Origin of the sequence: Mycobacterium lehmannii (genome assembly GCF_002245535.1) — a bacterium.
GTDB lineage: Bacteria > Actinomycetota > Actinomycetes > Mycobacteriales > Mycobacteriaceae > Mycobacterium > Mycobacterium lehmannii.
The window spans coordinates 282,316-338,718 of record NZ_NKCN01000002.1 but is presented as its reverse complement, the minus strand read 5'-3'; the positions used below and the strand labels follow the sequence as shown (position 1 = coordinate 338,718).

Here is a 56,403-nt window from a genome sequence, read left to right as displayed (position 1 = left end):
GATGGGCGGGTTGTCCGACCGGGGGAACGCCGCTGCGGCCAGTGCACCGTATCCGGCCATGTAGGACAGCAGCGAAAACGAGATGGCCGCCACGATCGCGTCGAGCACGGAGGCGACGAGCGAGTAGTGGTGCACGGGGTCGGGGGTTTTGGTGCGCCCGACGCCCACGCGCCCGAGCACGACCACTGCCGAGAAGATGAGCACCGCGGGCAGCAGATACGCCACGGTCTCTCTCGCACCGGCCACTCGACCGTCGTCGGAACCTCCGCCCGTCCACCACAGCAGTTCACCGATGAGCCAGCTCAAGCACGAGGCAGCGATCAGGACCCGCCACCATCGAGCTGTGCCGTCAACCTTCCGAGCGACCACGAAGCCGCGGACGACGATCACGGCGCCCAGGATCGCCTGCACCGCGATCATCCCCGCCTCGGCGCGGTCGTATCCCCACGGTGCCAGCGCATTCACCACGACTAAGAGAAGCAGGGCCACGACGACGCCGTAACGCCAGCGATGACCCCTGAGCAACACGCCTTCCCCGCCTTTCCGTTCGTCATGATGCCTTATTCAATGAAGTGCTTTCGTCGGCTCGGCCCAAATAGTCGTGTCGTCAGCCTGCGGCGATCATGGCCACCGCAGCCAGCGCCAACACCATGCCGAGCACCTGCCAGCGTGTGACCCGCTCGCGCAGCACCACGATCGCGAGCAACACCGTCGCTGCCGGGTACAGCGACATGAGCACGCCCGCCAGCGACAGCAGCGCCGCCTGAAGTGCCAGCAGCATCGCGATGTTGGCGCCGACGTCGATGAATGCCGCGAGCACCGCCAACCTCAGCGGGGCGCCCGACGGCGGTCGCAGGTTGTGGCTCAGCAGCGCGATGAGGACCACCACAGCCGTGGCCGATGCGCGGGCGAACACAAGCGGCCACAGCTTTGCGTCCACCGGCGCCTGATCGATCAGCACGAAGTTCAACCCGAACGCCACGCCCGACCCGACCGTCAACCACGCCACCGTCGGGGTGAACCTGTGCTCCGTGACGTCCTCGTCGGACGCCTCCCGGCTGACCAGCACCACCGCCACCAACGCCAGCACCACGCCCACGCCGGCGATCAGCCCGGGCCGCTCCCCCAGCGCCAGCCCGATACCCACCGGGATGCCCGCTACCAGGATCGCGGTCAGCGGGGACACCACCGAGATCGGCCCGGAACCCAACGCGGCGTAGAACCACCAGACACCGAACGCCTGCGCGACCCCGCACAGCACGCCCCAGACCACTGCGCCCTGTGAGACGTCCCCACCGATCGGGACCGCCAGTACTGCGAGCACCACCAACGCGATCGGATAGGAGACCAGCACGACGCGCAACGCGGCGACGCGGCGCGAGGCCAGCCCGCCGACGAAGTCGCTGATCCCGTAGCCCAGCGCCGACGCCAGCGCGAGCGCGACTCCGATCAGGTCATGCCCTTGGCGCGGCGCCCCAGCTCGCGGGTGATCTCGCGCTGCGCGTCACGACGCGCCAGGTCCTGCCGCTTGTCGCGGGCCTCTTTACCGCGGGCGAGCGCCAGTTCCACCTTCACCTTCCCGTCGGTGAAGTACAGGGACAGAGGCACGAGCGTGAGGTTGCCGTCGCGGATGCGACCGATCAGCTGATCGATCTGCTTGCGGTGCAACAACAGCTTCCGGTTGCGCCGCGGCACGTGGTTGGTCCAGCTGCCGTGGTGATACTCGGGGATGTGCAGATTGCGCAGCCACACCTCGCCGTCGTCGACCGTGGCGAAGGCATCGGCCAGCGACGCCTGCCCGTCGCGCAGGCTCTTCACCTCCGTGCCGACGAGCTGGATACCCGCCTCGAACGTCTCCAGGATCGAATAGTTGTGTCGTGCTTTGCGATTGGTCGCGACGACCTTGTTGTTACTGGACCGGGACGGGTCGGCTTTCTTGGCGCCCTGTTTTGCCATGGCTACCTTCGTATGTAAAGGCGCAGTGTCACGTAAGCAGTGATACCCGACATCGCCAACCCCAAGAACAGCATCAGCGGAGCGCTGAAGTACAGCACGTCGGCGTAGTCGACCTTGGCGATCAGATTCGCTTGATAGAACTGGTTGAGCGCGTTCTCCAAGAACAGCGCCCGCACCACTATCAACCCGATGATCGCGATGACCACACCGATCAACGCTGCCAGCATGGCCTCCACCAGGAACGGCAACTGGGTGTACCAGCGGCTGGCCCCGACCAGACGCATGATGCCGATCTCGGTGCGTCTGGTGTATGCCGCGACTTGGACCATGTTGGCTATCAACAGGACCGCGCCCACCGCCTGAACCAACGCCACCGCGAACGCGGCGTTGCTGATGCCGTCGAGAACCGCGAACAGGCGGTCGATCAGCTCCTTCTGGTTGAGCACGTTGAGTACGCCTGGCTGGCCGACCATCGCCTCGTCGAATTCCTTGTGCTGCTCGGGGTCTTCGAGCTTGACGATGAACGACGCCGGAAACGCGTCACGACCCGCGACGTCCTTGTATTGCGGGAACTTCGTGATCGCGTCCTCGTAGGCCTCGTCGCGATTGAGGAACCGCACCGAGCGCACGTCGTCGCGGTCCTCGATCTGCTGGCGCAGCGCCTTGCACGGGTCGGCGTCACACGACGGGTCGTTGGCCGAGACGTCGTTGGTCAAAAAGACCTGGCTTTCGACGCGGTCCAGGTAGATGTTGCGGGACTGGTCGGCGAGCCGGACGACGAGCAGGCCGCCGCCGAACAGGCCGATCGAGATGGCGGTCGTCAGGATCATCGCCACGGTCATGGTGACGTTGCGACGAAATCCGGTGAGGACCTCGTTGATAAGGAAGCCGAAGCGCACTAGCGATCCATTCCGTAGACGCCGCGCTGCTCGTCGCGAATCAGCCGGCCGAGTTCGAGTTCGACGACTCGCTGGCGCATTGAGTCGACGATGTGGTGGTCGTGGGTGGCCATCAACACCGTGGTCCCGGTGCGGTTGATCCGCTCGAGCAGATCCATGATGTCCTTGCTGGTCTCCGGGTCCAGGTTGCCCGTGGGCTCGTCGGCGAGCAGCACCAGCGGCCGGTTGACGAATGCGCGCGCGATTGCGACGCGCTGCTGTTCGCCACCGGACAGTTCGGCGGGCAACCGGTTGGCCTTGCCCGACAGGCCGACCATCTCCAGCACGTCGGGCACCACCCGGTTGATGGTCTCGGCGCGCTTGCCGATGACCTCGAGGGCGAATGCGACGTTTTCGAAGACGGTCTTCTGCTGCAGCAGCCGGAAGTCCTGGAACACACAGCCGATCACCTGGCGCAGGCTGGGGATGTGGCGCCCGGGCAGCTTGTTGACGTGGAACTTCGACACCTGGATGTCGCCGTGGGTCGGCGTCTCCTCGGCCAGGAGCAGCCGCATGAACGTCGACTTGCCCGATCCCGACGGCCCGATGAGGAAGACGAACTCACCCTTGTCGATCTTGACCGAGACGTTGTCGAGCGCGGGCCGCGCTGACGACTTGTACTGCTTGGTCACGTTGTTGAGGGTGATCATCACGGGTCGCCAGTGTAGCGGTGAAACAGTGCCGCCCTAGCTGGGCGGAGGCGTCGTCGGTGGTGGCAGCAGTTGCGGTACCGGGGGCACCAGCGGCGTATCCGTCGTTGTGGGCGTTCCCCCGGGCCCGATCTCCGGCGTCGTCGGCGTCGTCGGGCTGGTCGGCGAGGTATCGGTCGGACTCGTCGTGGTGGTCGTTGTGGTTTCGGTCGGGCTCGTGGTGGTCGTGGTCGGCGGTTCGGTGGTGCGACGGACGTTGGTGCGCGGCACCCACGTGTAGTTCGGGTCCGGCACGAACCCCGGCGGGACCACCGCAGGAGCGGGCGCGGGCGGTTCGGGGGGTTTGGGCTCGAACGTCTGATTCACCCAGAACAGCGCCACGAACGCCGCGATGAGCACCACCGTCGACACCCGCATCCGCCCGAAACGGGCGCTCAGCCAGTTCCTCACTTCTTCTGCTCCGCCGAGCCCCGCGTCTCATTTCCCGCGCCGCCGTCTGTCGCCGGGTGGACGATGGCGCCCACCGTCGGTGTCACACCGTCGGTCGGCGACACGATCCCGGCGCGGCGTAGCTCGGCGATCACCAACACGCGGATGCGCCGGCCGACCTCGAATTGCTTACCGGGAAGTGTGCGCGCGACCATCCGCAGGTTCACCGTCTCGAGCCCGATGCTTTCGACACCCATCAGCTGGGGCGCATCGAGCATGAGTGCGCTGAGTTGCGGATCGTCTGTTGCCTTGCGCGCGACGGTGTGCAGGAGCTCGTTGACCTCGTTGAGGTCCGACCCCGTCGGCACCGGAATGTCGATGACGGCGCGCGCCCAGTCCTTCGACAGGTTGAGCGATCGAACGATGTTGCCGTTCGGGATGGTGTACATCTCACCTTCGGCGGTGCGCAGCTTGGTCACCCGCAACGTCACCTCCTCGACCGTTCCGAGCGACTCCTCGGGTGCACCGACCATGCTGAGCTGCACCAGATCGCCGAAGCCGTACTGCTTTTCGGTGATGATGAAGAAACCGGCCAGCAGGTCCTGGACCACCTTCTGCGCACCAAAACCCAGCGCGGCGCCCAGCACCGCGGCTGGCGCGACCAGCGACCCGATCGGGATCGCGAGCGTGTCGGTGATCTGCACCGCCACGATGATGAACAACAAGGCCACCGTCACCCACGAGATCACCGAAGCGACGGCCTGGCGATGCTTGGCGCTCTCCGAACGCACCAGCTGATCGCTTTCCAGGTATTCGGCGTCGATGCGGCTCACGATCCGCTGCGCTGCCCAGTTGATGAACCGCGCTGCCAGCAGTCCGCCGATCAACAGCAGCGCGATCGTCACACCGCGGTCGAGAATCCAGTTGCCGATGTTGCCCTTCCAGAAGCCTTCCCAGCGCTCCCCGAGGGACAGTGCGATCAGACTGTTATCCATCGTCTTGACTCTTGCGCCAACGAATGCCCGCCTCGAGGAATCCGTCGAGGTCGCCGTCCAGCACCGCGGCGGGGTTGCCGACCTCGTACTCGGTGCGCAGATCCTTGACCATCTGGTAGGGGTGCAGCACGTAGGACCGCATCTGGTTGCCCCACGAGCTGCCGCCGTCACCCTTGAGGGCGTCCATCTCGGCGCGCTCTTCTAAACGTTTGCGTTCCAACAACTTTGCCTGCAAGACCCGCATCGCCGAAACCTTGTTCTGCAACTGCGACTTCTCGTTCTGACAGGTCACCACGATGCCTGTCGGGATGTGGGTCAGCCGAACCGCCGAGTCGGTGGTGTTGACCGACTGGCCACCTGGGCCACTGGAGCGGTAGACATCAACGCGCACATCGCTTTCCGGGATGTCGATGTGGTCCGTGGTCTCCACCACCGGCAGCACCTCGACGTCCGCGAACGATGTCTGCCTGCGGCTCTGGTTGTCGAACGGGCTGATGCGCACGAGGCGATGGGTGCCCTGCTCGACCGACAGGGTGCCGTAGGCGAACGGTGCGTGCACCGCGAACGTCGCGCTCTTGATACCCGCCTCTTCGGCGTAGGAGATGTCGAACACCTCGACGGGATAGTCGTGCTGTTCGGCCCAGCGGATGTACATGCGCATCAGCATCTCGGCCCAGTCCGCGGCGTCCACCCCGCCGGCGCCCGAGCGGATCGTGACGACGGCCTCGCGCTCGTCGTACTCGCCGGACAGCAGGGTGCGCACCTCCATCGCCTCGATGTCCTCGCGCAGCTTGGCCCGCTCGGCGTCGGCCTCTGCGAGTTCCTCCTCGCCGCCGTCCTCGGCGGCCAGTTCGTACATCACCGGCAGGTCGTCGAGGCGCTGCCGGAGTTCCTCGACGCGCCGCAGCTCGCCCTGGGTGTGCGACAGCTCACTGGTGACCTTCTGAGCGCGCGTCTGGTCGTCCCACAGGTTCGGGTCGGAGGCCTCGTGCTCGAGCTTCTCGATGCGACCGCGGAGGCCTTCGACGTCGAGCACCCGCTCCACCGTGGTCAGGGTGGCGTCGAGGGCAGCGAGGTCGGCTTGACGGTCAGGATCCACGGGAGTTCAGGTTACCCGTGAGCCGACACGCGCCGGTTCTCGCGACTGGCGGCAACGAGGCCCGTCGGCGTTCTAGCATCGGATGCGTAACCAGCCGGCCCCGACGCGACAGCCCCTTGCGCGAGGCCGGGCAGCGAGAAGGAAGCTTCGACAAAAGGTGTCCATGCGCCCCTATCACGTGGCGATCGTCGGCTCAGGGCCTTCGGGCTACTTTGCCGCGGCGTCATTACTCAAGTTCGCCGATTCCCAGGACGACGCCGACGTACGCGTCGACATGCTCGAAATGTTGCCGACCCCGTGGGGTCTGGTGCGCTCGGGTGTGGCACCTGACCATCCGAAGATCAAGTCGATCAGCGCCCAGTTCGAGAAGACCGCGTTGGATCCGCGGTTCCGCTTCTTCGGCAACGTCGCGGTCGGCGAGCACGTGCACCCCGCCGAGTTGGCCGAACAGTACGACGCGGTGATCTACGCCGTCGGCGCCCAGTCCGACCGGGCGCTGGGGATCCCCGGTGAGGACCTGCCCGGCAGCGTCGCCGCCGTCGATTTCGTCGGCTGGTACAACGCCCACCCGCATTTCGAGGAGATCGCACCCGACATCTCCAGCGGTCGCGCCGTGGTGATCGGCAACGGCAACGTCGCCTTGGACGTGGCGCGGATTCTCGTCACCGATCCCGACGTACTGGCCGCGACGGACATCGCCGACCACGCGTTGAAGTCACTGCACGACCGCGGCGTAGAGGAGGTCCTCGTTGTCGGGAGACGGGGGCCGTTGCAGGCGCCGTTCACCACATTGGAGCTGCGCGAGCTCGGGCACCTCGAGGGGCTCGGCGACGTCGACGTCATCATCGATCCCACCGACTTCGCCGACATCACCGACGACGACCTCGAAGCGGCGGGCAAGACCGTGCGCAACAACATCAAGGTGCTGCGCGGCTATGGGGAACAGACACCGAAGAACGCCAAGCGGCGCATCGTCTTCCGCTTCCGAACCTCCCCGATCGAGATCAAGGGGGACGGTCGCGTCGAATCGATCGTGCTCGGCCGCAACGAGCTGGTCGAGGAGAACGGCCGCATCGTGGCCAAGGACACCGGTGAACGCGAGGAGGTGCCAGCCCAGCTCGTGGTGCGCGCCGTCGGCTATCGCGGGGTTCCGACACCCGGGCTGCCGTTCGACGAGCGCAGCGGCACGATCCCGCACACCCACGGGCGCATCGAGGGCAGCCGCAACGAGTACGTCGTCGGCTGGATCAAGCGTGGTCCGACAGGTGTCATCGGCAGCAACAAGAGCGATTCGCAGGAGACCGTGGACACGCTGATCGCCGACCTGTCGGCAGCGCAACTCGCCGACTTCGCCGAGGACCATTCGCGGCGGCTGGCCGAATGGTTGGTCGAACGGCAGCCGAAGGTGATCACCGATGACCACTGGCGGCTGATCGACGAGTACGAGCGGTCAGCGGGCGAACCGCACGGCCGTCCGCGCGTGAAGCTGACCACCGTGGCCGCGATGTTGAGGATCGGACACGGCTGAGCATCGGCTCGTCGTCCACCACGCTTGAAGCCTCAGGAGTAGGGCGGTGGCGGCGCCTCGGGTGGCGGGGCCTGCGGCGCGAATCGCCAATTGTCCGGATTCTTCGGCGAGTAGACGACGGGAAACAGTTGGCCCATGCTTGGCCAGTCGTCGACGTCGACCTCGAGCCGCTGGTACACCACGTGCTCGTTGACGGTGGGGCCGTTGATGACGCCGGTGATCGTGACGTACTGCGGTCCGATGACGTCGGTCGGCCGGGGGCTGACCCCGGTGACCAGAAGTTGACCCGACGGCCAGTCATTGGGTGTGCCGCGACGGCGCATCAGCATCGGTCGGGCCAGCAGCACCAGCGCACCGACGATCAGCAGTATCACCGCGAATTCCCACATCCCGACATGGTAGGACGACAGGCATGGATCCCGAGGCGAGCGCGAGCTCCGAGGCTGACGATCTGACACTGGCGCTTGCCCTTGCCGACGAAGCCGATGCTCGGACCACGGCCCGCTTCGGCGCGGTCGACCTCGTCGTCGAGACCAAACCCGACCTGACCCCGGCCACCGATGCCGACCTCGAAGTCGAATCGATGATCCGGCAACGACTCGGCGAGCAGCGCCCGGCCGATTCGGTGCTCGGCGAGGAGTTCGGCGGCACGAGGGAGTTCGCGGGCAGGCAGTGGGTCATCGACCCGATCGACGGCACCAAGAACTTCGTGCGCGGGGTACCGGTGTGGGCGACGCTGATCGCGTTGCTGCACGACGGCGTACCCGTGCTCGGCGTGGTGAGCGCACCCGCGCTGCACCGGCGATGGTGGGCGGTGACCGGACGGGGTGCGTACGCGCAGGTCTCCGGGCAGGCGGAGCGACGGCTGAGCGTGTCGAAGGTCGAGGACCTCGGCTCGGCGAGCCTGGCGTTCTCCAGCCTCTCGGGGTGGGCCGACCGCGGCATCCGCGACCGGTTCGTCGCGCTGACCGACGCGGTGTGGCGGGTGCGCGGCTACGGCGACTTCTACAACTACTGCCTGGTGGCCGAGGGGGCCGTCGACATCGCGATGGAGCCCGAAGTCTCGACGTGGGACCTGGCGCCGCTCGACGTCCTGGTGCGCGAGGCCGGCGGCCGCTTCACCAACCTCGCGGGTGAGGCCGGCCCGCACGGCGGCAGCGCGGTCGCGACCAACGGGCTGCTGCACGACGCGGTACTGCGCAGCCTGTCGGCCCCTGGGTTGTGAGTTCGACAACACCTTACCGATGAGTCAGTTCCGATACCTTACTCTGGAGTCAGTTCGACGAGTTCGGACGTCACAAATCGAAGCGAGGCAGTCGAAATGAGTAAAGCCCTGCCGTCGAAAAACGGATCCAAGTCGAAGCGAAGTGACAAAGAAAGCGCGGTCGGCCTGAAAAAGCACAAGCGGTCGGCGACCGATCTCGGTCTGGCGTTGGTCACTCCCCTGGTCGGCCAGGAGTTCCTGGACCGCTACAACCTGCGCGATCCGCTCAACCGCGGATTGAAGTACGGCGTCAAGCAGGTGTTCTCGTTCGCGGGCGCGGCCAGCAGGCAGTTCAAGCGGGTGTCGGGTAACCAGAGCGGACCGACGCGGCTGAAGAAGAGCGGTTCGGACTACTTCGACCTCACCCCCGACGACGAACAGCAGATGATCGTCGAGACGGTCTGCGAGTTCGCCGAGGAGGTCATCCGGCCCGCGGCGCGCGAGGCCGACGAGTCCGCCGACTACCCCGTCGACCTCGTCGCAAAGGCATCCGAACTCGGCATCACCGCGATCAACGTGCCCGAGGACTTCGAGGGCATCGCCGCGCACCGCGCAGCGGTCACCAACGTGTTGGTCGCCGAGGCACTGGCGTACGGCGACATGGGCCTCGCGTTGCCCATCCTGGCCCCCGCGGGTGTCGCGTCGGCGCTCACACACTGGGGCAGCGCCGATCAGCAGGCCACCTACCTGAAAGAGTTTGCGGGCGAAAATGTTCCGCAGTCCTGCGTGGCGATCGCCGAACCGCGAGCGCTGTTCGACCCAACCGCGTTGAAGACCACCGCGGTCCGCACCCCGAGCGGGTACCGCCTCGACGGGGTCAAGTCGTTTGTGCCGGCCGCCGCCAATGCCGAACTGTTCATCGTCGGAGCGCAACTCAACGGCAAGCCGGCGCTTTTCATCGTCGAGTCGTCGTCGAAGGGCCTGAGCATCACGCCCGACCCGGGTATGGGCATTCGTGGAGCGGCGATCGGCCAGGTCGCACTCGACGGGGTCACGGTGCCGCTGTCGGCGCGCCTCGGCGAGGACGGCGCAACGGACGAGGACTACTCGGAAGCGCTCGCGCTGTCGCGGCTCGGCTGGGCGGCGCTCGCCGTCGGCACCGCTCACGCGGTGCTCGACTACGTCGTCCCATATGTCAAGGAACGGAAGGCCTTCGGTGAACCAATCGCGCACCGTCAGGCGGTCGCGTTCATGTGCGCCAACATGGCGATCGAGTTCGACGGTCTGCGCCTGATCACGTGGCGCGGCGCGTCGCGGGCCGATCAGGGTCTGCCGTTCGCCCGCGAGGCCGCGCTGGCCAAACGGCTGGGCACCGACAAGGGCATGCAGATCGGCCTGGACGGTGTGCAGCTGCTCGGCGGCCACGGCTACACCAAGGAACATCCCGTCGAGCGGTGGTATCGCGATCTGCGCGCCATCGGCGTCGCCGAGGGTGTCGTAGTTATCTAGTCTCACGAGCGAAAGTCGAATCATGGCAATCAATTTGGAGCTGCCGCGTAAGCTCGAGGCAGTCATCGAGAAGGCCCATCAGGGGGCCGCCGAGATGCTGCGCCCGATCTCTCGAAAGTGGGATCTGCGTGAGCACGAGTATCCGGTGGAGCTCGACACCCTGGCCACCCTGTTCGAGGGCATCCAGGACGCCAAGGCGTTCGCGTTCGCAGGCGCCGAGGCGTTCGCGGGCGGTGACGAGCCCAGGGACGCCAACCACAACGGCGCGAACATGTCGGCCGTACTCAACGTGATGGAGATCAGTTGGGGGGACGTGGCTTTGATGCTGTCGGTGCCGCGCCAGGGGCTCGGTAACGCGGCGATCTCCAGCGTGGCCACGCCCGAACAGCTCGAGCGTCTGGGCAAGGACGTGTGGGCGGCGATGGCGATCACCGAACCGGACTTCGGCTCCGACTCGGCGGCGGTGTCGACGACGGCGAGGCTGGACGGCGACGAGTACGTGATCAACGGCGAGAAGATCTTCGTCACGGCCGGATCCCGCGCCACCCACATCGTGGTGTGGGCGACGCTGGACAAGTCGCTGGGCCGCGCGGCGATCAAGTCGTTCATCGTTCCGCGCGAACATCCAGGGGTGACAGTCGAGCGACTCGAGGACAAGCTCGGCATCAAGGCCTCCGACACCGCGGTGATCCGATTCGACAATGCCCGGATCCCCAAGGACAACCTGTTGGGCAGTCCGGAGATCCACGTGGAGAAGGGTTTTGCCGGGGTCATGGAGACCTTCGACAACACCCGGCCCGTGGTCGCCGCGATGGCCGTCGGCATTGCCCGCGCCGCCCTCGAGGAGCTGCGCAAGATCCTCACCGAGGCCGGCATCGAGATTTCCTACGACAAGCCGTCACACGCACAGAGCGCACCCGCGGCGGAGTTCCTGCGGATGGAATCCGATTGGGAGGCCGCGTATCTGCTGATGGTGCGCTCGGCGTGGCAGGCCGACAACGACATTCCCAACTCGAAGGAAGCGTCGATGGGTAAGGCGAAGGCCGGCCGGGTGGCCAGCGACATCACGCTGAAGGCGGTCGAACTCGCCGGCACCGTCGGGTACTCGGAGGTCACCCTGCTGGAGAAGTGGGCCCGCGACAGCAAGATCCTCGACATCTTCGAGGGCACCCAGCAGATTCAGCTGTTGGTGGTGGCGCGCCGGCTGCTCGGCTTGTCGTCGGCCGAACTCAAGTAGGCTGGGCTGGCCCACCGTTTGTGAATCTGGCGACGGACATCCCGAAAAAGCGTCGCTGATTTCACAATTGGCGCATGACCCCGTTAGAACCCGTCGTGCACGACCACCCGGGTGCGGCCGGTGACGCCGCCGCCGATGATCGTACGCAAGGTGTGCGGCGCCTCGAGCACCGGAACGTCCCTGGTGATGTCGGTGAGATGATTCGGCTTGAGCTCGCCCTCGATCTGCTTCCAGATGTCGCGACGCGGACCGATCGCGAGCTGTACGGAGTCGATGCCCGCCAGGGTGATGCCGCGCAGGATGAACGGCATCACGGTTGTGGGAAGGTCGGCCGACCTGGCCAACCCCGAAATCGCCGCGACACCCGCGTAATTGAGAGTGCTCAGCGCGTACGCGAGGGTGTCGCCGCCGACGCTGTCGACGACCCCGGCCCATTTCGACTTACCCAGCGGGCGGACCTTCTCCCCTTCCTCGGGTAGGCGTCCGATCACCCGGTAGGCGCCCAGGCCCATGAGATAGTCGTGCGCCTCGGCCTTCCCGGTGGATGCGATCACCTCGTAGCCCAGACCGGCCAGCAGGTCGACGCTGATGCTGCCGACGCCTCCGGTCGCACCGGTGACCAGTACGGGCCCGTCCTTCGGCCGCACTCCGTGGTCGCGAATTGCGTTGACGCTCATGGCCGCGGTGAAGCCGGCTGTGCCGATTGCGGCGGCCTCTCCCGTCGTCAACCCGTCGAGCTTGACCAGGTAGTCGGCCGGCAACCGGGCGGTGTCGGCGTACCCACCGTGCCTTCCGGTGCCGATGTCGTAGCCGTGGGCGACGACCCGGTCTCCGACGGCGAACTCCGATGACGACGATGCCGTGACCGTACCGGCCGCGTCGATGCCCGGGATGAGCGGATACGACCGGGCCACACCGCCTTTGGGCGTCACGGCGAGGGCGTCCTTGTAGTTGATCCCCGAGTACTCGACGGAGATCGTGACGTCACCCTCCGGCAGGAAAGTGTCGTCGACGACTTCGTGTCGGAGGGTGATTTCTCCTTCGGCGTCCTGATGTGCGACCAAGGCGTTGACTGCGCTCATGACGTCCATTGTTCACCTGGGCCCACGCGCAAGCCGGGGAACGCAAGAGTCCCCGGACGCATGTTCGCGTCCGGGGACTCCTGACTTGTCTTACGAACCGAGATGCGAGATCAGGTCAGGCTTCATCTCCTGCAACTGAGCACCCCAGTACTCCCAGCTGTGCGTGCCGTACGGCGGGAAGTTGAACACCCCGTTGGTGCCGCCGGCGGCGATGTAGTTGTCACGGAAGGTGATGTTCGTGCGGATCGTCAGGCCCTCGAGGAATTCGGCGGGCAGGTTCGCGCCACCGAGCTCGTTGGGCGTGCCGTTACCGCAGTAGATCCAGATCCGGGTGCCGTTGGCGACGATCTGCGGAATCTGCACCATCGGGTCGTTGCGCTTCCACGCGCTGTTCGGGTCCTCGGTGCGGCCCCACATGTCGTTGGCGTCGAAACCGCCCGCGTCACCCATGGCCATGTTGATCAGGAACGGCCACTGGCCCTCGGACGGGTTGAGGAACGCCGACAGTGCCCCGGCATAGATGAACTGGTCGGGGTGGTACACCGACAGGATCAGCGCGGAGTTACCCGACATCGAGAGGCCGACCGCAGCGTTGCCCGTCGTCGACACGCCCCTGTTGGCGGACAGCCACTGCGGCAGTTCGCTGGTCAGGAACGTCTCCCACTTGTAGGTCTGGCATCCGGCCTTACCGCACGCCGGCGCATACCAGTCGGAGTAGAAACTCGACTGGCCGCCGACCGGCAGGACCAGCGACAGCGGCGTCTCGAAGAACCACTCGAACGCCTGGGTCTCCAGGTCCCACCCGTTGTAGTCCTCGCGAGCGCGCAGTCCGTCGAGCAGGTACACCGCCTTGGAGCCGGTGCCCTTCTGGAACTGCACCTTGATGTCGCGTCCCATCGACGGCGACGGCACCATCAGGTACTCAACCGGCAGGCCGGGCCGGGAGAACGCCCCAGCGGTGGCTGACTGGCCGGCCAGGCTCACGAATCCCGGTAGCAGGGCCGCCGCGATGGCCGCCACCGCGAAGCGCCGCGCCCATGGGCCGCGAATCTTGTCAATCAAGCTCATACTGCAAGTCCATCCATCTTCCGGTTTGCCACTTTGGAGGCCGTTCCGTCTGCGATCGAGCGATCGCCATCGACACCGCAGCAATGTGTGCACTGCGTTGTCATGCCCGCTCGACTGAGCCCGGGGCCGTCGAGCGGACCGAGAAAATTTCAGTTGTCGCGTGTGCAGTAAAACACGATGATCAGCGCAGGAGAAACCCAGGGCCGCCTGGCGCGCCGGATTTTGCGAGCAAATTACCACTGACGCAACGGTCGAAAAAGGCTTCGACCGGGCATCGGTGGGCCGATCGCGGCACCCGTAGGCTGCGGTCATGGCACCGGCCCGCACGCCGCGACTGTCGGTCGACGACTGGATTCAGGCCGGATACGAGATCCTCGCCGAGCAGGGCATCAAGGCGCTCAAGCTGGACGCGCTGTGCGAGCGCGTCGGCGCCACCAAGGGCAGTTTCTACTGGCACTTCCCAGATATGGCCGGCTACCGATCCGCGCTGGTCCGGGCGTGGGGCGAGGTGCGCGACGACGACCGGCGTCATTTTGCGGCGCTGAGCGACCTGCCACCGCGCGAGCGGCTCTCGCAAATGATGAGTGCGCTGGTGGATGCCCGACATCGGACGCTGGAACGGGCGATGCGGGAGTGGGCGCGAACCGACGAAGAGGTCGCCGCGGGGGTACGGGCGTCGGATCGGCGGGTTCTCGAGGCCGTGCGCCAGGCGTTCGTCGAGGACGGCTTCGACCCCGATGAGGCCGATCTGCGCGCGAACGCCACCTTCGCGGCGGGGATCGGTTTCTTGCATCTATCCGGCGCGAAAGCCAGCAGCAAGGCTGCGGCGCGGCGGGAACGGTTCCTCGACATCATGCTCACGCGGTAGTTCGCGCACGCTCGGTGCGCGACGACGGTGCGCATGACGTCGCGATTCGGCGGCGTGTCGGCTGCAGACATGCCCGCTCGGCCGCTCAGGGCCGGGGGCGTTCCATACAAAAAAGTATGGTAGCGTTCGGACCATGACGGCCGCTTCGGCTCTCCCCCTTGTCGACGCCGATTTCGTCGCTCGGCTCGCCGGACGGGCCGCCGAGGCCGAGCGGCTGCGCCAGTTGCCGGACGCGACGGTCGATGAACTGACCGCATCGGGGCTCACCGACCTGCTGGTGCCCGCGCGATACGGCGGCATGCAGGCACCGCTGCCGGCAATCTTCGATCCGGTCCGGCGAATGGCACACGGCTGCGCGTCGAGCGCGTGGACCATCGGCTTCTATGTCCTGCACAACTGGATCCTGGCGTTGTTCGACGAGCGGGCCCAGGAAGAGGCCTTCGCGGCCCGCCCATTTCTCGCCCCCGCCCCCCTGGCGCCGACCGGCCGAGGGCTGCCCACCGACGGCGGGATACGACTGAGCGGCCGCTGGTCGTGGGCCACCGGCGTGATGCACGGCAACTGGATCATGGTCGGTGCGCTGTGCGGCCCCGACGACGCGATCTTCCCGGCGCTCGCGCTGCTGCCCATCGAAGACGTCGCGATCGAGGACGTGTGGCACACCGACGGCATGCGCGCCACCGGCTCCAACGACGTCGTGGTCAACGACGCGTTCGTCCCGGAACACCGTTTGGTCCGCGTCGTCGACATCTACACCGGTACCGCGCCCGGCGCGGCACTGCACGATGCCGACACCTACCGCTGGCCGATGGTGCCCGCCCTGGCGCTGTTGGCGGCGATGCCGGCACTCGGCGGCGCCGAACGTGTCGCCGAGATCTACGCCGAGCGGTTGTCGGAGCGAGTGCTGGCGTATGAGGGCGTCATGCAAAAGGACAAGCCGATCGCGCAGGCCCGCCTCGGAGAGGCCGAGGTGCGCCTGCGGGCGCTGCGCGGCCTTCTGGCAGACACCATCGCAGAGATCGAGGCCATCGTCGCGACCGGTGATGCGGTACCGAGACCGGTGCGCGGGGCGGCCCGGATGGCTGCGGCACACATCGTCCACGAGTCGCGACACGTGATCGGGTTGTTGCTCGAGGCGTCGGGTGCCAGCGCGCATTTCGTCGACAACCCGCTGCAACGGATCAAGCGCGACGTCGACGTGGTGGCCGGGCACGTCGTCTTCGACTACGACACGAGCCGAGAGCTCGCCGGAGCCCTGAGATTGGGAATGAAAGTGTCACGAACCGCGATGGTGTGATCGGAGGGAACCCATGGCCGAAGACTTGCGCGACCAAGTCACCAAGATGTTCCAGAAGAACGTCATGAACCCGATGATGCGGCTCCTGCCGTTTCAGACGTTGCTCGAGACGACGGGTCGCAAGAGCGGCCAACCTCGTCGCACTCCGCTGGGCGGGCGGCGGGTGGGCAATGAGTTCTGGTTCGTCTCCGAGTTCGGCGAGAAGTCGCAATACGTCAAGAACATCCAGGCCGATCCCGCCGTGCGGGTCCGCTTGAACGGCAAGTGGCACAAGGGAACCGCGCACATCGTGGCCGACGACGACGCGCGTGAGCGGTTGCGCTCGCTGCCGCAGTTCAACAGCTTCGGCGTGCGGACCTTCGGCACGAACCTGCTCACCATCCGGGTCGATCTCGAGGATTGACTCGCGGCGTAAGTAAAACTAAAGTCATTTTTAGTTCTTGTTCGCGGGCGTCCCCCGCCCCGCCGTCATCGTCGATGGAGCCAAACATGGAATCGTTTGTCCACCTGCGCAAAGGCCGCACTCCCAAGCGCTTGCACGCCGACCTCGACGGACTGAAGGACGATGAACTCGGCCGTGGCGGATTCGTCGGCCGCACCGCCAACATCTACCGCCGCCACGACCCCACCGCATACCGGGCGTCGGGACCGCTGCGGCCGGTCGATGTGATGACCAGCGAGCTCAAGCCCAGCGACGCCACCGATGCCGCGGGCACGCCGCTGCTGTTGTTCAGCAACCCCGACTGCCGGATCTCGCTGAGCCGGCGCAGCGAGGAGATGCCGTTCTGCGTGCGGCACGTCGACGGGGACCTGCTGTCGTTCGTGCACCGGGGTTCTGGTCGGCTCGAGACGGAGTTCGGACCGCTGCACTACCGCGAGGGCGACTGGATCTACGTGCCGAAGGCGACGACGTGGCGCCAGGTTCCCGACGAGGAGACGACGTTGCTGATGATCGAGGCCACCGCCGAGTTCCGCGTCCCACCGCCCGGGCCGCTCGGCAGGCACTTCCCGTTCGACCCGTCACAGACGACGGTCCCCGAGCCGGAGCCGATCGACGACGACGGGCGATCCGAATACGAAGTCCGCCTCGTCCACGAGGGTGGGCCGACATCGCTCTTCTACCAACACAATCCGATCGATGTCGAAGGTTGGCGCGGCGACAACTTCCCGTTCACCTTCAACATCGCCGACTACAACGTGATCGCCAGCGAGAGCGTGCACCTGCCGCCGACCGTGCACCTGTTCATGCAGGCGACGGGTGTGGCGGTGATGAACTTCCTGCCCCGGCCCGCCGAGAGCGTCCCCGGCACCGAACGTCCGCCCTGGTACCACCGCAACGTCGACTACGACGAGGTCTCCTTCTTCCACGGCGGCGACCTGTTCGGTATCCCGATGCCGCCCGGGTTGGTCAGCCACGCCCCGCAGGGTGTGCACCACGGCGCACCGGAGAAGGCCCGCGAACGCGCGCGGCGCAAGTTCGACGAACAGGACCGCGTCGGTTGGTACGTCATCTCCGTCGACACGACGCGGCGGCTGACGCCGTCGGCCGAGGTGCTCGCCAACGATTTGGGCCAGCACGCATGACCCAGACGACCGAGGCGCCGGTGCGCTACGAATACGACCGCATCCCCTATCTCGTTGCCTACCAGAACACTTCGGGCGTGCGCGACGTCTACGGCGGGGTAGCCGAGCTGGTGGTGCTCGAAAGCCACCTGCTGCGGCCCAAGGACAAACCCTCCGATACCGTGCTGGTGTTCATGCATCCGATCGGCGGCGGCGCATACCTGCCGATGATGAACGGGCTCGCGCGAGCCGGACACCATGTCATCTACTGCAACAGCCGGTTTCGCGGCACCGACTCCGCGCTGCTGATGGAGAAGGTCGTCGAGGACCTCGGCGAATGCATCAAGGACGCCAAGAACCGCTTGGGCTATTCGAAGGTGGTGCTGGCCGGATGGAGCGGCGGCGGCTCGCTGTCGGCGTTCTACCAGCAGCAGGCCCAGCACCCCACGATCACCGCCAGCCCGTCGGGTGACGGGCCGGATCTGACCAAGCTCGGCCTCATCCCCGCCGACGGCCTGATGCTGCTGGCCGCCCACATCAGCCGCCACGGCACCCTGACCGAGTGGCTCGACGCGTCGATCCTCGACGAGTCCGATCCGACTAAGCGCGATCCGGAACTGGATCTGTACAACCCGGAGAACCCCAACCAGCCGCCCTACTCGCAGGAGTTCCTCGACCGCTACCGCAAGGCGCAGATCGACCGCAACCGACGAATCACCAAGTGGGTCAAGGGAAAACTGGACGAGCTGAAGGCCGCGGGGCGGCCCGAGGACGAGTTCGCGTTCGTCGTGCACGGCACGATGGCCGACCCCCGCTGGCTCGACCCCGCCGTCGACCCGAACGAACGCACCCCGGGGACCTGTTACCTGGGTGACCCTCAGGTGGTGAACAACAGCCCGGTCGGGCTGGCCCGGTTCTGCACACTGCGCAGCTGGCTGTCGCAGTGGAGCTACGACGACGCCAACGGCGACGCGGTGGCGTGCGGCCCGGACATCGCGGTGCCGACCCTGGTGATCGGCAACCTCGCCGACGACGCGTGCACACCGAGCCACACGCGCAGGCTGTACGAGGCGATCGGGCATCATGACAAGGAGATGCACGAGATTCCGGGCGCGAACCACTATTACGCCGGCGCCGACCAGCGCGACAAGCTGCGCGAAGCCGTCGGCGTCGTCACCGACTGGCTGCACAGGCACGGATTCTCATCGGCGGGCTGGAGCGAAGCGACCCGGGGTTCAACACAGTGAGCGTGACGGGTCCGCTGGACGGCGTCCGCGTCATCGAGGTCGGCACGCTGATCTCCGGGCCGTTCGCCGGACGCCTGCTCGGCGACATGGGCGCCGAAGTGATCAAGATCGAGCCGCCGGGCGCCCCGGATCCGCTGCGCACATGGGGGCAGGCCGAGCTCGACGGGCATCACTTCTTCTGGACCGTGCACGCACGCAACAAGAAAGCCGTCACGCTGAACCTGCGGACCGAAGGTGGACGGGCGCTGCTTCTCGACCTCGTCGAGCGCTCCGACATCATCGTCGAGAACTTCCGACCGGGCACGTTGGAGAAGTGGAATCTGGGCTACGACGTGCTGCGCGAACGCAATCGGGGCATCATCCTGGTCCGCGTCTCGGGTTACGGGCAGACCGGGCCCGAGGCGCACAAGGCGGGCTATGCCTCGGTCGCCGAGGCCGCCAGCGGCCTGCGGCACATGAACGGTTTTCCCGGCGGCCCGCCGCCTCGGCTGGCCTTGTCGCTGGGCGACAGCCTCGCGGGCATGTTCGCTGCCCAGGGCGCGTTGGCGGCGCTGTACCGCCGCTCGGTGACCGGGGATGGCCAGGTTGTCGACGCGGCGCTCACCGAGGCCTGCCTGGCGGTCCAGGAATCCACGATCCCCGACTACGACGTCGGAGGTGTGGTACGCGGCCCGTCGGGGACGCGACTGGAGGGCATCGCCCCGTCGAACATCTACCGCAGCGCCGACGGCAGCTGGGTGGTGATCGCGGCCAACCAGGACACCGTTTTCCGCCGGCTGTGTGAGGCGATGGGCCGACCCGAACTGGCCACCGACGACCGGTTCGCCAATCACGTTGCGCGCGGGCGTAATCAGGACGAACTGGACAAGATCATCGGCGACTGGGCCGCCGAACGCCAACCCGATGACATCATCGAAACCCTCAGTGCCGCAGGCGTGATCGCCGGGCCGATCAACACCGTCGCCGAGGTCGTCGAAGATCCGCAGCTGCGGGCCCGTGACATGTTGGTCGAGCACTGGGACGAGCGGGTCGGACGGTCCGTCCTGGGTCCCGGCGTCGTGCCGGTGCTCTCGGAGACGCCCGGGACCGTGCGCTACGCTGGGCCCGCCGCACCCGGTCAGCACAACGACGAGGTTTACTGCGGCCTGCTCGGCAGGAGCTCGACCGAACTCGACGCGCTGAGGGCGGAGGGAGTGCTGTGAACCAGGAACACGTGCAGATACGCGATGTTTCGCTGCGTGACGGACTGCAGATCGAGGACCCGATTCCGTTGTCGGCCAAGCTCGAACTGTTGGCCGCCGTCGCTGCCACCGGGGTTCGGGAGATGGAGGCGACGGCGTTCGTCTCGCCGTCGAAGGTGCCCGCCCTGGCCGACGCCCCCGACCTCGCCACGCATCTGCAGGAGTACCGCGACTCACACGGCATCGAGTTCTCCGCGCTGGTGGCCAGTCCGAACGGCGCCAAACGCGCGATCGCGGCGGGGTTGTCGTCGATCGAGTACGTGGTCTCGGCCGCCGACGGTCACAGCCGGGCCAATGTGGGCCGCACCGCCGCAGAGGCGACGGCGTTGATTCCGGAGATCATCTCGATCGCGCACGACAGCGGGGCCAGCGTCGAGGTCATCGTCGCCACCACATGGGACTGCCCGTTCGACGGACCGACACCCCACCAGCGCGTCGTCGATGTGATGACGACCGCGTTGTCGAGCGAGGTCGACCGGTTGGCGATCGCCGACACCATCGGCACCGCCACCCCGCGGCGGGTGACCGAGACGATCGAGGCGCTGCGCCCGCTGGTCGATGAAATCCCGCTGGGCGCCCACTTCCACAACACCCGCGGCGCCGGGTTGGCCAGCGCTTATGCGGCGGTCACGGCGGGCGTCACCCGGCTGGACGCGTCGGTGGGCGGGCTGGGCGGCTGCCCGTTCGCGCCCGGTGCGAGCGGCAACATCGCCACCGAGGACCTGGTGTACCTGTTGCGCGACAGCGGGATCGGGGTCGACGTGGACCTGGACGCCGCGATCGAGGCGGCGCGCGTGGCGCAGCGTCTGGTCGGACACGATCTTCCGAGTGCGCTGCTGCGCGCCGGCGACCGAATCCTGAACTGAGCAGACGTGCCCACCGGACCGTCGCCGACACTGAGCGCCAAGGGCCGCCAGACCCGCGAGGCCATCGAGATGGCCGCCCGGAAACTGTTCGCAGAACGTGGTTTCCACGGTACGACGCTCGGCGACATCACTTCTGCGGCCGGTAAGTCGCCTGCTTCGTTCTACCGCTATTTCGCGGACAAGGAAGACCTGTTGGCGGTGCTCGCGCAGTCGTTTCTGCGCGAGGTGGTGGCACCGTCCGGCGGAGCACTCGACCTACCCGAGTCGCCGGATGACGACGGGTTCTTCCGCACCGTGGTCACCGGTTACTGGGACATGTTCAAGCAGAACATCGGGATCATGATCGCCGTCGCGCAACTGGCCACGACCCAACCGCGATTCGCCGCCGTGCAGAACGAATTCCGTCGGTTCGGCATGGACATCTTCGCGGCCTCGGTGCGCCGCGCACAAGAGCAGGGCTACGGCGCCGACCTCAATCCCGAGCACACCGCGGCGGCCATCGCGCTGCTGTTCGAGAACTTCACCACCGTCTTCGTCGGAACATCGGGCCTGGGCATCGAGCTGACCGACGAGGATGCGATCGCGACGCTGTCGAGGATCTGGAAGAAGACGCTGTACGGTTTCTGAACCCTGGAAAGGAAATCAACGTGGATTTCGCCCTGCCCGACCATCTGCCTGCACTCCTCGCCGAGATGGACGCCTTCATCGAGACGGAGATCAAACCGCTGGAACGCGAGAACATCCAGTACTTCGACAAGCGTCGCGAACATGCCCGTACGGACTGGGACAATGACGGGATCCCCCGGCGGGAGTGGGAGGACCTGCTCGACGAGATGCGCAGGCGCGCGGACGCGGCGGGCTGGCTGCGCTATGGGCTGCCGTCCCGGTTCGGCGGCCGCGACGGCAGCAACATCGACATGGCCGTCATCCGCGAACATCTGGCGCACAAGGGTCTCGGGCTGCACAACGACCTGCAGAACGAGTCGTCGATCGTCGGCAACTTCCCGCAGGTCATCATGATGGACCGGTTCGGCACCGACGCGCAGAAGGCCGAGTGGACCGAGGCGTTGATCACCGGGAAACGGTCGATGGCCTTCGGCCTCACCGAACCCGCACACGGTTCGGACGCCACCTGGATGGAGACCACCGCCGTGCGCGACGGTGACGAGTGGGTCATCAACGGCGCCAAACGATTCAACACCGGCGTGCACCGCGCCACCCACGATCTGGTGTTCGCCCGCACCTCCGGCGAAGCCGGGCAGGCCCGCGGCATCACCGCATTCCTGGTGCCCACCGACGCCACCGGATTCACCGTGCCGTACTACTGGTGGTCCTTCAACATGCCGACCGACCACGGCGAGGTCGAGCTGAAGGACGTCCGGGTGCCCGCCGACGCGGTGCTCGGCGAGGTCGACCGCGGTCTGGAGGTGGGCCAGACCTTCCTGCACGAGAACAGGATCCGCCAGGCCGCCAGCAGCCTCGGCGCGGCACAGTACTGCATCGACCGCGCCGTTCAGTACGCGAACGACCGCAAAGTCTTCGGCAAGCCGCTTGCGGTGAACCAGGCCGTGCAGTGGCCGTTGGTGGAGTTGCAGACCGAGGCCCAGATGGTGAGGCTGCTGGTGTATTACGCGGCAACGGAGTTGGACCGCAACCACCACATGGAGGTTTCGGACAAGGTGTCGATGGCGAACTATCGCGCGAACCGGCTGGTCTGTGATGCCGCCGACCGCGCGATGCAGGTGTTCGGGGGCGTCGGCTACAGCCGGCACGAACCGTTCGAACACATCTACCGGCATCACCGGCGCTACCGGATCACCGAGGGAGCCGAGGAGATTCAGATCCGGCGGGTGGCCCAGCGGCTGTTCGGGTTCGGCAAGCGTTGAACCGCGAACTCGCCGAAGGCCTCACCGGCGTCCTCGGGCCGGTGCTCGGCGAGGGTGTCGCCGTCGAGAATCTGCACGCGCTGACCGGCGGTGCGAGCCGCACGACGTGGGCCTTCGATGCGGTCACCGACACGCGTCGCGCCCTGATCCTGCGTACGGGCCCGCCCGACGACGTCCACGCAAGCATGGAATTGGAAGCCGCCGTACAGCAGCGGGCGGCCGCCGCGGGGGCGCCCGTGCCCCACATCCTGGCAGCCGACAACTCCCCCGCGGCGCTGGGCAATCCGTATCTGATCTGCGACGCCATCGGTGGCGAGACCATCGTGCGGCGGATCTATCGCTCGCTGGACGACTCCGGCCGCCAACGGTTGCTGCACCAGTGCGCCGAGGCGCTGGCCGCCATTCACCGTGCGGAGCATCAGGGCATCGACGTGCCACCGTCGGACCAGCTGTCTGAGTGGCGGGCCCGGCTCGACGAAATGGGCGACACCACAGCGACATTCGAGTGGGCATTCCGCTGGCTTGAGGCCAACCGGCCGCCTCCGTCGCCGCAGGTTCTGGTGCACGGCGACTTCCGGATGGGCAACCTGATCGTCGACGACAACGGGCTGGCCGCGGTGCTGGACTGGGAGCTCGTGCACATCGGCGAGGTCTACGAAGATTTGGCCTGGTTCTGTATCCGGGCATGGCGTTTCGGCGCGCCGGAGCATCACGGTGCCGGCGGGTTGGGCAGCGTCGAGGACTTCCTGGCCGCCTACGAATCCGCCGCGAACACGACGCTCGATCGGGCGGCGTTCCGGTGGTGGTTGACAGTGGCCACGCTGCGGTGGGGCGTCATCTGCCGATATCAGGCCGAACGTCATCTGTCGGGGCAGACGGAGTCGGTCGAGCTGGCCGCGATCGGACGGCGCGTCAGCGAAACCGAATGGGACGTTTTGGATCTGCTCGAAGGAGGTGGACCGCGATGACCTGGCTGTACGGCCGCCCGACGGCGGCTGAACTGGTCGCCGCCGTCGCCGGCTTCCTCGAGAACGACGTCCGCAGCGTGACCGGTCCCGACAGCGGGCTCGCCGAGGCGGGCCAGGTCAACTTCCACGCCCGCGTCGCGGCCAATGTGTTGCGCATCGTCGAACGCGAACTACTCGACACGTCTTCCGGGGAGGTCACCGACGCCCTGCGCGAGATCGGTTACCGCGACGAACCCGAACTGGCCGCGGCGATCCGCTCGGGTGAGCTCGACGGCCGCGCCGCAGAGCTGTTGCCGGTGCTGCGGACGATCGTCCGGCACCGCCTGGACGTCAACCACCCCGGCTACTGACGCGATTTGTGCACATCGAGGAGCGGTGAGCGCTCCCGATCGTGCACAAATCGCGTCAGGGGCGGCGGATTCGGGCCAGCCATGCCGGTTCGTCGACGAGAGTTCCCGCCGCCGATCCGATCGCGTCGGCCTGGGCGGGCTGAACGATGCCGCGGTAGGTGGTCTCCCCCAGCGACTCGAGGACCCACCCGTCGCCGAACGCGTCGCGGATGTCGGATTCGCTGACCTGCGGGCCGAATCCGCGGCCGCGGTCGGAGAGCGCGAGCACGTGTACCAGCCCGCCCGGCCGGCACGCCGCGTGCAGACTGCGCACGTACCTCGCGCGGTCGGTCTCGTCGAAGATGTGGAACAGCGCGCTGTCGACGATGGTGTCGTAGGCGGCCTCCCCGAGATCCATCGCATCGGCGACCTCGAAACGCGCCTCGACGCCCTTGACCTCGGCGTTTCTGCGGGCGTGCTCGACCGCCGATGGCGCGTAGTCGACGCCGAGCACGTCGTAGCCGAGGCCGGCGAGCAGGATCGTATGCTCACCGGCGCCACAGCCGACGTCGAGCACCGCGCCCCGGATCAGGCCCGCGCGTTCCAGGTCGACGATCGCCGGCTGCGGCTCGCCGATCACCCACGGTGCGGTTCCGCTCTTGTAGGCGTCGTCGAATAGCGAGAGAGTAGGTGTCACATCCATGCCCGCCAGTGTTCAACCTCAATCGGTGTTGAGGTCAAGGAGGATCACGTGACCGTTGCCCACGACGTTGTCACCGACGTGGCGGATCGCTTGTTCGCGGCTATCGAGGCCGGCGACCGCGACGCCATTTCGCGGCTGTGGCACGACGACATCGTGGTCTGGAAGGTCGCCGACCGCGACCGTGACAAGGACCGGGCGCTTCGAGTCCTGCACTGGTTCATCGACACCACCTCACAACGCCGATACCAGGTCATCGATCGTCAGCTGTTCGACGGAGGGCTGGTCCAGCAGCACATCCTGCACGCGACCGGACACAACGGCGGCGTCATCGCGATGCGTGTGGGCATCATCATCAAACTGGGCGCCGACGGGCGGATCAGCCGGATCGACGAGTACTTCGACCCAGCGGAGATCGCTCCGTTGCTCGAGCCCACCACGTGACCCGGCCGACGACACCGGTCACAAGCATCCGACAAACTGAGCTAGGAGACCACATGGTAAGCCTGAGTGAGCTTTTCAGCGATCCCGCCTCGACAGGAACATGGACGCTGGACCCGGCTCAGTCCACGATCGGGGTGCGCAGCAAGTCGATGTGGGGCCTGGTACCCGTCAAGGGCCGGTTCACCGAGTTCAGCGGTGACGGCCAATTATCGTCTCCGCAAACGGTTTCCGGACACATCGAGATCAACGCCGCGTCGCTGCGCACCGGTATCCGCAAGCGTGACGAACATCTGCACTCCGCCGATTTCTTTGGCGCAGAAACCCATCCGGAGATCAGCGTGCTCATCACCGGAGCCGACGCGATCGACGGCGACACCATCGACCTGCGCGCCGAACTGACCATCAAGGGCACGACCAAACCCCTGACGCTGCGAACCAAGGTCACACCGGTCGGCGACGGCGGGATGCGGCTGGTCACCGAGGCCACCGTCAGCCGGCGAGAGTTCGGCGTCGACGGCAACCTGGTGGGCATGATCGGTGACAAGTCGACGATCTCCGGCGACTTGGTGTTCCGGCACACCCGCTAGCCGTACGATCACGGCATGGCCGAGTCATCGCGTCCGCTGCGGGTCCTCGTCTACAGCGACAACCCCAGGACCCGCGAAGAGGTACAACTCGCGCTCGGTAAGCGGGTGCATCCGGAGTTGCCAGAGCTGACCTACGTCGAGGTGGCGACCGGCCCCATGGTCATTCGCCAGATGGATGAAGGCGGGTTCGATCTGGTGATCCTCGACGGCGAGGCCACCCCCGTCGGCGGGATGGGAATCGCCAAGCAGCTCAAGGACGAGATCGAGGATTGCCCGCCGATCCTGGTGCTCACCGGCCGTCCCGATGACGCATGGCTGGCCCGCTGGTCGCGCGCCGAAGCCGCAGTTCCCCACCCGATCGATCCGATCCGGCTCGGCGACGCCGTGGCCTCGCTGCTGCGCACCCTGGTGCAATAGCCAGAAAACACGTAAACCGCTGTCGCACTTGCCTATTCGAGGCATGACGACATAGCCACGCGTTGCCAATAGCGATACTAACCAAAAGGTGTGGCGCGCATCCCAAAGGGCGCTAGGGTGTGGGTAAGCTCACATCGAACAGCCCACGAGGGAGCGTTTGCTCGGTATGGATTTGTACACGCCAATCCTGGTGCTTGGCGCTATTGCGGCGGCGTTCGCGGTCGGCTCGGTTGCCATTGCTCTGCTGGTCGGCCCGCGTCGCTACAACAGGGCCAAGCTCGAGGCCTACGAATGCGGCATCGAGCCGGTGCCGCACGGGGGTGCGTCCGGTCAGCCGACCGGCCAGCGGTTTCCGATCAAGTACTACCTGACCGCGATGTTGTTCATCATCTTCGACATCGAGATCGTCTTCCTGTACCCGTGGGCGGTTGCTTTCGACAATCTTGGGCTGTTTGCGCTGATAGAGATGCTGCTGTTCATGGCGACGGTGTTCGTCGCCTACGCCTATGTGTGGCGACGGGGAGGTCTGGCATGGGACTAGAGGAGAAGTTGCCGGGCGGGATCCTGCTGTCCACGGTCGAGAAAGTGGCGGGTTACATCCGCAAGGGCTCGCTGTGGCCCGCGACGTTCGGGCTGGCGTGCTGCGCGATCGAGATGATGGCCACGGCAGGCCCGCGGTTCGACATCTCACGGTTCGGCATGGAGCGGTTCTCGGCCACGCCCCGCCAGGCCGACCTGATGATCGTCGCGGGGCGGGTCAGCCAGAAGATGGCGCCGGTGCTGCGGCAGATCTACGACCAGATGGCTGAGCCGAAGTGGGTTCTGGCGATGGGAGTGTGCGCATCCTCGGGCGGGATGTTCAACAACTACGCGATCGTCCAGGGTGTCGATCACGTCGTCCCGGTGGACATCTACCTGCCCGGTTGCCCGCCGCGCCCGGAGATGCTGCTGCACGCGATCCTGAAGCTGCACGACAAGATTCAGGAGATGCCGCTCGGCGTGCACCGCGAAGAGGCGATCCGCGAGGCCGAGCAGGCCGCGCTGGCCGTCACGCCGACCATCGAGCTCAAGGGGCTGCTGCGATGACCGCCGGCCCGGATGAAAAGCAGAACGCGACGAACGGCAACGGCGCCGAAGCGGGCGCACCGAAGATCATCGGTGTCCGCCGCGGAATGTTCGGGGTTAAGGGGTCAGGTGACACCTCCGGCTACGGGCGCCTGGTGCGACCCGTCGCGCTGCCCGGCAGCTCACCACGTCCCTACGGCCGCTATTTCGACGAGGTCGTCGATCGGCTCGCCGAGGTGCTCGGCGAGGACGGTTACGCGGCATCGATCGAGCGGGTCGTGGTGCACCGCGACGAGCTGACCCTCGAGGTGCAGCGTGACCAGCTGCCTATCGTGGCCCGTGCGCTGCGGGACGATCCGCAGTTGCGTTTCGAGTTGTGCCTCGGAGTCAGTGGGGTGCACTACCCCGACAAAGTCGGGCGCGAACTGCACGCGGTGTATCCGCTGATGTCCATCACCCACAACCGGCGGATCTTGATCGAGGTCGCCGCACCCGACGATGACCCGCACATCCCGTCGCTGTTCGAGGTCTATCCCACCACCGACTGGCACGAACGCGAGACCTACGACTTCTTCGGCATCATCTTCGACGGGCATCCCGCCCTGACCCGGATCGAGATGCCCGACGACTGGGTGGGGCACCCGCAGCGCAAGGACTACCCGTTGGGCGGCATCCCGGTGGAGTATCACGGCGCCGAGATTCCTCCGCCCGATCAACGGAGGGTCTACAGCTGATGAGCATTTCGCACGTCCCGCCCACGCAGGGCGGCGCTTCATCCTCGGCCGCGTCGGACAACAACGAGACGGTAATCGTTGTCGGCGGCCAGGATTGGGACCAAGTGGTCCAGGCCGCCAAGGATGCGGCCGCGGCCCACGCAGGCGAACGCATCGTCGTGAACATGGGTCCGCAGCACCCCTCCACCCACGGTGTGCTTCGGCTGGTCCTCGAGATCGAGGGTGAGACGGTCATCTCCGCCCGCTGCGGAATCGGCTACCTGCACACCGGAATCGAGAAGAACCTCGAGTTCCGCAACTGGACGCAGGGCGTCACGTTCGTCACGCGGATGGACTATCTGTCGCCGTTCTTCAACGAGACGGCCTACTGTCTGGGCGTCGAGAAACTGTTGGGCGTCACCGACGCGATCCCCGAGCGCGCCAGCGTCATTCGCGTGATGATGATGGAGCTCAACCGCATCTCCTCGCATCTTGTCGCGCTGGCGACCGGCGGGATGGAACTGGGCGCGATGAGCGCGATGTTCTACGGATTCCGTGAACGCGAGCAGATCCTGTCGGTGTTCGAGACGGTGACGGGCCTGCGGATGAACAGCGCGTACGTTCGTCCGGGCGGGGTGGCGGTGGACCTTCCCGACGAGGCAGTGCCGCAGATCCGTGAGGTGCTCGACCTGATGCCCAAGCGGCTCAAGGACCTCGAGGACCTGCTCAACGAGAACTACATCTGGAAGGGCCGCACGGTCGGCGTCGGTTATCTCGATCTGACCGGGTGCATGGCGCTCGGGATCACCGGGCCCTGCCTGCGTTCCACGGGGCTGCCGCACGACCTGCGCAAAACCCAACCGTATTGCGGTTACGAGACATACGACTTCGACGTGATCACCGACGAGGGCTGTGACTCCTACGGCCGGTATCTGATCCGGGTCAAGGAGATGCACGAGTCGCTGAAGATCGTCGAGCAGTGCCTGGACCGACTTCGACCCGGGCCCGTGATGATCGAGGACAAGAAGTTGGGTTGGCCGGCCGATCTGAAGGTCGGCCCGGACGGGCTGGGCAACTCGCCCGAGCACATCGCCAGGATCATGGGTCATTCGATGGAGGGGCTGATCCACCACTTCAAGCTCGTCACCGAGGGTATCCGGGTGCCCGCGGGCCAGGTCTACGTCGCGGTCGAGTCTCCGCGAGGCGAACTCGGCGTGCACATGGTCTCCGACGGCGGCACCCGGCCCTACCGGGTGCACTACCGGGACCCGTCCTTCAACAACCTGCAGGCCGTCGCCGCGATGTGTGAAGGCGGCATGGTAGCCGATCTGATCACCGCGGTGGCGTCGATCGACCCGGTGATGGGAGGCGTGGACAGGTGAGCGTATTCCTCGAGCTCGGTCAGCGACCCGAGGAACCCGGCCCGCCGATCAACGGGCCGGTCTCATATTCAGATGACGTCGTGGCGCGGCTCACCGCCGACGCCGAGCTGATCATTTCGCGCTACCCGCAGGCGCGTTCGGCGCTGCTGCCGTTGCTGCACCTCGTGCAGTCCGAGGACGGATGCCTGACCCCCGCCGGTATCACGTTCTGCGCCAAGCAGTTGGGGCTGACCGACGCCGAGGTCACCGCGGTGGCGACCTTCTACTCGATGTACCGGCGGACACCGACCGGCGAGTACCTCGTCGGTGTGTGCACCAACACCCTGTGCGCGGTGATGGGCGGCGACGCGATTCTCGAATCGCTGCAGGAACATCTGGGTGTCCATGCCGGCGAGACGACCCCGGACGGACGCGTCACCCTCGAACACATCGAGTGCAATGCGGCGTGTGATTACGCACCGGTGGTGATGGTCAACTGGGAGTTCTTCGACAATCAGACGACGTCGTCGGCGCGCGACCTCGTCGACGCGTTGCGCGACGGTCAACCTCCCGAACCCACGCGGGGGACGCCGCTGTGTACGTTCCGGGAGACCGCGCGCACACTCGCGGGTCTGCCCGACCCACGCTCAGGTGGCAACAACGTCGGCGACGCCACGTTGGCGGGTCTGCGGGTGGCGCGCGAACGCGGCATGCAGGCGCCCGACGCCGACGCCTCCGCCGCTTCCACCGAGACGCTCGACGACGAAACCGCGGGTGTCGAGGCCACCAGGAACGCGTCCGCGCCTGGCCCGTCGGCGACCGTCCCGCCGAAGTCACAAACCGTCGAAACCGACCCAGACACAACGGATTCCCGCGCATGACAGACCTGACGCCCGTGTTCAGCCGGTTCTGGGACGAGCCGGAACCATGGTCGATGGACACCTATCGCCGCCACGGCGGCTACCGCGCCCTGGAGAAGGCCCTGGCGATGGACCCGGACGACCTCATCAACCTGGTGAAGGAGTCCGGTCTGCGGGGCCGCGGCGGCGCGGGCTTTCCCACCGGCACGAAGTGGTCGTTCATCCCGCAGAGCGATACCGGCGCCGGCGCAAAACCGCACTACCTGGTGGTCAACGCCGACGAGTCGGAACCCGGTACCTGCAAAGACATTCCGCTGATGCTGACGACCCCGCACTTCCTCATCGAGGGTGCGATCATCGCGGCCTATGCGATCCGGGCGCATCACGCCTTCATCTACCTGCGCGGCGAGGTGGTGCCGGTGCTGCGCAGGCTGCACGCCGCGGTTGCCGAAGCGCACGAGGCCGGTTTCCTCGGCAACGACATCCAAGGGTCGGGCTTCGACCTGGAACTGATCGTGCACGCCGGGGCGGGCGCCTACATCTGCGGTGAGGAAACCGCGCTGCTGGACTCGCTCGAAGGCCGACGCGGACAACCGAGGTTGCGGCCGCCGTTCCCCGCCGTCGCAGGGCTGTACGCCTGTCCCACCGTGGTCAACAACGTCGAGTCGATCGCCAGCGTTCCACCCATCCTGCTCAACGGCATCGACTGGTTCCGGTCGATGGGTTCAGAGAAGTCGCCGGGCTTCACGCTGTACTCGCTGTCGGGCCACGTCACCAACCCCGGACAGTACGAGGCGCCGCTGGGCATCACGCTGCGCGAACTTCTGGAGTATGCGGGCGGAATCCGTTCCGGGCACCAGTTGAAGTTCTGGACACCCGGCGGCTCCTCCACTCCCCTGCTGACCGATGAACACCTCGACGTACCACTGGATTACGAGGGCATGGCCGGCGTCGGCACCATGCTCGGCACCAAGGCGCTGCAGATCTTCGACGAGACCACCTGCGTGGTGCGCGCCGTGCGCCGCTGGACCGATTTCTACGCCCACGAGTCGTGCGGCAAGTGCACGCCGTGCCGCGAGGGCACCTACTGGCTGGCTCAGATCTACGAACGTCTGGAGACGGGCGCGGGCACCGAGGCCGATATCGACAAGTTGCTCGACATCTCCGACAACATCTTCGGAAAAGCGTTCTGCGCTTTGGGTGACGGCGCGGCGGCACCCATCATGTCGTCGATCAAGTTCTTCCGCGACGAGTACATCGCCCACCTCGACGGCGGGTGCCCGTTCGATCCGCACGCCTCCACGCTGATGGCTACGGAAGGGGTCGGGAGCTGATGGGGGCGATTTTCTGCAGTGGCCGCAGGTTCGCGGCGAAGAGGGGGCGCAATGACGCAGACCGCTGACACCGGGGCAGACACCGGAGTCGAGATGGTGCAGTTGTCCATCGACGGCTTCGAGGTCAGTGTTCCGAAGGGCACGTTGGTGATTCGGGCCGCGGAACTGATCGGCATCCAGATCCCGCGATTCTGCGACCATCCACTGCTCGAGCCGGTGGGGGCCTGCCGGCAGTGCCTGGTCGAGGTCGAGGGCCAGCGCAAACCGATGGCGTCATGCACGACGACCTGCACGCCGGACATGGTGGTGCGCACGCAGTACACCTCACCGGAGGCCGACAAGGCGCAGCAGGGCATCATGGAGTTCCTGCTGATCAACCATCCGCTGGACTGCCCGGTGTGCGACAAGGGTGGCGAGTGCCCGCTGCAGAACCAGGCGATGTCCAACGGCCGCGCCGAAACTCGCTTCGAAGACGTCAAACGCACCTTTCCGAAGCCGATCAACATCTCATCGCAAGTGCTGCTGGATCGCGAGCGCTGTGTGCTGTGCGCGCGCTGCACCCGGTTCTCCGAGCAGATCGCCGGCGATCCGTTCATCGAACTGCTCGAGCGCGGTGCACTGCAACAGGTAGGCATCGCGACGGATGAACCGTTCGAGTCCTACTTCTCCGGCAACACCGTGCAGATCTGCCCGGTTGGCGCGCTGACCGGGGCGGCCTACCGCTTCCGGGCCCGGCCTTTCGACCTGGTGTCGAGCCCCAGCGTGTGCGAGCACTGCGCGTCGGGATGCGCCCAGCGCACCGACCATCGGCGCGGAAAGGTCATGCGCCGCTTGGCCGGTGACGAACCACAGGTCAACGAGGAATGGAACTGCGACAAGGGTCGCTGGGCCTTCACCTACACCACCCAGGGTGACCGCATCACCACCCCGATGATCCGCGACGAGGACGGCAAGTTGCGGCCCGCCTCGTGGTCGGAGGCTCTCGTGGTCGCCGGCACCGGGCTGGCGGCTGCGGCCGGAAGCGCGGGCGTGCTGGTCGGCGGCCGGATGACCGTCGAGGACGCCTACGCGTACTCCAAGTTCGCCCGGATCGTGCTGAACACCAACGACATCGACTTTCGGGCCCGGTCGCACAGCGCCGAGGAGGCCGACTTCCTGGCCGCCCATGTCGCGGGACAGCCGATGACGGTGACCTACACCGATCTGGAGAATGCGCCGGCGGTGCTGCTGGCCGGGTTCGAGCCGGAAGAGGAATCCCCGATCGTGTTCCTGCGGCTGCGCAAGGCCGCGCGCAACAAGGGACTGCAGGTCATCTCCGTCGCCCCCTTCGCCACCCGCGCCCTGACCAAGCTGCGAGGCCGCCTTGTCACCGCGGCCCCGGGCGACGAGGCCGCCGCCCTGGACGCGCTGGCCGACGACCCGCAGCTGCGGCTGCCGGGCGCGATCATCATGGTCGGCGAGCGTCTGGCCACCTCACCCGGAGCGCTCTCTGCGGCAAGCAAATTGGCCGAAGCGACCGGCGCCCGGCTGTCGTGGGTGCCGAGACGGGCAGGCGAACGAGGCGCGGCTGAGGCCGGCGCGTTACCGAACCTGCTGCCCGGTGGCAGGCCGATCGTCGACAGCGCGGCCGTCGAGCAGACCGCGGCGGCATGGCACGTCAGCGAGCTGCCCACCGAACCTGGTCGCGACACCACCGCGATATTGGAGGCAGCGCGCAGCGGCGAACTGGGCGCCCTGCTCGTCGGCGGCGTCGAGGTCGACGACCTACCCGATCCCGAAGCGGCACTGGCCGCGATCGAGTCCACACCGTTCGTCGTGAGTCTCGAACTGAGGGAGAGCGCGGTGACAGCGGTCGCCGACGTCGTCTTCCCCATCGCGCCCGTAGTGGAGAAAGCCGGTTCATTCCTGAACTGGGAAGGCCGACTTCGTCCCTTCCAGCCGTCACTGGAGACCAACGCCATCCCCGATCTGCGGGTGCTGACCTTCCTGGCCGACGAGATCGGTGTCGCGTTGAACCTGCCGACCGCAGCGGCCGCCGGGGACGAGATATCGCGCTTGGGCATGTGGGCGGGTCGACGGCCCGAGGCACCGGACGTTGCTCCGCCGAAGCGGACGCCGCCGGCCGAGGGGCAAGCCGTGCTCGCGGGGTGGCGGATGCTGCTCGACGAAGGCCGACTACAAGACGGCGAACCGCATCTGGCGGGCACCGCCCGTGCTCCGGTGGCACGGCTTTCCGCCGCCACCGCGGCCGAAATCGGCGCCGCGGAGGGTGATCTGGTCACCGCGAGGACACCGCGAGGAACGATCACGCTGCCGTTGGCCATCACCGACATGGGCGACCGCGTGATCTGGCTCCCCCTGAATTCGCCGGGTTCAGCGGTGCACCGAAGCCTCGGGGTGTCCACCGGGGATGTCGTGTCGATCGGACGGGCCGAACCGTGATCCATCCCGATCCCACCCTCTTCGGTCATGACCCGTGGTGGCTGACCCTCGCCAAAGCGCTCGCGATCTTCGCGTTCCTGATGCTGTCGGTGCTCTCGGCGATCCTGATCGAGCGCAAACTGCTGGGCCGCATGCAGATGCGGTTCGGACCTAACCGCGTGGGCCCCAGGGGACTTCTGCAGTCGCTGGTGGACGGCGTCAAGCTCGCGCTCAAGGAGGGTCTGGTCCCCGCCGGAGTCGACAAGTTCGTCTACCTTGCGGCTCCGGTGATCGCCGCGGTGCCCGCCTTCATCGCCTTCGCCGTCATCCCGATGGGCGGTGAGGTCTCGATCTTCGGCCACCGCACCGCATTGCAGTTGACGGACATGCCCGTCGCCGTCCTGTACATCCTGGCGGCGACCTCCATCGGTGTGTACGGGATCGTGCTGGCCGGGTGGGCGTCAGGGTCGACGTATCCACTGCTGGGCGGCATTCGCTCGAGCGCGCAGGTGATTTCGTATGAGATCGCCATGGCGCTGTCGTTCGTGGCGGTGTTCATCTACGCGGGCACGATGTCGACCTCCGGCATCGTCGCCGCCCAGGACGGCACCTGGTTCATCTTCCTGCTGCTGCCGTCGTTCCTGGTTTACATGGTCTCGATGGTGGGCGAAACGAACCGTGCGCCTTTCGATCTCCCCGAAGCCGAGGGCGAACTGGTCGGCGGTTTCCACACCGAGTACTCGTCGATCAAGTTCGCGATGTTCATGCTCGCCGAGTACGTCAACATGACCACCGTCTCCGCGCTGGCGACCACGATGTTCCTGGGCGGCTGGCACGCCCCGTGGCCCCTCAACATGTGGGATGGCGCGAACACCGGTTGGTGGCCACTGCTGTGGTTCGTCGCCAAGGTGTGGGGGTTCATGTTCCTGTTCTTCTGGCTGCGCGCCACGCTGCCCCGCATGCGCTACGACCAGTTCATGGGGCTGGGATGGAAAGCGCTCATCCCGTTCTCGTTGGCCTGGATCATGATCGTCGCCACGGCGCGCGCGCTCCGCAACGAGGGCTTCAGTCAGGTGACGACGACGCTGGCCTCCCTCGGCGCCATCGCGGTGCTGCTGATCGCCGTGGCGCTGTGGCGGTCGGCGCGCCGACGCAACGTTCGCGCCATCCCGCGGCAGAAGCTCGATCCGGAGATCTTCCCCACCCCGCCCCTGCCGGGCAGCACGCAGACCGCAACCAAGGAGCCAGCCGATGCCTAAGTTCCTCGACGCGCTGAAAGGTTTCGGGGTCACCTTCGGAACCATGTTCAAAAGGCCGATCACCGAGGAGTATCCGGAGAAGCCGGGACCCGTCGCCAAGCGCTATCACGGCCGGCACCAACTGAACCGGTACCCCGACGGCCTGGAGAAGTGCATCGGCTGCGAACTGTGCGCCTGGGCCTGCCCCGCCGACGCCATCTATGTCGAGGGCGACGACAACACCGAGGACGAACGGTATTCCCCCGGTGAGCGCTACGGGCGCGTCTACCAGATCAACTATCTGCGCTGTATCGGCTGCGGGCTGTGCATCGAGGCCTGCCCCACCCGGGCGTTGACGATGACCAACGACTACGAGATGGCCGACGACAACCGCGCCGACCTGATCTGGGGTAAGGACAAGTTGTTGGCGCCGTTGCGGTCCGGCATGCTGCCGCCGCCGCATCCGATGGCCCCCGGCGCCACCGACGAGGACTACTACCTGGGCAATATCGGACCCGTGGAGCAAAAGACCCAGAAGGTCACCGGGGACGTTCGATGAGGCTCGACCTGCTCGCGGCCGTGGCCGCCGACAACCCGGGGCAGACCACGACCACCGAGGCCGTGCTGTTCTGGGTGTTGGGGATCGTGGCGGTCGTCGGTGCGCTCGGTGTGATCGCCGCACCGAAAGCGGTGTACTCCGCAATGTTTCTGGCCATGACGATGATCGTGTTGGCGGTGTTCTACATCGCCCAGGGCGCGCTGTTCCTCGGTGTGGTCCAGGTGGTGGTTTACACCGGTGCCGTCATGATGATCTTCCTGTTCGTGCTGATGCTCATCGGTGTCGACTCGTCGGACTCGCTCGTGGAAACGATTCGCGGGCAACGGGTTGCCGGTGTCGTCACCGGTGTCGGTTTCGGTCTGCTGCTCATCGCGGGCATCGGCAACGTCTCGGTCGGCGGCTTCACCGGCCTGGCGCAGGCGAACGCGGGTGGCAACGTCGAGGGCTTGGCGGCGCTCATCTTCGTGCGCTACCTGTGGGCGTTCGAGTTGACCAGCGCGCTGCTGATCACGGCCGCGCTTGGCGCGATGGTGCTGGCACACCGGGAACGCTTCGGACGCCGCAAGACCCAGCGTGAACTCGCCGAAGAACGGTTCAAACCGGGCGGCTATCCGACGACGCTGCCCAATCCCGGTGTCTTCGCGCGCAACAACGCCGTCGACATCGCCGCCCGCCTACCTGACGGTTCCGGTTCAGAGCTGTCCGTCAGCCCCATCCTGCAGAAGCGGACCGTCACCGTGACGAACGGCCGAGGAGGCGGGGAGTGAATCCCGACAACTATCTCTATCTGTCGGCGCTGTTGTTCACGATAGGCGCGGCAGGGGTGCTGTTGCGGCGCAACGCGATCGTGGTGTTCATGTGCGTCGAGCTAATGTTGAACGCGGCCAACCTCGCGTTCGTCTCGTTCTCCCGCATGCACGGCCACCTCAACGGCCAAGTGGTCGCGTTCTTCACCATGGTGGTCGCCGCCTGCGAGGTGGTGGTCGGGCTGGCGATCATCATGAGCATCTTCCGTACCCGCCGGTCGGCTTCGGTCGACGACGCAAGCCTTCTGAAGAACTAGAGGCGCGATGACGATTCCTGTCTGGCTGACCATCGCGCTGCCGCTGGCCGGCGCGGCGATCCTGCTCCTCGGGGGACGACGGACCGACGCCTGGGGCCACCTGTTGGGCTGCGCCGCGGCCATCGGGTCGTTCGTCGTCGGTGCCGTGCTCTTCGTCGACATGCTGGGCCGTGACGCCGAACAGCGCGCGATCCACGAGGCGTTGTTCTCCTGGGTTCCGGTCGGCGGGCTGCAGGTGGACTTCGGCATGCAACTCGACCCGCTGTCGATGTGTTTCGTGTTGCTGATCACCGGTGTCGGCTCGCTGATCCACATCTACTCGGTCGGCTACATGGCCGAAGACCCCGGGCGGCGAAGGTTTTTCGCGTACCTGAACCTGTTCCTGTCGGCGATGCTGCTTCTGGTGCTCGCCGACAACTACCTCGGCCTCTACGTTGGCTGGGAGGGCGTCGGGTTGGCGTCCTATCTGCTGATCGGTTTCTGGGCGCACAAACCGTCGGCGGCGACGGCGGCAAAGAAGGCGTTCGTCGTCAACCGCGTCGGCGACATGGGGCTGGCCATCGCGATGATGGTGATGTTCGCCTACATCGGGTCCATTTCCTATGCGGGCGTCTTCGCCGCCGCGCCGAACGCCGGCGAGGGCGTGCTGACCGCGATCGGCCTGCTGCTCCTGCTGGCCGCGTGCGGTAAGTCGGCGCAGGTGCCGCTGCAGTCCTGGCTGGGCGATGCGATGGAGGGTCCGACACCGGTCTCGGCGTTGATCCATGCCGCCACCATGGTGACCGCGGGTGTGTACCTCATCGTGCGCTCCGGACCGGTGTTCGACCTCGCGCCCACCGCGCAACTCGGCGTCGTCATCGTCGGCGCCGTCACCCTGTTGTTCGGCGCGATCATCGGCTGCGCGAAGGACGACATCAAGAAAGCCCTTGCGGCGTCGACGATGTCGCAGATCGGCTACATGGTGCTGGCCGCCGGGCTCGGGCCGGTCGGCTACGCGTTCGCGATCATGCACCTGCTCACCCACGGCTTCTTCAAGGCCGGCCTGTTCCTGGGCGCCGGTTCGGTGATGCATGCGATGGACGACGAGGTCGACATGCGGCGCTACGGCGGCCTGCGCAAAGCGCTGCCGATCACGTTCGTCACATTCGGCCTCGGCTACCTCGCGATCATCGGGGTGCCGCCGCTGGCCGGATTCTTCTCCAAAGACGGGATCATCGAAGCGGCGCTCGGCGCAGGAGGTGTCAAGGGCTTGATCCTGGGCGGCGTGACGATCCTGGGCGCCGGCATCACCGCGTTCTACATGACCAGGGTGATGCTGATGACGTTCTTCGGCGAGAAGCGTTGGGCTCCCAATGCGCATCCGCATGAAGCCCCGGCGGTGATGACCTGGCCGATGATCCTGCTGGCCGTCGGCTCCGTGGGCTCGGGGGCGGCGTTCGCGATCGGCGGCACGCTGGAGCACTGGCTCGAACCGGTCGTCGGCGCACACGAGGTACACCACGTCGCACCCGTCTGGGTGGTGACGACGGTGATCCTGACCGTCGTCGCCGTCGGCGTCCTCATCGCCTACCGCATGTACGGAAGAAAGCCTGTGCCAGAAGACGTCCCGGACGGTTCGGCGCTCACTGTCGCGGCGCGCAATGATCTGTACGGCGATGCGTTCAACGAGGCGGCGCTGATGCGGCCCGGCCAACTGCTGACCCGCGGGCTCGTCGAGATCGACGAGGAGGCGGTCGACGGCGCGGCCACCGGGTTGGCAGGGCTGGTCAGCCGCCTGTCGACGGGTCTGCGGCGCCTACAGACGGGTTATGCCCGCTCTTATGCGCTTTCGATGCTTTCAGGTGCGGTTCTGGTGGTCGCGGCGATCCTGGCGGTGCAACTCTGGTGAACAACTTCCCCTGGCTCACGGTGCTGTGGGCGACGCCGACCGTCGGCGCCGCGCTGACGATCCTGCTGCCTGCCGCCCAACGGGTGCTGGCCAAATGGTTCGCGTTGGCCGTCTCGATCGCGGTCCTGGCGATCACCGCCGTTGTGGCGGTCGGCTTCCAACCCGGTGGCGAGCAGTACCAGTTCGTCGAATCCCACCGCTGGATCCCGTCATTCGGCACCGGCTACATCCTGGGTGTCGACGGCATCGCACTGGCGATCGTAGTGCTCACCGCGGTCCTGGTGCCGCTGCTGATCATCGCGGGCTGGAACGACGCCGACGGCCAGACCGGCCTGCGCGGACGGTCGGTGCAGACCTACCTCGCGTTGACGCTGGCCGTCGAGGGCATGGTCCTGATGTCGCTGGTGTCGCTGGACATCCTGCTGTTCTACGTGTTCTTCGAAGCGATGCTGATTCCGATGTACTTCCTCATCGGCGGCTTCGGCGGCGAGAACCGGAGCAAGGCGGCGGTGAAGTTCCTGCTGTACAACCTGTTCGGCGGTCTGATCATGCTGGCCGCGGTGATCGGGCTGTATGTGGTGACCGCCTCGAGTGACACGTTCGCCGCGGGCACGTTCGACTTCCGCGAGATCGTCTCCGCGGTGTCCAGCGGTGAGTTCGCCGTCAACCCCGCCGTGATGAACCTGTTATTCCTCGGCTTCATGTTCGCGTTCGCGGTCAAGGCGCCGTTGTGGCCGTTCCACCGCTGGCTGCCCGACGCGGCCGTCGAGGCCACCCCGGCCAGCGCGGTGCTGATGATGGCGGTCATGGACAAGGTCGGGACCTTCGGGATGCTGCGGTACTGCCTGCAGTTGTTCCCCGACGCGTCAACGTATTTCCAACCCCTGGTCGTCACGCTGGCGGTGATCGGCATCGTCTACGGCGCGATCCTCGCGATCGGCCAGACCGACGTGATGCGGTTGATCGCCTACACGTCGATCTCCCACTTCGGGTTCATCATCCTGGGCATCTTCGTGATGACCAGCCAGGGCCAGTCCGGTTCGACGTTGTACATGATCAACCACGGTCTGTCGACGGCCGCCCTGTTCCTGATCGCAGGGTTCCTGGTGTCGCGCAGGGGCACTCGACTGATCCGGGCGTTCGGTGGTGTCCAGAAGGTGGCACCGGTGATGGCGGGCACATTCCTCGTCGCCGGACTGGCGACGCTGTCGCTGCCCGGTCTGGCGCCGTTCATCAGCGAATTCCTGGTGCTCATCGGCACATTCACGCGGTACCCGGTGCTGGCGGTGTTCGCGGCCACGGCGCTGGTGCTGTCGGCGATCTACATCCTGTGGATGTACCAGCGGATGATGACCGGAGCCGTCACCGAGGGCAACGAGCGGGTGCGCGACCTGGTGCCGCGCGAACTCGTCGTCGTCGCACCGTTGATCGCCCTTCTGATCGTGCTGGGGGTGTATCCAAAACCTGCGCTCGACGTCATCAACCCTGCGGTCGATCACATCCTGACGACCATCGACCAACCTGATCCCGTACCCAGAGTCGCGGAAGGGCCGAGACCATGACCCTCACCCCGCCGACCGTCGAATACGGTCTGGTCTGCCCGATGCTGATCGTGTTCGGGGTCGCCATCGCGGGCGTCCTCGTTGAGGCGTTCCTGCCGCGGCGGCACCGGTACGCGAGCCAGCTGGTGCTGTGCTTCGGTGGGCTGGCGGCCGCCCTGGTCGCCGTGGTGGTGCTCGCACGTACCCTGCACGGCTCCGTCGGCCGCTCGGCCGTGATGGGTGCGGTCGTCATCGACGCCCCCGCACTGTTCCTGCAGGGCACCATCCTGCTCGTCGGTGTGCTCGGCGTCCTGCTGATCGCTGAGCGACAGGTCGGCGCTGAGGTCGCCGAGGGCGGTCGCCGCGGCCTCGACGGATTCACCCCCCAGGCGTCGGCCGTACCCGGCAGCGTCGCCGAACAAGTGGCCACCAAGGCCGGCGTGATCCAGACCGAGGTCTTCCCGCTGACGATGTTCGCCATCGGCGGCATGCTGCTGTTCCCGGCATCCGATGACCTGCTGACCATGTTCATCGCGCTGGAGATCCTGTCGCTGCCGCTGTACCTGTTGTGCGGGCTGGCGCGCAAGCGTCGCCTGCTGTCCCAAGAGGCGGCGCTGAAATACTTTCTGCTGGGTGCATTCTCGTCGGCGTTCTTCCTCTACGGCGTGGCCATGCTGTACGGATACGCCGGTACGTTGGATTTGGTCGGTATCGCGGAGGCCGTCGCCGCGGGATCGGGTAAGACGTCGCTGGCCCTGATCGGGATCGGACTGGTACTGGTCGGTGTGCTGTTCAAAGTCGGTGCCGTCCCGTTCCACAGCTGGGTCCCCGACGTGTATCAGGGCGCGCCGACGCCGATCACGGCGTTCATGGCTGCGGCGACGAAGATCGCCGCATTCGGCGCGCTGCTGCGCGTGTTCTACGTCGCGCTGCCCGAACTGCGCGACGACTGGCGACCCGTGCTGTGGGCGATCGCGATCCTGACGATGGTGGTCGGCACCGTGGCAGCGGTGACCCAGGCCGACGTCAAGCGGATGCTGGCGTATTCGGCGGTGTCGCACACCGGTTTCATCCTCACCGGTGTGATTGCCGCGAACGAAGCGGGACTGTCGTCGACGCTGTTCTATCTGTTCGCGTACGGCTTCAGCACCGTGGGGGCGTTCGCCGTGGTCGGTCTGGTTCGCGACGGTGCCGGCGAGGAAGACACCGCAATGGCGCGCTGGGCGGGACTCGGGCGTCGCTATCCGATTGTGGGGATTGTCTTTTCGCTGTTCCTCCTCGCGTTCGCCGGGATCCCATTGACCAGCGGCTTCGTGGCGAAGTTCGCGGTGTTCAAGGCGGCCGGCGAGGGCGGAGCGATGCCGTTGGTGGTTGTCGGCGTCCTTGCAAGCGCGATCGCCGCGTACTTCTATGTGCGGGTGATCGTGTTGATGTTCTTCACCGATCCGCCCGAGAACGCCCCGACGCTGGTGGTGCCGAGTGTGCTCAGCACGACGGTCGTGACGGTCACCGCGGCGGTCACGTTCGCGCTGGGCGCGCTGCCGCAACCGCTTCTGGATCTGGCCAACAACGCCGACCAGTTCCTGCATTAGTCGCGTGACAGCAGGCCGACCTGACGGTAAGCGGATTCGAGGTAGCGCCGCATCTGCCGCTCGGTCACCGGATTCGGTTGCAGAACCCGATAGGTCACCGCGCCGGCCAGCATGTCCACGAGAACCTCGAGGTCGGCGTCCTCGTCGACCGCGCTGTCGCGCTGCGCGCGCTCGAGCATGGCGAGGACAAGGTCGCGGCGGGGCTGGATGTAGCGGTCCCAGTACGTCCGCATCAGCTCGGGATGTGTGACGGCCGACCCGAAGATCTGCGCGATCAATGCGCGAAAGCGAGGATCGGTCGCTGTGCGAGCGGCTCCGGATAGGTTGTGTCGCACCAGATCATGAACGCTGCCGGCGGTGATCTCCTTGCGGGTGGGCCACTGTATGTCCGTGCTCACATGCGCCTCGATCGCATCGGCGACCAGTTGCTCCTTTCCCGACCAACGGCGGTAGATCGTAGGTTTGCCGACGCCGGCGCGTTTGGCCACCTGCTCGATGCTCATACCCGCGATCCCGCGCTCGACGAACACGTCGAGCGCTGCCTGCAAGATGGCGGTGTCGAGGTCCTTGCTGCGTGGCCGGCCCCGACTCGGCGCCGTCATCGCACGCTGCCCGTTGCCAGCGCACGACTCAACCATCGGCGCAACGCCTTTGGCTGCCGTCCGCGCCAGGCGAGGTGGCCGTCGGGGCGCACCAGCATCGGATCGCCATCAATGTGCCGATCGATGATGGCGATCCGAGTCTCGCCGAGGTGCTCGGTCACGATCCTCGCCAGATTGTCGTCGGCTCCCAAAAGCCCCCAGCGCCCATGTAATTCGTCGCCCGAGATCCCGGGCACACGGTCCCCCGGACGCAGGCCCGACAATCGGCAAGACCGATCCGCCAACGGACCCCGGCGGTACGTCACCCACAACTGCGAGGTTCGGTAGGTCACCCAACGCTGCACTGCGGGCAGGTTCATCACCGGGACCACGACACGGTCGCGAATAACGCGGCCTATGCTGCTCTGCGCCACATTGACTTTGGTGACCGCGCTCGTGTTGCGCAGCACCTCGGTGGCGAGCGGACGTCGTTCAGACTCGTATGTGTCGAGCAGCTTCTCGTCGGCGGTGCCCGCCGTGACGAGCGCCAGTTTCCACGCAAGGTTCTCGGCGTCCCCGAGACCCGTCAGCATCCCCTGTCCGCCGAACGGCGCATGCGTGTGCGCCGCGTCGCCTGCGATCAGCACCCGGCCACGCCGGTAGGTTGTCGCCAATCGGCGGTGCACGCTGAACATCGACAGCCATTCCGCGTGCTCGATCGGCGCAGAGCGGCCGGTGCGCTCGGGAATGATCCGGTTCAACCGCGCGAGAATCTCGTCGTCCGTGGGCTTTTGCTGCCCCGAATGCGGATCGTAGGCGATGATGCGCCACAGACCGCCGGGCATCGGCATCGCTCCGAGCATGCCGTCCTGGTGTAGCCAGCCGGTCGTGCCTGAGCGGTCGAGGTCCCAGTCGATGCGGAGGTCGGCGAGCAGGAAGCGTTCGGTGAGGCGCACCCCGGGGAAGTCGATGCCCGCGGCGCGACGGGTGGCGCTGCCGGCCCCGTCGCAGCCGATCAGCCAGTCGGCGGTGAGGTCGTTCCCACCGGCGAAGACTGCCGTGACGGTCCCGCCGCGCTGGTGGACATCGGTAAGCCTTGTACCCCAACTGATCTTGCCACCCAGTTCGGTGAACCGGTCCCGGAGAGCGGCCTCGACCGCAGCTTGGGAGATCACCATCGGTGGAGCGGCGGTATCCATACCGGGATCGCCGAAGCGGATGCGCATGATCGGCTTGTCGCCCAGGTAGGTCAGGATGCTCATCGCCCGCACCGACTTTTCGGGAAGGTCGCCGAGCGCACCGAGGCGGTCGAGCACCTCGGAGCCGCGGGCGTGCAGGAAGTTGGCCCGCGACGTCGTCGCGGGCGCGGCCGCCGCGTCGATCACCCGGACACGGACACCCTGCAGCAGCAGACCACATGCGGCCGCCAGACCCGTCGGCCCCGCCCCGACCACGAGAACGTCGGAAACCATCGCCTCCTCTTTCCGTTACGGTACCGTTTCGTAAATACTGTAGGCGATAACCCGGCCACACGCTAGATTCGGTTCCCATGACCGAACCGCTGGTGCTCGTCGACGACCGTGGTCCCGTGCGAGTGCTGACCCTCAACCGGCCGGAGGCTCGAAACGCCTTGAGTCGCGGACTGATCAAGGCCACTTACAACGCGCTCACCGAGGCCGACGCCGACGAGTCCGTCAACGCCGTGGTCCTCACCGGCACAGACCCCGCGTTCTGCGCCGGCGTCGACCTCAAGGAGGCCCAGCGCGACGGCCTGAGCTATTTCGAGGAGTTCCGGTCGCAGAGTTGCATCGCCGCGACGGGCAACATGCGCACACCGATCGTCGGCGCCATCAACGGCGCGACCTTCACCGGTGGGCTGGAGATGGCCCTGGGCTGCGATTTCCTCATCGCCTCCGAACGCGCCGTGTTCGCCGACACACACGCCAGGGTCGGCATCCTGCCCGGAGGCGGCATGACCGCCCGACTCCCCCAGGTGGTGGGGCTGGCCATGGCCCGGCGGCTGTCGATGACCGGCGAGGTCGTCGATGCCGCGCGCGCCGAGCGCATCGGCCTGGTCACCGAGGTCGTCGCCCACGACCGGCTGGTCGACCGCGCCGCCGAACTGGCCGCACAGATCGCCGAGGTGCCTGCGACAGTCATGCTCGGGCTGAAGGAGATCTACACGACGGGCGCGGCCGCGGTGATCGATCCCGCGCTGGCCGCCGAGGAGAAGATCGCGTTCGCCCAGCACCGCGACTTCGCCGGTCTCGGCGACCGGTTCCAGGCCATCTCGGAGCGCAACAAGCGCCAGATCGACAGCTGACCTTCTGTAGCTTCTGTGCCGTCTGTGCCGCGACGGTGCGTGTCTGCTGACGGCACGCGGGCGTTCTGCGACGTTTTGCGCGCGCTCGCGGGCGTCGAACGTGCGCAAAGTGTCGAGTTTTCGCGGCGTGTCGACTGCAGACCCGCACGCTCGCGCCACAAGGGGGGACGGGCGCGACGGGCACAACAGGGGGTTAGCGGCGTTGGCGCAGCAGGATGAATTCGACTGTGCGGCTGCCGCCGAACTCGGGGCGCGGGGCCGTCGTCGACTCCACCTGTTTGCGCGCGTGCACCGTGATCGGGGTGTGCGGGTCGAGCACCGACAGGTAAACCCTGTGCTCGGCCAGTGACGTGACCGCCCGCTCGAAGGCTCCGTCGTCGATCACCTCGACGTGCGTTGCCTGCGGCCCGTTCTGAAACAGCCAGCGCGGCGGGTGGGGCAGGCTGTCGTAGGCCTCGACGACGGCCGCGGCGAACTCCATGTGATCGCGCTGGTTGGGCGCGCCGGGCGCCCACTCGGGACCCCCGTAGATGCTGATCACCACATCGGGCTGGAGTTCACTGATCGCCTCGACAATCCTGGCCCGCAGTTCGGGGCTGTTGCGGATCTCGCCGTCCGGGAACTCCCAGAACCGGACGTCGGCCACACCGACGACCGCTGCCGATCGCATCTGTTCGTGCTCTCGCAGCGGGCCGGCCTGTTCGAGGGCCATCCCCGCGATGCCCGCTTCGCCGCGACTCGCCAGTGCGTAATGGACCCGCCTGCCCGCAGAAGTCCACTTCGCCACCGCCGCGGCGCACCCGTACTCGGGATCATCGGGGTGCGGCACCAACACGAGGGCGGAACGCCAATCGGAGGGAAACGCGTCAAACACGCCCTCTATGCCACCACACCGTGCACGACGATGGCTGTGGTCTGCTCAACCCAGTCGTCGCCGAGCGGCTCGCCCGGCCGCAGCAGCATCCCCAGCAGCGTCGCCCCGCCGATCACCTCCACCAACCGGTCCGGGTCGACGTCGGGATAGACCTCACCCCGCCGAACCGCGTCGGCCACCCGGTCGCGCACGGCCGCGAACACACCGGTGAACCGGTCCATCACACGAACGTTGAGCTCGTCGTCGGCGACCATGTCGGCGATCAGACCGGGCAGCGCCGCCCGCACCACCGGAGACGCGAATACGTCTCGGGTGGCGGTGAGCATGGCGCGGATGTCGGCGGCGATGTCCCCCGGCGGGGTGGCGATCGCGGTCGGCGCGGCGGGGAACGCCGCTTCGTGCACCAGCTCGGCCTTGCTCGACCACCGGCGGTACAGCGCGGTCTTGGTGGTGCCCGCCCGCTCGGCCACCGCGGCGATCGTCAGATTCGAATATCCGATCTCCGCAAGGAGATCCGCCGTCGCGCGCAATATGGCAGCGTCAATGCGTGGATCCCGGGGCCGCCCGGCGCCCGGGGTCTTGTCAACCGATGACGCGTCTGGTTTCATAACGCTACCCACCGTATCGTAATTATCGGCGAAAGAAGAGGCTGTGGCCAACGAACCGGCTGTCGAAGACGTCAGCCGCCTCGAACATTCAAGTCGCGATCTGTCCACCCTGCCCGGTGTGATGTCCCGATGGCTGTCGACCGTCCTGCCGGGCGGGGCAGCACCAGAGATCACCGTGGAAAGTGGCGTCGACGCCAATGGGATGTCCTCGGAGACGATCATCCTGACCGGGCGATGGTCCGTCGATGGGCAACCGCAGGACCAGAAGTGGGTGGCGCGGGTGGCGCCGACTACCGAGGACGTTCCGGTGTTCTCGTCGTACCGGATGGATCATCAGTTCGACGTGATCCGGTTGGTGCAGGAGAAGACCGACGTTCCGGTGCCGCAGGTGCGTTGGCTGGAGAACAGCGGCGACGTGCTCGGTACTCCGTTCTTCCTCATGGATTACGTCGACGGCCGGGTGCCGCCCGATGTCATGCCTTACACGTTCGGGGGGAACTGGTTCGCCGACTCCCCCGCCGAACAGCGCCGCGAACTGCAGGACGCGACCGTCGGCGTGATCGCCAAACTGCATTCGATTCCCGAACCCGAGACGGTGTTCGGATTTCTCGACGACGGATCCGACCGGAACGCGTTGCGGCGCAATCTCAACTGGCTCCAGGACTGGTATCAGTTCGCTGTCCCCGACATCGGGCGCTCATCGCTGGTCGAGCGCGCGCTCGACTGGCTGGAGGCGAACTGGCCGGCCGACGCCGCGGGCAACGACCCCGTCCTGGTCTGGGGCGACTCCCGCGTGGGCAACGTGCTGTACTCCGGCTACCAGCCGGTGGCCGTCCTCGACTGGGAGATGGCCACACTCGGGCCGCGCGAGATGGATGCGGCGTGGATGATATTCGCGCACAACGTCTTCCAGGAGCTGGCCGGCCTTGCCGGATTGCCGGGGCTGCCCGACTTCATGCGCGAGGAGGACGTCAAGAAGACCTATGCGGCGCTGACCGGGGTCGAACTCGGCGACCTGAACTGGTTCTACGTCTACTCCGGTGTGATCTGGGCGTGTGTGTTCATGCGCACCAGCGCGCGGCGAGTGCGGTTCGGCGAGATCGAACAACCCGACGACGTCGAATCGCTGTTCTATCACGGCGCGCTGTTGAAACGACTCATTGGAGATGACTCCTGATGCTCGGTCCCACCGACGAATTCCCGATTCACCAGATCCCCCAACCGATCGCGTGGCCGGGATCCTCCGACCGCAACTTCTACGACCGGTCCTACTTCAATGCCCACGACCGCACCGGCGACATCTTCGTGATCACCGGCATCGGGTACTACCCGAACCTGGGGGTGAAGGACGCGTTCGTCCTGGCCAGGCGCGGCGACACCCAGACCGCGGTGCATCTGTCCGACGGCATCGACTCCGACCGGCTCAACCAGCACGTGCTCGGCTACCGCGTCGAGGTCACCGAACCACTGCGCAAGCTGCGGATCGTGCTCGAGGAAACCGAGGGCATCGCCGTCGACCTGACCTGGAACGGTCTGTTCGACGCCATCCAGGAGCAGCGGCACGTCCTACGCACCGGCACCCGAATCACGTTGGACGCCCAGCGATTCGCGCAGGTCGGGTCGTGGAGCGGGGTGATCTCGATCGACGGCGAGGACATCTCCGTCGACCCGGACGTGTGGATCGGCAGCCGCGACCGGTCGTGGGGCATCCGCCCCATCGGCGAGGCGGAACCCTCCGGCCGCCCCGCCGATCCCCCGTTCGAGGGCATGTGGTGGCTGTACGTGCCGATGGCGTTCGACGACTTCGGGATCTGCCTGATCATCCAGGAGGATCCGACCGGGTTCCGCAGCCTCAACGACTGCACCCGCATCTGGCGCGACGGCCGCGTCGAACAACTCGGCTGGCCGCGAGTGAAGATCCACTACACCTCGGGCACCCGAATCCCCTACGGCGCCACCATCGAAGCGACCACCCCGGACGGGTCGCCGGTGGTGTTCGAGGTCGAGTCGAAGCTGGCGGTACCGATCCACATCGGCGGCGGGTACGGCGGTGACTCCGATTGGCTCCACGGGGTGTGGAAGGGTGACAAGTTCACCGAACGCCTCACCTACGACATGACCGATCCGGCGGTCAACGGCCGCGCCATGTTCGGCGTCATCGACCACGTCGGCCGCGCCGAGTGCACCGAAGGGGGTAAGACCAGTGAAGGGTGGGGCCTGTTCGAACACGGTGCGCTCGGTCGACATGACCCGTCGGGCTTCAAGGACTGGTTGACCCTGGCCGACTGAGCCGGCTGAGCGGTTCGGTGCGCTAACCGTCGCTGCGCGATCAGTAGCGCACCGAAATCGCAGACTTTCAGGCGACCGTTGTCACCCGCACCGGTGCGCGGCCGAACACCATCGACTCCTCGATCCGGTCGAGCCGGTGGTCGATCGCGTCGAGCACATAGTTGTGCCGGACGTTCCACGGCCGGTGCGTACCCGACTTCGGCAGGACATGCGCCGCGCGTTGTACGTAGCCGGCGTTGATGTTCCACGCGGGTTTCTCCGCCATGGGCTTGTCCCCGAGATGCGGGTATGCGTGCGTATAGCCGTGAGAATCCATGTAGGAGATCAGCTTTGCGAACGCCCGAGCGGTCAGGTCGGCGCGCAACGTCCACGACGCGTTGATGTAGCCGACGCACCAGGCCAGGTTGGGCACGTCCTCGAGCATGTGCTCCTTGTAGACGAACCGGTCCTGCGGTTTGACCTCCTCGCCGTCGATGCTGATCAAAACCCCGCCGAGCGCCTGCAATTGGATGCCGGTCGCTGTGATGATCACGTCGGCGTCGATCCGCTGCCTGGACCGCAACGCGACGCCGGACGAATCGATGTGGTCGATCTGGTCGGTCACCACGTCGAGGCGGCCCGTGTTGATCGCGTCGTAGAAGTCGTTGTCGAGCATCGCGCACAACCGTTGGTCCCACGGGTCGTACCGCGGCTTGAAGTGCACGTCGACCGGATAGCCCTTGGGCAGATTGCGTTTGGCGTAGTTGCGGATGTAGCGCCTGCTGAGCTTGGGCGCCACCTTGGCGAACGCATAGATGAACACCGTGAAGATGGTGTTGTAGATGCGCGCACCCCAGTAACCGGCCCGGCCGGGCAGCACCTTGCGCAGCGCCTGCACGATGGGGTTGATCCGTGGCCCCGACAGCATGTAGGTAGGCGAGCGCTGCAGCATGGTCACGTGGCCGGCCTTCTCGGTCAGCGACGGGATCATGCTCACCGCCGTCGCGCCGCTGCCGATGACCACGATGCGTTTGCCGGTGTAGTCCAGCGACTCCGGCCAATGCTGCGGGTGTACGACGTCGCCGCTGAACTCGTCGAGGCCGGGGAAGTCCGGACGGTAGGGCTCGTCGTAGTTGTAGTAGCCGGTTCCGAAGAACAGGAAGCGACTCCGGTACGTCTTGGGTGTCCCGTCCTGCTCGGTGTGCACCGTCCACGTATCGGTCGACGAGTCCCAGTCGGCCGACAACACGCGGGTGTTGAACCGGATGTGCTCGTCGATGCCGTGCTTGCGCGCGGTCTGAACCAGGTAGTCGCGGATGTCGGGCCCGTCGGCCACGTTCTCCGGCCGGGTCCAGGGCTCGAACGGGTAGCTCAACGTGAAGATGTCACTGTCGGAGCGGATGCCCGGATACGTGTGCAGGTCCCAGGTGCCGCCGATGCGGGCCCGCCGCTCCAGCACCTTGTAGGACGTGTGCGGGTTCTTCTCCTGCAGGCGGTAGGCCGCGCCGATCCCCGAGATGCCCGCCCCGATGATCAGCACATCGGAGTAGTCGTCAACACGCTCTTCGCGCCCATTGGCACTCATCCGCAACCTCCTTTGGTCCCGCTGAGTACCACCATAGGAGTCAACCTGTCAGTGCGTCGACGATCTCGGCCAACGCATCGATCGCGATGGGTCCGGGCTGGTAGAGGCAGACGCGGTCGGACACCCCGTCGACGCGGTCGCGGATGTGGGCGGCGATCTCGGCCGGGGTGCCGCACGCGGCGATGGTGTGCAGCACCTCGTCGTCGATCAGCGTGCCCATCTCCTGCCACCGGCCCTGTTTGGACAGCGCGTTGAGCTCGGGCTGCAGCTCGCCCCAGCCGTGCACGTCGAGCACCGGGCGGTAGGCCGGGGTGGAGCCGTAGAACGCCAGCAGCCGGCGGGTGGCCTCGTGGGCCGCATCGTGCGTGCCGACCGACACGATGATCTCGGGCACCAGCGCGAAGTCGTCGAGGGAGCGCCCCGACGACGCCAAGCCGGCGCGTACCTCGGGCATCGTCGCCTCGTGCAGGAATCGCTTCGAGCCGAACGGCATGACCAGCAGGCCGTCGGCGACGGCTGCGGTGGCGCGGGTCAGCTTCGGCCCGAGCGCGCCGAGATAGATCGGCGGTGGGCCGTACGGGTTGGGACCGGGATTGAACGTCGGGGTCATCAGCGTGTGCCGGAAGTATTCGCCGCGGAAGTCGAGACGTTCGCCGGTCTCCCATGCGGCGAACACCGCACGCAGCGCGGCGACCATCTCCTTCATCCGGGCGACAGGGCGGTCGAACGCCGCGCCGTATCGCTTCTCGACCTGCGTGCGCACCTGCGTTCCGAGGCCCAGCGTGAAGCGGCCCTCGGCGAGCACCTGATGGTCGTAGGCCTGGTGGGCGAGCTGAATGGGGTTGCGCGGAAACGCAATGGCGACGTTGGTCATCAGATCCAGACCGCCCACCGTCGACGCCAGCGTCAGCGGCGCGAAGACGTCGTGCGGTCCTTCGAAGGTGAACACCCCGCTGGCACCCGCGTCGCGCAGCAGTTGCGCCCGCTCGATCGCATCGGTTGGGCCGAACAACGCTGTCATGACCTTCACGGCGTGAGAGCCTAATCGCGTGACGATCCAAGCCAGTGCCGACGCGGTCGTCGTGGGCGCCGGATTCGCCGGTTTGGCGGCGGCGCGTGAGTTGGTCCGGCTCGGTTACGACGTCGTGGTCCTCGAAGGTCGCGACCGGGTCGGCGGGCGGTCGTCGACGGCGACGATCGCCGGCGTGCCCGTCGACCTCGGCGGCACCTTCATCGGACCCACGCAGGACGCCGTCGAAGAACTGGCCGCCGAACTGGGCTGTGCGACGGTGCCCACCTTCAGCGGTGGTAAGAACCTGATTCGATGGAGGGGCCGGGTCCGCTCGTATCGCAGCACGATTCCCCGGCTGTCGATCATCGAACTGCTCGACGTGTCGCGCATCCAGTGGCGCTTCGAGCGCGCCTGCCGGCGGGTGGCCGTCGAGGCGCCGTGGACCGCCCCGCACGCCCACGCCTTGGACGCCCTGTCGCTCGACGGCTGGTTGAAGTCGGTGCACGCGAGCGCCGGGACCCGAGACCTGATGGCGATCATGTCGCGCGTGACCTGGGGTTGTGAGCCCGACGCGGTGTCGATGTTGCATGCCGTGCGCTACGTCAGGGCCGCAGGCGGGCTCGACCGCATGCTCGACGTGGAAGGCGGTGCACAGCAGAGCCGCTTCCCGAACGGCACCCAGCAGATCGCGATTCGGATGGCCGAGGAGCTGGGCTCGCGCGTCGTGCTCGACGCCGCGGTGCGCAGCATCGAACGCCACAGCGACGGCACGCTCACCGTGACATCCGATCAAGGTGAGGTGCGCGCCAAAGCCGTCGTCGTCGCCATCCCTCCCGAACACCGCCAGGGGATCGAGTTCTCACCCGAGCTGCCCGCCGAGTACGGCAAGCTCGCGCAGCACTGGCCCCAGGGCAACCTGAGCAAGGCATACGCCGCATACGACAAGCCGTTCTGGCGCGCGAAAGGGCTTTCGGGAGAGGCGCTTTCCGACGAAGGCCCGGTGTTCATCACGTTCGACGTCAGCCCCTCCAACGACGGCAACGGAGGTGGCCCCGGCATCCTGCTGGGCTTCGTCGACGCCCGCTCGTTCGACTCGCTGCCGGCCGCACAGCGCCGGGAGCGGGCGCTCTCGGGGTTCGCGGGGCTGTTCGGCAACGCCGCGCTGGACCCGATCGACTATCTCGACCACTGCTGGGGTGCAGAAGATTTCGCGCCGGGAGGGCCGACGGCGGCCGTTCCGCCCGGCTCGTGGACGACATACGGCCCGTGGCTGCGCAAGCCGATCGACGGGATCTATTGGGCGGGAACCGAAACCGCTGACGCGTGGACCGGTTTTCTGGACGGCGCCGTCCGGTCCGGCAGGCGCGCCGCAGACGAAGTGCACCGCGCGCTGAGTAGTTGATCAGGAACTGACGCGGCGTTCGGCGGTCACCGACCGGATCAGGCCACGCAGATGCATGTTCACCTCGTCGGGACGCTCCAGGATGGCGCAGTGCCCGCCCGCCAACTCCACGAACTCGCTCAGATTGGGCGCCGCCTCGGCGATCCGACGCGACGACGTCACCGGAAGCAACCGGTCCTTGCGGCTGCCGATCACCAGCGTCGGCACGACCAGGTTGTTCAGCCCGATGTGTTGCGGTCCGAGATGGTCGACCAGCGTGCGGGCCCAGCCGCCGCGGCCGACCGGCGACGTCGCGGCGAACAGTTCATGCACGAACGAGGCGATCGCGGGATCGGCGTCGCGGCCGACCGCCAGCATCGAGACGAAGCGCTGATTCGGTCCGTAGATGGCGCGCGGAAGTGGCGTCGCACCGAACGTCTTCAGGAAGGTGCCCGCGGTGCGGACGCGGACGTTGGCCAGCGGCGCGGGCACGGGCAGCAACTTGACGTTGCGCAACAGGTCGCCGGTGGTGGTGTTGATGAGGGCAACGCCGTCGGCGCGTTCGGTCACCCGCTCGGCGTAGCGCTCGGCCCACGAGGTGATCGCTATGCCGCCCATCGAGTGGCCGGCGATGACCGCCCGTTCACCGGGCGCCAGCGTCGCATCCAGCACGGAATCGAGGTCGGCGGCCAGATGGTCGAGGCTGTAGGCGCCGCGGCGCACCGGCACCGCGCTGCGGCCGTGGCCGCGGTGGTCGAACGCGATCACGCGGTAGTCGCGCGACAGGTCGGCAATCTGATGGGCCCACACCCGCAGCGCACACGTGATGCCGTGCGCCAATACGATCGGATAACCGTCCTCGCGGCCGAAGACCTCGGCGTGTAAGCGGATGCCGTCCCTGGAGCGCACCTCGACGGCGCGTCCGGACGGGAGGGACTGAGCGGGGGCGAAGGCCGAAGCCCTCGACCGGCTGCGGGGACCACTGCTCATGTGCGCTCCGTTCGAACTCGGCAACGTTGCCGGATAAGTGAGCTTATCTAACAGTGTGCGCTTCGTGCGGCACCCCCCGCCGGGTTTCGGCGACTATCGGCGCAGCGGCGGAGGCTCCGACTTTCGAGTCGAGTTAAATGGCGGACATGCGCGCGATTCAGATTGCCAGCCTCGACGGACCACAAGCCGCCAAACTCGTCGAGGTCGACGAGCCGGACGGCGACGGCGCGGTCGTCATCGAGGTGCACGCGGCGGGGGTCGCGTTTCCCGATGTGCTGCAGTCGCGCGGGCTCTATCAGTACAAGCCGGAGATGCCCTACACGCCAGGCGGCGAGGTCGCGGGCGTGGTGCGCAGCGCTCCGGACAGCGCACATGTGAAGGCCGGCGATCGCGTCGCGGCGCTGACGATGCTGTGCGGCGCGATGGCCGAGGTCGTCGCACTGCCCGCCGAACGGGTCTTCAAGCTGCCCGACAACGTCTCCTTCGAGGCCGGTGCGGGCCTGCTCTTCAACGACCTCACGATGCACCACGCGCTGCGTACCCGCGGCCGGCTGGCCGAGGGCGAGACCGTGCTGGTGCACGGCGCGGCAGGCGGCATCGGCACGTCGACGCTGCGGTTGGCGCCGGCATGGGGTGCCTCTCGGGTGATCGCGGTGGTGAGCAACGAGGAAAAAGGTGCGGTGGCCACGGCGGCAGGCGCGACCGACGTCGTGCCGGTCGAGGGGTTCAAGGACAAGGTGAAGGAGCTGACCGAGGGCCGCGGCGTGGACATCGTCGTCGATCCGGTCGGCGGGGATCGGTTCACCGACTCGCTGCGCTCGTTGGCCCCGGGTGGACGGCTGCTCGTGGTCGGCTTCACCGGCGGCGAGATTCCCACCGTCAAGGTGAACCGGTTGCTGCTGAACAACGTCGATGCGGTCGGAGTCGGTTGGGGCGCTTGGACTTTCACCCATCCCAACTACTTGGCCGAGCAGTGGGCCGAACTCGAACCGCTTCTGGCGTCGGGCAAGGTGTCGGCGCCGCAACCGCAGGTGTTCCCGTTAGAGCGGGCCGCCGACGCGATCGCTGCGCTCGAGGATCGCTCGGCGAAGGGCAAGGTCGTCGTCGCCGTCCGGTGACTACAGGTAGGGGTCGGCCCAGGCGCTGACGATCCGCGCCGCCCGCGCCGCCTGATCCTTTTCGGTGAGCAGGTGATCGGCGCCTTCGAGTGAGACGAAGCTGCGCGGGTGACGCGCGCACTGGAAGATCTCGCTGGCGTTGGCGATGCCGACGGTGTTGTCGGTGGGCGAATGCATCACCAGAAGGGCTCGGCGCAGGTTGTGGATGCGATCGCGGAGGTCGGCATTGCGGACGTCTTCGACGAAGTGCCGCTTCAGCGTCAGCGCCTTGCCGCCGATGCGAAACTGCGCCTCCCCCTCTTCTTCGATCCGCTCCACGACCGCGTCGTAGATCCGTTCGACATGGGCGGGCTCGTAGGGGGCCGCGATGGTCGCGACCGCCTTCACCGTCGGGCAGTCGTGGGCGGCGGCGATGACGGCCGAGCCGCCGAAGGAATGCCCGACCAGCAGGCGCACCTCGCGGCCTTCGGCGTTCATGAACTCCACGGCACGCGCGGTGTCGGCGACCTTGTGTGAGAACGACCCGTCGCTCCAGTCGCCTTGCGAATCGCCGAGGCCGAGGTTGTCGAACCGCAGCATGCCGATGCCTTCGTCGGCGAGTCGTTTGCAGATCCGGCTGGCCGCCGGTGAGTCCTTGCCGAGCGTGAACCCGTGGGCGAAGACGCCCCAGCCGCGTACGTCACCGTCGGGAAGATCGATCACGCCCGCGAGAGCGGGTCCACTGGCGCTTGCGAAGCTGACGCGTTCACCCACGCGCGTCATCCTGTCATGGAGCTGACGGGTTCACTGCTGCTGCAGCAGGTCGCGTTTGACCTCGAGCCTGCGCAGCTTGCCCGACGAGGTTCGCGGCAGAGTACCGGGTTTGACGAAGACGACCTCGCTGGGCACCACACCGCATTCGGATGCGACGCGCTCGATGAGGTCGGCGCGCGACCGCGCCTCGTCGGGTCCGCGGAACTCGGCGACGATCGCGACACCGGGACGGATCGACCGCTCCCCCACCCCGATGGCGACCACGGCGCCTTCGCGCACACCGGCCGCTCCCGCGGCCACCCGCTCGACCTCCGCCGGGAAGATGTTGCGGCCGGCCACGGTGATCAGTTCCTTGGCGCGACCGCACACCACGAGGCTGCCGTCGACGAGGTAGCCGAGATCGCCTGTGGCGAACCAGTCGTCGGGATGCAACGGTGCGTCGTCGCGGTAACCCGACATCATCGAGGTACCGCGGATCAAGATCTCGCCGACCTTGCCGTCCCCGCGCTGTTCGACGCGCACCGACATGCCGGGTATCGGCTCGCCGAGCAGCGCATGACCGGCGTCGTCGATGACCAGGCCGCGACCGGGTTCGGGAACCGTTACCGCACAGGTGGATTCGGCCAAGCCATAGGAGGGCGCGAGCGCGCCCGCGTCGAATCCGAATCGGGCCATCTCCTCGGCGAAGCGCGCGGTGAGCGCGCAGTCGACGGGTTCGCCGCCGTTGAGCGCGAACCGCAGGCTGCCGAGGTCGACATCGGTGACGCGTCGCGAGTACTTCCCGATCAGGCCGTAGGCCATGTTGGGCGCAGCCGTGATCGTGGCGCGGCTCTCGGTGAGCCAGTTCAGCCACCGAAACGGCGACGCCTGGAAGGCCGCCGTCGGCGCCTGCCACACGTCGATGCCGGCCAACGCCCCGGCGAGCACGAAGCTCAGGCCCATGTCGTGGTACAGCGGCAGCCAGGAGCAGCCGACGTCGCCCGGTCCAACCCCAATCCGCGTGTTCAGGCCGTCGAGGTTGGCGAGCACCGCGTCCGGTGACAGCTGCACCGCGCGCGGCACGCCTGTGGAGCCTGCTGTGCCCTGCAGGATCGCGATGTCGGCGGCTCGGTCGGGTCGCCGGAAGTTCGTCGATCGGGTCAGCGGGGCGACCGAATCCAGTTCCTT

General features: G+C 66.8%; 58 protein-coding genes (2 of these 58 cut by a window edge). 37 read left to right on the top strand and 21 right to left on the bottom strand.

Annotation, left to right across the window (positions count from 1 at the left end; all coding sequences use genetic code 11):
* The 8 genes from CEX87_RS04100 to prfB all read right to left on the bottom strand — a co-directional run.
* On the bottom strand, positions 1-528 hold the 5' end (the start) of the coding sequence (locus tag CEX87_RS04100; RefSeq protein ID WP_233151264.1) for a putative bifunctional diguanylate cyclase/phosphodiesterase. Its footprint begins 1,776 nt before the window's first position; only the first 528 of its 2,304 coding nucleotides appear in the window; it begins with the start codon at positions 526-528; the stop codon falls past the left edge of the window.
* 79 nt (positions 529-607) lie between these two features.
* Entirely contained in the window at positions 608-1,453 is an 846-nt protein-coding gene (locus CEX87_RS04095) for an EamA family transporter (protein ID WP_094286059.1), read from the bottom strand.
* A complete protein-coding gene (smpB, locus tag CEX87_RS04090) occupies positions 1,450-1,956 on the bottom strand; it encodes an SsrA-binding protein SmpB (protein WP_064394403.1) in 507 nt (168 codons plus the stop codon). The genes CEX87_RS04095 and smpB overlap by 4 nt, the downstream gene beginning before the upstream one ends.
* Before the next feature lie 2 nt (positions 1,957-1,958).
* The gene (ftsX, locus tag CEX87_RS04085; protein ID WP_064417207.1) at positions 1,959-2,855 is read right to left on the bottom strand and encodes a permease-like cell division protein FtsX; all 897 of its coding nucleotides are present in this window, start codon (positions 2,853-2,855) and stop codon (positions 1,959-1,961) included.
* The gene (gene ftsE, locus CEX87_RS04080; RefSeq protein ID WP_064346044.1) at positions 2,855-3,544 is read right to left on the bottom strand and encodes a cell division ATP-binding protein FtsE; all 690 of its coding nucleotides are present in this window, start codon (positions 3,542-3,544) and stop codon (positions 2,855-2,857) included. The genes ftsX and ftsE overlap by 1 nt, the downstream gene beginning before the upstream one ends.
* Before the next feature lie 36 nt (positions 3,545-3,580).
* A complete protein-coding gene (locus CEX87_RS04075; protein WP_064417208.1) occupies positions 3,581-3,994 on the bottom strand; it encodes a hypothetical protein in 414 nt (137 codons plus the stop codon).
* Positions 3,991-4,968 (bottom strand): mechanosensitive ion channel family protein, encoded by a 978-nt coding sequence (locus tag CEX87_RS04070; protein WP_064417209.1) that lies wholly within the window; start codon positions 4,966-4,968, stop codon positions 3,991-3,993. Before CEX87_RS04070 ends, CEX87_RS04075 begins: the two co-directional genes overlap by 4 nt.
* A complete protein-coding gene (gene prfB / locus CEX87_RS04065; RefSeq protein ID WP_064394398.1) occupies positions 4,961-6,067 on the bottom strand; it encodes a peptide chain release factor 2 in 1,107 nt (368 codons plus the stop codon). The genes CEX87_RS04070 and prfB overlap by 8 nt, the downstream gene beginning before the upstream one ends.
* A gap of 163 nt (positions 6,068-6,230) precedes the next feature.
* Between prfB and CEX87_RS04060 the strand changes: the two genes are divergently transcribed.
* Positions 6,231-7,595, top strand: coding sequence for an FAD-dependent oxidoreductase (locus tag CEX87_RS04060; RefSeq protein ID WP_094286057.1), 1,365 nt, complete (start codon positions 6,231-6,233; stop codon positions 7,593-7,595).
* A 32-nt stretch (positions 7,596-7,627) separates the two neighbouring features.
* Here CEX87_RS04060 and CEX87_RS04055 read toward each other — a convergent pair whose 3' ends face one another.
* A complete protein-coding gene (locus CEX87_RS04055; RefSeq protein ID WP_094286056.1) occupies positions 7,628-7,984 on the bottom strand; it encodes a hypothetical protein in 357 nt (118 codons plus the stop codon).
* A gap of 23 nt (positions 7,985-8,007) precedes the next feature.
* On the opposite strand from CEX87_RS04055, the gene hisN reads away from it, so the two are divergent.
* The 3 genes from hisN to CEX87_RS04040 all read left to right on the top strand — a co-directional run bounded on the left by hisN (position 8,008) and on the right by CEX87_RS04040 (position 11,545).
* A complete protein-coding gene (hisN, locus tag CEX87_RS04050; protein ID WP_094286055.1) occupies positions 8,008-8,820 on the top strand; it encodes a histidinol-phosphatase in 813 nt (270 codons plus the stop codon).
* A 96-nt stretch (positions 8,821-8,916) separates the two neighbouring features.
* On the top strand, positions 8,917-10,308 hold the full coding sequence (locus tag CEX87_RS04045) for an acyl-CoA dehydrogenase family protein (protein WP_094286054.1): 1,392 nt from the start codon (positions 8,917-8,919) through the stop codon (positions 10,306-10,308).
* Between the two features lie 22 nt (positions 10,309-10,330).
* The gene (locus tag CEX87_RS04040) at positions 10,331-11,545 is read left to right on the top strand and encodes an acyl-CoA dehydrogenase family protein (protein ID WP_094286053.1); all 1,215 of its coding nucleotides are present in this window, start codon (positions 10,331-10,333) and stop codon (positions 11,543-11,545) included.
* An 83-nt stretch (positions 11,546-11,628) separates the two neighbouring features.
* Here CEX87_RS04040 and CEX87_RS04035 read toward each other — a convergent pair whose 3' ends face one another.
* Both CEX87_RS04035 and CEX87_RS04030 read right to left on the bottom strand, forming a co-directional pair.
* The gene (locus tag CEX87_RS04035; RefSeq protein ID WP_094286219.1) at positions 11,629-12,627 is read right to left on the bottom strand and encodes an MDR family oxidoreductase; all 999 of its coding nucleotides are present in this window, start codon (positions 12,625-12,627) and stop codon (positions 11,629-11,631) included.
* A 90-nt stretch (positions 12,628-12,717) separates the two neighbouring features.
* Entirely contained in the window at positions 12,718-13,695 is a 978-nt protein-coding gene (locus CEX87_RS04030; RefSeq protein WP_064394392.1) for an esterase family protein, read from the bottom strand.
* A 310-nt stretch (positions 13,696-14,005) separates the two neighbouring features.
* Here CEX87_RS04030 and CEX87_RS04025 point away from each other — a divergent pair, with 310 nt between their 5' ends.
* The 11 genes from CEX87_RS04025 to CEX87_RS03975 all read left to right on the top strand — a co-directional run bounded on the left by CEX87_RS04025 (position 14,006) and on the right by CEX87_RS03975 (position 23,981).
* Positions 14,006-14,563 (top strand): TetR/AcrR family transcriptional regulator, encoded by a 558-nt coding sequence (locus CEX87_RS04025; protein ID WP_064394391.1) that lies wholly within the window; start codon positions 14,006-14,008, stop codon positions 14,561-14,563.
* Positions 14,564-14,696: 133 nt separating this feature from the next.
* The gene (locus CEX87_RS04020) at positions 14,697-15,860 is read left to right on the top strand and encodes an acyl-CoA dehydrogenase family protein (RefSeq protein WP_064394390.1); all 1,164 of its coding nucleotides are present in this window, start codon (positions 14,697-14,699) and stop codon (positions 15,858-15,860) included.
* Positions 15,861-15,873: 13 nt separating this feature from the next.
* On the top strand, positions 15,874-16,263 hold the full coding sequence (locus tag CEX87_RS04015) for a nitroreductase/quinone reductase family protein (protein WP_064394389.1): 390 nt from the start codon (positions 15,874-15,876) through the stop codon (positions 16,261-16,263).
* 86 nt (positions 16,264-16,349) lie between these two features.
* On the top strand, positions 16,350-17,444 hold the full coding sequence (locus tag CEX87_RS04010) for a homogentisate 1,2-dioxygenase (protein ID WP_094286052.1): 1,095 nt from the start codon (positions 16,350-16,352) through the stop codon (positions 17,442-17,444).
* Positions 17,441-18,670: an alpha/beta hydrolase family protein gene (locus CEX87_RS04005; RefSeq protein ID WP_064394387.1), complete on the top strand. Its 1,230-nt coding sequence runs from the start codon at positions 17,441-17,443 to the stop codon at positions 18,668-18,670. Before CEX87_RS04010 ends, CEX87_RS04005 begins: the two co-directional genes overlap by 4 nt.
* Positions 18,667-19,872 (top strand): CaiB/BaiF CoA transferase family protein, encoded by a 1,206-nt coding sequence (locus CEX87_RS04000; protein ID WP_064394386.1) that lies wholly within the window; start codon positions 18,667-18,669, stop codon positions 19,870-19,872. Before CEX87_RS04005 ends, CEX87_RS04000 begins: the two co-directional genes overlap by 4 nt.
* Complete coding sequence (locus CEX87_RS03995; protein ID WP_064394385.1) at positions 19,869-20,777, top strand: hydroxymethylglutaryl-CoA lyase; 909 nt, start codon at positions 19,869-19,871, stop codon at positions 20,775-20,777. Before CEX87_RS04000 ends, CEX87_RS03995 begins: the two co-directional genes overlap by 4 nt.
* 69 nt (positions 20,778-20,846) lie before the next feature.
* On the top strand, positions 20,847-21,404 hold the full coding sequence (locus CEX87_RS03990) for a TetR/AcrR family transcriptional regulator (protein ID WP_174523545.1): 558 nt from the start codon (positions 20,847-20,849) through the stop codon (positions 21,402-21,404).
* Between the two features lie 20 nt (positions 21,405-21,424).
* Positions 21,425-22,663, top strand: a complete 1,239-nt coding sequence (locus tag CEX87_RS03985; protein ID WP_094286051.1) for an acyl-CoA dehydrogenase family protein — start codon at positions 21,425-21,427, stop codon at positions 22,661-22,663.
* Positions 22,660-23,631: a phosphotransferase family protein gene (locus CEX87_RS03980; protein ID WP_064394382.1), complete on the top strand. Its 972-nt coding sequence runs from the start codon at positions 22,660-22,662 to the stop codon at positions 23,629-23,631. Before CEX87_RS03985 ends, CEX87_RS03980 begins: the two co-directional genes overlap by 4 nt.
* The gene (locus CEX87_RS03975; protein ID WP_064417222.1) at positions 23,628-23,981 is read left to right on the top strand and encodes a DUF6285 domain-containing protein; all 354 of its coding nucleotides are present in this window, start codon (positions 23,628-23,630) and stop codon (positions 23,979-23,981) included. Before CEX87_RS03980 ends, CEX87_RS03975 begins: the two co-directional genes overlap by 4 nt.
* Before the next feature lie 55 nt (positions 23,982-24,036).
* On the opposite strand, the gene CEX87_RS03970 is transcribed toward CEX87_RS03975, so the two are convergent.
* A complete protein-coding gene (locus CEX87_RS03970) occupies positions 24,037-24,663 on the bottom strand; it encodes a class I SAM-dependent methyltransferase (protein WP_094286050.1) in 627 nt (208 codons plus the stop codon).
* A gap of 48 nt (positions 24,664-24,711) precedes the next feature.
* On the opposite strand from CEX87_RS03970, the gene CEX87_RS03965 reads away from it, so the two are divergent.
* The 17 genes from CEX87_RS03965 to nuoN all read left to right on the top strand — a co-directional run bounded on the left by CEX87_RS03965 (position 24,712) and on the right by nuoN (position 41,743).
* Complete coding sequence (locus CEX87_RS03965) at positions 24,712-25,104, top strand: nuclear transport factor 2 family protein (RefSeq protein WP_064417224.1); 393 nt, start codon at positions 24,712-24,714, stop codon at positions 25,102-25,104.
* A 53-nt stretch (positions 25,105-25,157) separates the two neighbouring features.
* The gene (locus tag CEX87_RS03960) at positions 25,158-25,691 is read left to right on the top strand and encodes a YceI family protein (RefSeq protein WP_064394378.1); all 534 of its coding nucleotides are present in this window, start codon (positions 25,158-25,160) and stop codon (positions 25,689-25,691) included.
* Between the two features lie 15 nt (positions 25,692-25,706).
* The gene (locus CEX87_RS03955) at positions 25,707-26,108 is read left to right on the top strand and encodes an Rv3143 family two-component system response regulator (RefSeq protein ID WP_064394377.1); all 402 of its coding nucleotides are present in this window, start codon (positions 25,707-25,709) and stop codon (positions 26,106-26,108) included.
* A gap of 166 nt (positions 26,109-26,274) precedes the next feature.
* On the top strand, positions 26,275-26,649 hold the full coding sequence (locus tag CEX87_RS03950; protein WP_064394376.1) for an NADH-quinone oxidoreductase subunit A: 375 nt from the start codon (positions 26,275-26,277) through the stop codon (positions 26,647-26,649).
* Entirely contained in the window at positions 26,640-27,194 is a 555-nt protein-coding gene (locus CEX87_RS03945; RefSeq protein WP_015305533.1) for a NuoB/complex I 20 kDa subunit family protein, read from the top strand. Before CEX87_RS03950 ends, CEX87_RS03945 begins: the two co-directional genes overlap by 10 nt.
* On the top strand, positions 27,191-27,907 hold the full coding sequence (locus tag CEX87_RS03940; RefSeq protein ID WP_094286049.1) for an NADH-quinone oxidoreductase subunit C: 717 nt from the start codon (positions 27,191-27,193) through the stop codon (positions 27,905-27,907). Before CEX87_RS03945 ends, CEX87_RS03940 begins: the two co-directional genes overlap by 4 nt.
* On the top strand, positions 27,907-29,268 hold the full coding sequence (gene nuoD, locus CEX87_RS03935; protein ID WP_064417226.1) for an NADH dehydrogenase (quinone) subunit D: 1,362 nt from the start codon (positions 27,907-27,909) through the stop codon (positions 29,266-29,268). The genes CEX87_RS03940 and nuoD overlap by 1 nt, the downstream gene beginning before the upstream one ends.
* Positions 29,265-30,128, top strand: coding sequence for an NADH-quinone oxidoreductase subunit NuoE (nuoE, locus tag CEX87_RS03930; protein ID WP_094286048.1), 864 nt, complete (start codon positions 29,265-29,267; stop codon positions 30,126-30,128). Before nuoD ends, nuoE begins: the two co-directional genes overlap by 4 nt.
* Positions 30,125-31,441 (top strand): NADH-quinone oxidoreductase subunit NuoF, encoded by a 1,317-nt coding sequence (gene nuoF, locus CEX87_RS03925; RefSeq protein ID WP_094286047.1) that lies wholly within the window; start codon positions 30,125-30,127, stop codon positions 31,439-31,441. Before nuoE ends, nuoF begins: the two co-directional genes overlap by 4 nt.
* A gap of 51 nt (positions 31,442-31,492) precedes the next feature.
* A complete protein-coding gene (locus CEX87_RS03920) occupies positions 31,493-33,883 on the top strand; it encodes an NADH-quinone oxidoreductase subunit G (protein WP_094286046.1) in 2,391 nt (796 codons plus the stop codon).
* Positions 33,880-35,121: an NADH-quinone oxidoreductase subunit NuoH gene (gene nuoH / locus CEX87_RS03915; RefSeq protein ID WP_094286044.1), complete on the top strand. Its 1,242-nt coding sequence runs from the start codon at positions 33,880-33,882 to the stop codon at positions 35,119-35,121. The genes CEX87_RS03920 and nuoH overlap by 4 nt, the downstream gene beginning before the upstream one ends.
* Entirely contained in the window at positions 35,114-35,659 is a 546-nt protein-coding gene (gene nuoI, locus CEX87_RS03910; protein WP_064417230.1) for an NADH-quinone oxidoreductase subunit NuoI, read from the top strand. Before nuoH ends, nuoI begins: the two co-directional genes overlap by 8 nt.
* Positions 35,656-36,426 (top strand): NADH-quinone oxidoreductase subunit J, encoded by a 771-nt coding sequence (locus CEX87_RS03905; RefSeq protein WP_064394368.1) that lies wholly within the window; start codon positions 35,656-35,658, stop codon positions 36,424-36,426. Before nuoI ends, CEX87_RS03905 begins: the two co-directional genes overlap by 4 nt.
* Complete coding sequence (gene nuoK / locus CEX87_RS03900) at positions 36,423-36,722, top strand: NADH-quinone oxidoreductase subunit NuoK (RefSeq protein ID WP_064394367.1); 300 nt, start codon at positions 36,423-36,425, stop codon at positions 36,720-36,722. Before CEX87_RS03905 ends, nuoK begins: the two co-directional genes overlap by 4 nt.
* Before the next feature lie 7 nt (positions 36,723-36,729).
* The gene (nuoL, locus tag CEX87_RS03895) at positions 36,730-38,610 is read left to right on the top strand and encodes an NADH-quinone oxidoreductase subunit L (protein ID WP_064428585.1); all 1,881 of its coding nucleotides are present in this window, start codon (positions 36,730-36,732) and stop codon (positions 38,608-38,610) included.
* Entirely contained in the window at positions 38,604-40,172 is a 1,569-nt protein-coding gene (locus CEX87_RS03890) for an NADH-quinone oxidoreductase subunit M (RefSeq protein WP_094286042.1), read from the top strand. The genes nuoL and CEX87_RS03890 overlap by 7 nt, the downstream gene beginning before the upstream one ends.
* Positions 40,169-41,743: an NADH-quinone oxidoreductase subunit NuoN gene (gene nuoN / locus CEX87_RS03885; RefSeq protein WP_064428583.1), complete on the top strand. Its 1,575-nt coding sequence runs from the start codon at positions 40,169-40,171 to the stop codon at positions 41,741-41,743. The genes CEX87_RS03890 and nuoN overlap by 4 nt, the downstream gene beginning before the upstream one ends.
* Here the strand turns inward: nuoN and CEX87_RS03880 are convergent.
* Together CEX87_RS03880 and CEX87_RS03875 are read right to left on the bottom strand one after the other, a co-directional pair.
* The gene (locus tag CEX87_RS03880; protein WP_064428582.1) at positions 41,740-42,345 is read right to left on the bottom strand and encodes a TetR/AcrR family transcriptional regulator; all 606 of its coding nucleotides are present in this window, start codon (positions 42,343-42,345) and stop codon (positions 41,740-41,742) included. The two genes, nuoN and CEX87_RS03880, sit on opposite strands and share 4 nt — an antisense overlap.
* Positions 42,342-43,796: an FAD-dependent monooxygenase gene (locus CEX87_RS03875; protein WP_094286040.1), complete on the bottom strand. Its 1,455-nt coding sequence runs from the start codon at positions 43,794-43,796 to the stop codon at positions 42,342-42,344. The genes CEX87_RS03880 and CEX87_RS03875 overlap by 4 nt, the downstream gene beginning before the upstream one ends.
* 77 nt (positions 43,797-43,873) lie before the next feature.
* Between CEX87_RS03875 and CEX87_RS03870 the strand changes: the two genes are divergently transcribed.
* Positions 43,874-44,647, top strand: a complete 774-nt coding sequence (locus CEX87_RS03870) for an enoyl-CoA hydratase (protein ID WP_094286038.1) — start codon at positions 43,874-43,876, stop codon at positions 44,645-44,647.
* 193 nt (positions 44,648-44,840) lie between these two features.
* Here CEX87_RS03870 and CEX87_RS03865 read toward each other — a convergent pair whose 3' ends face one another.
* The gene (locus tag CEX87_RS03865; RefSeq protein WP_064417238.1) at positions 44,841-45,521 is read right to left on the bottom strand and encodes a PIG-L deacetylase family protein; all 681 of its coding nucleotides are present in this window, start codon (positions 45,519-45,521) and stop codon (positions 44,841-44,843) included.
* Between the two features lie 5 nt (positions 45,522-45,526).
* Positions 45,527-46,129: a TetR/AcrR family transcriptional regulator gene (locus CEX87_RS03860; RefSeq protein WP_064394359.1), complete on the bottom strand. Its 603-nt coding sequence runs from the start codon at positions 46,127-46,129 to the stop codon at positions 45,527-45,529.
* Positions 46,130-46,172: 43 nt separating this feature from the next.
* Here CEX87_RS03860 and CEX87_RS03855 point away from each other — a divergent pair, with 43 nt between their 5' ends.
* Positions 46,173-47,306 (top strand): phosphotransferase family protein, encoded by a 1,134-nt coding sequence (locus CEX87_RS03855; protein WP_064394358.1) that lies wholly within the window; start codon positions 46,173-46,175, stop codon positions 47,304-47,306.
* Positions 47,306-48,418, top strand: a complete 1,113-nt coding sequence (locus CEX87_RS03850) for an Rv3169 family protein (RefSeq protein ID WP_064394357.1) — start codon at positions 47,306-47,308, stop codon at positions 48,416-48,418. The genes CEX87_RS03855 and CEX87_RS03850 overlap by 1 nt, the downstream gene beginning before the upstream one ends.
* Positions 48,419-48,485: 67 nt before the next feature.
* On the opposite strand, the gene CEX87_RS03845 is transcribed toward CEX87_RS03850, so the two are convergent.
* Entirely contained in the window at positions 48,486-49,982 is a 1,497-nt protein-coding gene (locus tag CEX87_RS03845; protein ID WP_094286036.1) for a flavin-containing monooxygenase, read from the bottom strand.
* Positions 49,983-50,022: 40 nt separating this feature from the next.
* On the bottom strand, positions 50,023-51,012 hold the full coding sequence (locus CEX87_RS03840) for a TIGR03617 family F420-dependent LLM class oxidoreductase (protein WP_094286034.1): 990 nt from the start codon (positions 51,010-51,012) through the stop codon (positions 50,023-50,025).
* Positions 51,013-51,031: 19 nt separating this feature from the next.
* Here CEX87_RS03840 and CEX87_RS03835 point away from each other — a divergent pair, with 19 nt between their 5' ends.
* The gene (locus CEX87_RS03835; RefSeq protein WP_064426858.1) at positions 51,032-52,396 is read left to right on the top strand and encodes a flavin monoamine oxidase family protein; all 1,365 of its coding nucleotides are present in this window, start codon (positions 51,032-51,034) and stop codon (positions 52,394-52,396) included.
* On the opposite strand, the gene CEX87_RS03830 is transcribed toward CEX87_RS03835, so the two are convergent.
* Positions 52,397-53,365, bottom strand: a complete 969-nt coding sequence (locus tag CEX87_RS03830; protein WP_094286032.1) for an alpha/beta fold hydrolase — start codon at positions 53,363-53,365, stop codon at positions 52,397-52,399.
* 146 nt (positions 53,366-53,511) lie between these two features.
* On the opposite strand from CEX87_RS03830, the gene CEX87_RS03825 reads away from it, so the two are divergent.
* On the top strand, positions 53,512-54,483 hold the full coding sequence (locus CEX87_RS03825; RefSeq protein WP_094286217.1) for an NADPH:quinone oxidoreductase family protein: 972 nt from the start codon (positions 53,512-53,514) through the stop codon (positions 54,481-54,483).
* Here CEX87_RS03825 and CEX87_RS03820 read toward each other — a convergent pair whose 3' ends face one another.
* Together CEX87_RS03820 and mbtM are read right to left on the bottom strand one after the other, a co-directional pair.
* Positions 54,484-55,236, bottom strand: coding sequence for an alpha/beta hydrolase family protein (locus tag CEX87_RS03820; RefSeq protein WP_064426918.1), 753 nt, complete (start codon positions 55,234-55,236; stop codon positions 54,484-54,486).
* Positions 55,237-55,266: 30 nt separating this feature from the next.
* Positions 55,267-56,403, bottom strand: the 3' portion of a protein-coding gene (mbtM, locus tag CEX87_RS03815) for a long-chain-fatty acid--ACP ligase MbtM (protein ID WP_094286030.1). The gene runs 384 nt beyond the window's last position; 1,137 of the gene's 1,521 nt are visible here — the last part of the coding sequence; the start codon falls outside the window, past its right edge; it ends in the stop codon at positions 55,267-55,269.

Bases quoted from the DNA above. Each gene is read 5' to 3' on its own strand.
- CEX87_RS03830 (WP_094286032.1), bottom strand. From the start codon at position 53,365: ATGAGCAGTGGTCCCCGCAGCCGGTCGAGGGCTTCGGCCTTCGCCCCC.
- CEX87_RS04030 (WP_064394392.1), bottom strand. From the start codon at position 13,695: ATGAGCTTGATTGACAAGATTCGCGGCCCATGGGCGCGGCGCTTCGCG.
- CEX87_RS03990 (WP_174523545.1), top strand. From the start codon at position 20,847: ATGGCCGCCCGGAAACTGTTCGCAGAACGTGGTTTCCACGGTACGACG.
- CEX87_RS04035 (WP_094286219.1), bottom strand. From the start codon at position 12,627: ATGAGCGCAGTCAACGCCTTGGTCGCACATCAGGACGCCGAAGGAGAA.
- CEX87_RS04055 (WP_094286056.1), bottom strand. From the start codon at position 7,984: ATGTGGGAATTCGCGGTGATACTGCTGATCGTCGGTGCGCTGGTGCTG.
- CEX87_RS03975 (WP_064417222.1), top strand. From the start codon at position 23,628: ATGACCTGGCTGTACGGCCGCCCGACGGCGGCTGAACTGGTCGCCGCC.
- CEX87_RS03950 (WP_064394376.1), top strand. From the start codon at position 26,275: ATGGATTTGTACACGCCAATCCTGGTGCTTGGCGCTATTGCGGCGGCG.
- CEX87_RS04020 (WP_064394390.1), top strand. From the start codon at position 14,697: ATGACGGCCGCTTCGGCTCTCCCCCTTGTCGACGCCGATTTCGTCGCT.
- CEX87_RS03955 (WP_064394377.1), top strand. From the start codon at position 25,707: ATGGCCGAGTCATCGCGTCCGCTGCGGGTCCTCGTCTACAGCGACAAC.
- CEX87_RS04040 (WP_094286053.1), top strand. From the start codon at position 10,331: ATGGCAATCAATTTGGAGCTGCCGCGTAAGCTCGAGGCAGTCATCGAG.
- nuoN (WP_064428583.1), top strand. From the start codon at position 40,169: ATGACCCTCACCCCGCCGACCGTCGAATACGGTCTGGTCTGCCCGATG.
- nuoD (WP_064417226.1), top strand. From the start codon at position 27,907: ATGAGCATTTCGCACGTCCCGCCCACGCAGGGCGGCGCTTCATCCTCG.
- CEX87_RS03905 (WP_064394368.1), top strand. From the start codon at position 35,656: ATGAGGCTCGACCTGCTCGCGGCCGTGGCCGCCGACAACCCGGGGCAG.
- CEX87_RS03920 (WP_094286046.1), top strand. From the start codon at position 31,493: ATGACGCAGACCGCTGACACCGGGGCAGACACCGGAGTCGAGATGGTG.
- CEX87_RS03845 (WP_094286036.1), bottom strand. From the start codon at position 49,982: ATGAGTGCCAATGGGCGCGAAGAGCGTGTTGACGACTACTCCGATGTG.
- CEX87_RS03860 (WP_064394359.1), bottom strand. From the start codon at position 46,129: ATGAAACCAGACGCGTCATCGGTTGACAAGACCCCGGGCGCCGGGCGG.
- CEX87_RS03825 (WP_094286217.1), top strand. From the start codon at position 53,512: ATGCGCGCGATTCAGATTGCCAGCCTCGACGGACCACAAGCCGCCAAA.
- nuoF (WP_094286047.1), top strand. From the start codon at position 30,125: ATGACAGACCTGACGCCCGTGTTCAGCCGGTTCTGGGACGAGCCGGAA.
- CEX87_RS04060 (WP_094286057.1), top strand. From the start codon at position 6,231: ATGCGCCCCTATCACGTGGCGATCGTCGGCTCAGGGCCTTCGGGCTAC.
- CEX87_RS03850 (WP_064394357.1), top strand. From the start codon at position 47,306: ATGCTCGGTCCCACCGACGAATTCCCGATTCACCAGATCCCCCAACCG.
- hisN (WP_094286055.1), top strand. From the start codon at position 8,008: ATGGATCCCGAGGCGAGCGCGAGCTCCGAGGCTGACGATCTGACACTG.
- CEX87_RS03970 (WP_094286050.1), bottom strand. From the start codon at position 24,663: ATGGATGTGACACCTACTCTCTCGCTATTCGACGACGCCTACAAGAGC.
- CEX87_RS04025 (WP_064394391.1), top strand. From the start codon at position 14,006: ATGGCACCGGCCCGCACGCCGCGACTGTCGGTCGACGACTGGATTCAG.
- CEX87_RS04005 (WP_064394387.1), top strand. From the start codon at position 17,441: ATGACCCAGACGACCGAGGCGCCGGTGCGCTACGAATACGACCGCATC.
- CEX87_RS03875 (WP_094286040.1), bottom strand. From the start codon at position 43,796: ATGGTTTCCGACGTTCTCGTGGTCGGGGCGGGGCCGACGGGTCTGGCG.
- nuoL (WP_064428585.1), top strand. From the start codon at position 36,730: ATGACGATTCCTGTCTGGCTGACCATCGCGCTGCCGCTGGCCGGCGCG.
- CEX87_RS03960 (WP_064394378.1), top strand. From the start codon at position 25,158: ATGGTAAGCCTGAGTGAGCTTTTCAGCGATCCCGCCTCGACAGGAACA.
- CEX87_RS04015 (WP_064394389.1), top strand. From the start codon at position 15,874: ATGGCCGAAGACTTGCGCGACCAAGTCACCAAGATGTTCCAGAAGAAC.
- CEX87_RS04045 (WP_094286054.1), top strand. From the start codon at position 8,917: ATGAGTAAAGCCCTGCCGTCGAAAAACGGATCCAAGTCGAAGCGAAGT.
- CEX87_RS03870 (WP_094286038.1), top strand. From the start codon at position 43,874: ATGACCGAACCGCTGGTGCTCGTCGACGACCGTGGTCCCGTGCGAGTG.
- CEX87_RS03880 (WP_064428582.1), bottom strand. From the start codon at position 42,345: ATGACGGCGCCGAGTCGGGGCCGGCCACGCAGCAAGGACCTCGACACC.
- CEX87_RS04070 (WP_064417209.1), bottom strand. From the start codon at position 4,968: ATGGATAACAGTCTGATCGCACTGTCCCTCGGGGAGCGCTGGGAAGGC.
- CEX87_RS04010 (WP_094286052.1), top strand. From the start codon at position 16,350: ATGGAATCGTTTGTCCACCTGCGCAAAGGCCGCACTCCCAAGCGCTTG.
- ftsE (WP_064346044.1), bottom strand. From the start codon at position 3,544: ATGATCACCCTCAACAACGTGACCAAGCAGTACAAGTCGTCAGCGCGG.
- nuoI (WP_064417230.1), top strand. From the start codon at position 35,114: ATGCCTAAGTTCCTCGACGCGCTGAAAGGTTTCGGGGTCACCTTCGGA.
- CEX87_RS03945 (WP_015305533.1), top strand. From the start codon at position 26,640: ATGGGACTAGAGGAGAAGTTGCCGGGCGGGATCCTGCTGTCCACGGTC.
- smpB (WP_064394403.1), bottom strand. From the start codon at position 1,956: ATGGCAAAACAGGGCGCCAAGAAAGCCGACCCGTCCCGGTCCAGTAAC.
- CEX87_RS03940 (WP_094286049.1), top strand. From the start codon at position 27,191: ATGACCGCCGGCCCGGATGAAAAGCAGAACGCGACGAACGGCAACGGC.